This window comes from Enterobacter cloacae complex sp. ECNIH7 (assembly GCF_002208095.1).
In the GTDB taxonomy this organism is placed as follows: Bacteria; Pseudomonadota; Gammaproteobacteria; order Enterobacterales; family Enterobacteriaceae; genus Enterobacter; species Enterobacter cloacae_M.
Window position 1 is genome coordinate 57,672 of the sequence record NZ_CP017991.1, and the last position, 56,894, is coordinate 114,565.

Annotated in this window: 54 protein-coding genes and 5 pseudogenes (2 of these 59 cut by a window edge); 16 read left to right on the top strand and 43 right to left on the bottom strand. The window is 53.9% G+C overall.

The genetic code is table 11. The features are described 5' to 3' along the window. Nucleotides 1-86 (top strand): annotated as a pseudogene (locus WM95_RS27690) (DUF3330 domain-containing protein); its annotated part reaches 202 nt to the left of the window's first position; the annotation flags it as partial. A 38-nt stretch (nt 87-124) separates the two neighbouring features. On the opposite strand, the gene WM95_RS26020 reads toward WM95_RS27690, so the two are convergent. From WM95_RS26020 to WM95_RS26035, 4 genes are read right to left on the bottom strand one after another with little or no spacing between them, the layout of a single operon-like run. Then, complete coding sequence (locus WM95_RS26020; protein WP_010981357.1) at nt 125-739, bottom strand: recombinase family protein; 615 nt, start codon at nt 737-739, stop codon at nt 125-127. Nucleotides 740-799: 60 nt separating this feature from the next. Continuing rightward, complete coding sequence (locus WM95_RS26025; protein WP_011405615.1) at nt 800-2,017, bottom strand: TniQ family protein; 1,218 nt, start codon at nt 2,015-2,017, stop codon at nt 800-802. Continuing rightward, nucleotides 2,014-2,922, bottom strand: coding sequence for a TniB family NTP-binding protein (locus tag WM95_RS26030; RefSeq protein WP_000393453.1), 909 nt, complete (start codon nt 2,920-2,922; stop codon nt 2,014-2,016). The genes WM95_RS26025 and WM95_RS26030 overlap by 4 nt, the downstream gene beginning before the upstream one ends. A 2-nt stretch (nt 2,923-2,924) precedes the next feature. After that, on the bottom strand, nt 2,925-4,607 hold the full coding sequence (locus WM95_RS26035) for a Mu transposase C-terminal domain-containing protein (RefSeq protein ID WP_010791757.1): 1,683 nt from the start codon (nt 4,605-4,607) through the stop codon (nt 2,925-2,927). 46 nt (nt 4,608-4,653) lie between these two features. On the opposite strand from WM95_RS26035, the gene WM95_RS27795 reads away from it, so the two are divergent. Both WM95_RS27795 and WM95_RS26040 read left to right on the top strand, forming a co-directional pair. After that, nucleotides 4,654-4,794, top strand: a complete 141-nt coding sequence (locus tag WM95_RS27795; protein ID WP_317985562.1) for an NTP-binding protein — start codon at nt 4,654-4,656, stop codon at nt 4,792-4,794. A 15-nt stretch (nt 4,795-4,809) separates the two neighbouring features. After that, nucleotides 4,810-7,779 (top strand): Tn3-like element TnShfr1 family transposase, encoded by a 2,970-nt coding sequence (locus tag WM95_RS26040; RefSeq protein ID WP_088545060.1) that lies wholly within the window; start codon nt 4,810-4,812, stop codon nt 7,777-7,779. A gap of 142 nt (nt 7,780-7,921) precedes the next feature. On the opposite strand, the pseudogene WM95_RS26045 reads toward WM95_RS26040, so the two are convergent. Together WM95_RS26045 and WM95_RS26050 are read right to left on the bottom strand one after the other, a co-directional pair. Continuing rightward, a pseudogene (locus WM95_RS26045) lies at nt 7,922-8,112 on the bottom strand (hypothetical protein); the annotation flags it as partial. Between the two features lie 83 nt (nt 8,113-8,195). Continuing rightward, nucleotides 8,196-8,339 (bottom strand): annotated as a pseudogene (locus tag WM95_RS26050) (IS1 family transposase); the annotation flags it as partial. Nucleotides 8,340-8,837: 498 nt separating this feature from the next. On the opposite strand from WM95_RS26050, the gene WM95_RS26055 reads away from it, so the two are divergent. The 3 genes from WM95_RS26055 to WM95_RS26065 all read left to right on the top strand — a co-directional run bounded on the left by WM95_RS26055 (nt 8,838) and on the right by WM95_RS26065 (nt 11,640). Then, entirely contained in the window at nt 8,838-10,328 is a 1,491-nt protein-coding gene (locus WM95_RS26055) for a SulP family inorganic anion transporter (RefSeq protein ID WP_011787801.1), read from the top strand. Nucleotides 10,329-10,362: 34 nt separating this feature from the next. Further along, nucleotides 10,363-11,217 (top strand): universal stress protein, encoded by an 855-nt coding sequence (locus WM95_RS26060; RefSeq protein ID WP_011787802.1) that lies wholly within the window; start codon nt 10,363-10,365, stop codon nt 11,215-11,217. 90 nt (nt 11,218-11,307) lie between these two features. Continuing rightward, nucleotides 11,308-11,640 carry a TraR/DksA family transcriptional regulator gene (locus WM95_RS26065; RefSeq protein ID WP_011787803.1) on the top strand — a complete coding sequence of 111 codons (333 nt, stop codon included), beginning with the start codon at nt 11,308-11,310 and terminating at the stop codon, nt 11,638-11,640. 117 nt (nt 11,641-11,757) lie between these two features. Here the strand turns inward: WM95_RS26065 and WM95_RS26070 are convergent, their stop codons facing one another. After that, on the bottom strand, nt 11,758-12,378 hold the full coding sequence (locus WM95_RS26070; RefSeq protein WP_011787804.1) for a recombinase family protein: 621 nt from the start codon (nt 12,376-12,378) through the stop codon (nt 11,758-11,760). A 169-nt stretch (nt 12,379-12,547) separates the two neighbouring features. On the opposite strand from WM95_RS26070, the gene WM95_RS26075 reads away from it, so the two are divergent. From WM95_RS26075 to WM95_RS26085, 3 genes are read left to right on the top strand one after another with little or no spacing between them, the layout of a single operon-like run. Beyond that, on the top strand, nt 12,548-12,808 hold the full coding sequence (locus WM95_RS26075; RefSeq protein ID WP_011787805.1) for a type II toxin-antitoxin system Phd/YefM family antitoxin: 261 nt from the start codon (nt 12,548-12,550) through the stop codon (nt 12,806-12,808). Continuing rightward, nucleotides 12,808-13,119, top strand: a complete 312-nt coding sequence (locus tag WM95_RS26080; RefSeq protein ID WP_011918375.1) for a type II toxin-antitoxin system RelE/ParE family toxin — start codon at nt 12,808-12,810, stop codon at nt 13,117-13,119. Before WM95_RS26075 ends, WM95_RS26080 begins: the two co-directional genes overlap by 1 nt. Before the next feature lie 23 nt (nt 13,120-13,142). After that, nucleotides 13,143-16,223: a Tn3 family transposase gene (locus tag WM95_RS26085; protein ID WP_011787830.1), complete on the top strand. Its 3,081-nt coding sequence runs from the start codon at nt 13,143-13,145 to the stop codon at nt 16,221-16,223. A 54-nt stretch (nt 16,224-16,277) separates the two neighbouring features. On the opposite strand, the pseudogene WM95_RS26090 reads toward WM95_RS26085, so the two are convergent. Beyond that, nucleotides 16,278-16,834 (bottom strand): annotated as a pseudogene (locus WM95_RS26090) (IS1 family transposase); the annotation flags it as partial. A gap of 181 nt (nt 16,835-17,015) precedes the next feature. On the opposite strand from WM95_RS26090, the gene WM95_RS26100 reads away from it, so the two are divergent. From WM95_RS26100 to WM95_RS26110, 3 genes are all read left to right on the top strand, one after another. Next, nucleotides 17,016-18,005 carry a tyrosine-type recombinase/integrase gene (locus tag WM95_RS26100; protein WP_088545061.1) on the top strand — a complete coding sequence of 330 codons (990 nt, stop codon included), beginning with the start codon at nt 17,016-17,018 and terminating at the stop codon, nt 18,003-18,005. A 153-nt stretch (nt 18,006-18,158) separates the two neighbouring features. After that, a protein-coding gene (locus WM95_RS26105; protein ID WP_085949497.1) for an IS3 family transposase occupies nt 18,159-19,306 on the top strand; the annotation gives its coding sequence in 2 pieces (ribosomal slippage) (nt 18,159-18,396 and nt 18,396-19,306; 1,149 coding nt in all). 191 nt (nt 19,307-19,497) lie between these two features. Then, nucleotides 19,498-19,830: a hypothetical protein gene (locus tag WM95_RS26110; protein WP_181008684.1), complete on the top strand. Its 333-nt coding sequence runs from the start codon at nt 19,498-19,500 to the stop codon at nt 19,828-19,830. An 844-nt stretch (nt 19,831-20,674) separates the two neighbouring features. Here WM95_RS26110 and WM95_RS26115 read toward each other — a convergent pair. Genes WM95_RS26115 through traD form a run of 3 tightly spaced genes read right to left on the bottom strand, consistent with a single transcriptional unit; the run spans nt 20,675 to nt 29,466 of the window. Then, nucleotides 20,675-21,463, bottom strand: coding sequence for a DsbA family protein (locus tag WM95_RS26115; protein WP_088545062.1), 789 nt, complete (start codon nt 21,461-21,463; stop codon nt 20,675-20,677). Nucleotides 21,464-21,490: 27 nt separating this feature from the next. Next, nucleotides 21,491-26,911, bottom strand: coding sequence for a conjugative transfer relaxase/helicase TraI (gene traI / locus WM95_RS26120; RefSeq protein WP_088545063.1), 5,421 nt, complete (start codon nt 26,909-26,911; stop codon nt 21,491-21,493). Next, nucleotides 26,908-29,466, bottom strand: coding sequence for a type IV conjugative transfer system coupling protein TraD (traD, locus tag WM95_RS26125; protein ID WP_088545119.1), 2,559 nt, complete (start codon nt 29,464-29,466; stop codon nt 26,908-26,910). The genes traI and traD overlap by 4 nt, the downstream gene beginning before the upstream one ends. Before the next feature lie 250 nt (nt 29,467-29,716). On the opposite strand from traD, the gene WM95_RS26130 reads away from it, so the two are divergent. Beyond that, on the top strand, nt 29,717-29,965 hold the full coding sequence (locus tag WM95_RS26130; protein WP_088545064.1) for a type II toxin-antitoxin system CcdA family antitoxin: 249 nt from the start codon (nt 29,717-29,719) through the stop codon (nt 29,963-29,965). Then, nucleotides 29,962-30,273, top strand: coding sequence for a CcdB family protein (locus WM95_RS26135; RefSeq protein ID WP_088545065.1), 312 nt, complete (start codon nt 29,962-29,964; stop codon nt 30,271-30,273). Before WM95_RS26130 ends, WM95_RS26135 begins: the two co-directional genes overlap by 4 nt. Before the next feature lie 45 nt (nt 30,274-30,318). On the opposite strand, the gene WM95_RS26140 is transcribed toward WM95_RS26135, so the two are convergent. From WM95_RS26140 to WM95_RS26275, 29 genes and pseudogenes are all read right to left on the bottom strand, one after another. Beyond that, nucleotides 30,319-30,651 carry a hypothetical protein gene (locus tag WM95_RS26140; RefSeq protein ID WP_088545066.1) on the bottom strand — a complete coding sequence of 111 codons (333 nt, stop codon included), beginning with the start codon at nt 30,649-30,651 and terminating at the stop codon, nt 30,319-30,321. Nucleotides 30,652-30,693: 42 nt separating this feature from the next. Further along, entirely contained in the window at nt 30,694-31,425 is a 732-nt protein-coding gene (gene traT / locus WM95_RS26145; RefSeq protein ID WP_088545067.1) for a conjugal transfer complement resistance protein TraT, read from the bottom strand. A 146-nt stretch (nt 31,426-31,571) separates the two neighbouring features. Further along, a complete protein-coding gene (locus WM95_RS26150; protein ID WP_088545068.1) occupies nt 31,572-32,273 on the bottom strand; it encodes a hypothetical protein in 702 nt (233 codons plus the stop codon). An 8-nt stretch (nt 32,274-32,281) separates the two neighbouring features. Continuing rightward, on the bottom strand, nt 32,282-35,701 hold the full coding sequence (gene traG / locus WM95_RS26155) for a conjugal transfer mating-pair stabilization protein TraG (RefSeq protein ID WP_088545069.1): 3,420 nt from the start codon (nt 35,699-35,701) through the stop codon (nt 32,282-32,284). Next, nucleotides 35,701-37,066: pseudogene (gene traH, locus WM95_RS26160) on the bottom strand (conjugal transfer pilus assembly protein TraH). The gene traG and the pseudogene traH overlap by 1 nt, the downstream one beginning before the upstream one ends. Continuing rightward, nucleotides 37,063-37,326: a hypothetical protein gene (locus WM95_RS26165; RefSeq protein WP_032656071.1), complete on the bottom strand. Its 264-nt coding sequence runs from the start codon at nt 37,324-37,326 to the stop codon at nt 37,063-37,065. Before WM95_RS26165 ends, traH begins: the two are co-directional and overlap by 4 nt. 17 nt (nt 37,327-37,343) lie before the next feature. Continuing rightward, nucleotides 37,344-37,955, bottom strand: coding sequence for a type-F conjugative transfer system pilin assembly thiol-disulfide isomerase TrbB (locus WM95_RS26170; RefSeq protein ID WP_088545070.1), 612 nt, complete (start codon nt 37,953-37,955; stop codon nt 37,344-37,346). Continuing rightward, nucleotides 37,945-38,163 (bottom strand): hypothetical protein, encoded by a 219-nt coding sequence (locus WM95_RS26175; protein ID WP_088545071.1) that lies wholly within the window; start codon nt 38,161-38,163, stop codon nt 37,945-37,947. The genes WM95_RS26170 and WM95_RS26175 overlap by 11 nt, the downstream gene beginning before the upstream one ends. A 12-nt stretch (nt 38,164-38,175) precedes the next feature. Then, nucleotides 38,176-38,964 carry a type-F conjugative transfer system pilin assembly protein TraF gene (gene traF / locus WM95_RS26180; RefSeq protein ID WP_088545072.1) on the bottom strand — a complete coding sequence of 263 codons (789 nt, stop codon included), beginning with the start codon at nt 38,962-38,964 and terminating at the stop codon, nt 38,176-38,178. After that, nucleotides 38,965-40,821: a type-F conjugative transfer system mating-pair stabilization protein TraN gene (gene traN, locus WM95_RS26185; RefSeq protein ID WP_088545073.1), complete on the bottom strand. Its 1,857-nt coding sequence runs from the start codon at nt 40,819-40,821 to the stop codon at nt 38,965-38,967. Continuing rightward, a complete protein-coding gene (gene trbC / locus WM95_RS26190; RefSeq protein ID WP_088545074.1) occupies nt 40,818-41,441 on the bottom strand; it encodes a type-F conjugative transfer system pilin assembly protein TrbC in 624 nt (207 codons plus the stop codon). The genes traN and trbC overlap by 4 nt, the downstream gene beginning before the upstream one ends. A gap of 10 nt (nt 41,442-41,451) precedes the next feature. Then, entirely contained in the window at nt 41,452-42,447 is a 996-nt protein-coding gene (gene traU / locus WM95_RS26195; protein WP_088545075.1) for a conjugal transfer pilus assembly protein TraU, read from the bottom strand. Then, on the bottom strand, nt 42,444-42,767 hold the full coding sequence (locus WM95_RS26200) for a hypothetical protein (RefSeq protein ID WP_088545076.1): 324 nt from the start codon (nt 42,765-42,767) through the stop codon (nt 42,444-42,446). Before WM95_RS26200 ends, traU begins: the two co-directional genes overlap by 4 nt. A gap of 61 nt (nt 42,768-42,828) precedes the next feature. Continuing rightward, on the bottom strand, nt 42,829-43,044 hold the full coding sequence (locus WM95_RS26205) for a hypothetical protein (protein WP_088545077.1): 216 nt from the start codon (nt 43,042-43,044) through the stop codon (nt 42,829-42,831). Nucleotides 43,045-43,147: 103 nt separating this feature from the next. Further along, on the bottom strand, nt 43,148-44,182 hold the full coding sequence (locus WM95_RS26210; protein ID WP_088545078.1) for a hypothetical protein: 1,035 nt from the start codon (nt 44,180-44,182) through the stop codon (nt 43,148-43,150). Then, on the bottom strand, nt 44,173-44,451 hold the full coding sequence (locus tag WM95_RS26215) for a hypothetical protein (protein WP_088545079.1): 279 nt from the start codon (nt 44,449-44,451) through the stop codon (nt 44,173-44,175). The genes WM95_RS26210 and WM95_RS26215 overlap by 10 nt, the downstream gene beginning before the upstream one ends. Further along, a complete protein-coding gene (locus WM95_RS26220) occupies nt 44,442-44,834 on the bottom strand; it encodes a hypothetical protein (RefSeq protein WP_088545080.1) in 393 nt (130 codons plus the stop codon). The genes WM95_RS26215 and WM95_RS26220 overlap by 10 nt, the downstream gene beginning before the upstream one ends. After that, the gene (gene traW / locus WM95_RS26225) at nt 44,831-45,466 is read right to left on the bottom strand and encodes a type-F conjugative transfer system protein TraW (RefSeq protein WP_088545081.1); all 636 of its coding nucleotides are present in this window, start codon (nt 45,464-45,466) and stop codon (nt 44,831-44,833) included. Before traW ends, WM95_RS26220 begins: the two co-directional genes overlap by 4 nt. Continuing rightward, nucleotides 45,463-45,876 carry a type-F conjugative transfer system protein TrbI gene (trbI, locus tag WM95_RS26230; protein WP_088545120.1) on the bottom strand — a complete coding sequence of 138 codons (414 nt, stop codon included), beginning with the start codon at nt 45,874-45,876 and terminating at the stop codon, nt 45,463-45,465. The genes traW and trbI overlap by 4 nt, the downstream gene beginning before the upstream one ends. Next, nucleotides 45,873-48,479, bottom strand: a complete 2,607-nt coding sequence (gene traC, locus WM95_RS26235; protein ID WP_088545082.1) for a type IV secretion system protein TraC — start codon at nt 48,477-48,479, stop codon at nt 45,873-45,875. Before traC ends, trbI begins: the two co-directional genes overlap by 4 nt. Then, complete coding sequence (locus tag WM95_RS27490; RefSeq protein WP_176600604.1) at nt 48,476-48,652, bottom strand: hypothetical protein; 177 nt, start codon at nt 48,650-48,652, stop codon at nt 48,476-48,478. The genes traC and WM95_RS27490 overlap by 4 nt, the downstream gene beginning before the upstream one ends. Further along, nucleotides 48,649-49,203, bottom strand: a complete 555-nt coding sequence (gene traV / locus WM95_RS26240) for a type IV conjugative transfer system lipoprotein TraV (RefSeq protein WP_088545083.1) — start codon at nt 49,201-49,203, stop codon at nt 48,649-48,651. Before traV ends, WM95_RS27490 begins: the two co-directional genes overlap by 4 nt. A gap of 150 nt (nt 49,204-49,353) precedes the next feature. After that, nucleotides 49,354-49,815, bottom strand: a complete 462-nt coding sequence (locus tag WM95_RS26245) for a hypothetical protein (protein ID WP_236901076.1) — start codon at nt 49,813-49,815, stop codon at nt 49,354-49,356. Beyond that, a complete protein-coding gene (locus tag WM95_RS26250) occupies nt 49,812-50,057 on the bottom strand; it encodes a hypothetical protein (RefSeq protein ID WP_088545084.1) in 246 nt (81 codons plus the stop codon). The genes WM95_RS26245 and WM95_RS26250 overlap by 4 nt, the downstream gene beginning before the upstream one ends. A gap of 13 nt (nt 50,058-50,070) precedes the next feature. Beyond that, nucleotides 50,071-51,474: an F-type conjugal transfer pilus assembly protein TraB gene (gene traB / locus WM95_RS26255; protein ID WP_088545085.1), complete on the bottom strand. Its 1,404-nt coding sequence runs from the start codon at nt 51,472-51,474 to the stop codon at nt 50,071-50,073. Then, nucleotides 51,471-52,211, bottom strand: coding sequence for a type-F conjugative transfer system secretin TraK (traK, locus tag WM95_RS26260; protein WP_088545086.1), 741 nt, complete (start codon nt 52,209-52,211; stop codon nt 51,471-51,473). Before traK ends, traB begins: the two co-directional genes overlap by 4 nt. 11 nt (nt 52,212-52,222) lie before the next feature. Further along, entirely contained in the window at nt 52,223-52,804 is a 582-nt protein-coding gene (locus tag WM95_RS26265) for a TraE/TraK family type IV conjugative transfer system protein (RefSeq protein WP_088545087.1), read from the bottom strand. A 5-nt stretch (nt 52,805-52,809) separates the two neighbouring features. Continuing rightward, complete coding sequence (gene traL / locus WM95_RS26270) at nt 52,810-53,112, bottom strand: type IV conjugative transfer system protein TraL (RefSeq protein WP_088545088.1); 303 nt, start codon at nt 53,110-53,112, stop codon at nt 52,810-52,812. Nucleotides 53,113-53,115: 3 nt separating this feature from the next. Beyond that, nucleotides 53,116-53,469 carry a type IV conjugative transfer system pilin TraA gene (locus WM95_RS26275; RefSeq protein WP_088545089.1) on the bottom strand — a complete coding sequence of 118 codons (354 nt, stop codon included), beginning with the start codon at nt 53,467-53,469 and terminating at the stop codon, nt 53,116-53,118. A gap of 197 nt (nt 53,470-53,666) precedes the next feature. Here WM95_RS26275 and WM95_RS26280 point away from each other — a divergent pair, with 197 nt between their 5' ends. Beyond that, nucleotides 53,667-54,308, top strand: a complete 642-nt coding sequence (locus tag WM95_RS26280; protein WP_088545090.1) for an Arc family DNA-binding protein — start codon at nt 53,667-53,669, stop codon at nt 54,306-54,308. Between the two features lie 37 nt (nt 54,309-54,345). Here WM95_RS26280 and WM95_RS26285 read toward each other — a convergent pair whose 3' ends face one another. Next, nucleotides 54,346-54,732 carry a relaxosome protein TraM gene (locus WM95_RS26285; RefSeq protein WP_088545091.1) on the bottom strand — a complete coding sequence of 129 codons (387 nt, stop codon included), beginning with the start codon at nt 54,730-54,732 and terminating at the stop codon, nt 54,346-54,348. A gap of 598 nt (nt 54,733-55,330) precedes the next feature. Between WM95_RS26285 and WM95_RS26290 the strand changes: the two genes are divergently transcribed. Continuing rightward, the gene (locus WM95_RS26290) at nt 55,331-55,870 is read left to right on the top strand and encodes a lytic transglycosylase domain-containing protein (protein WP_088545092.1); all 540 of its coding nucleotides are present in this window, start codon (nt 55,331-55,333) and stop codon (nt 55,868-55,870) included. Between the two features lie 28 nt (nt 55,871-55,898). On the opposite strand, the gene WM95_RS26295 is transcribed toward WM95_RS26290, so the two are convergent. Both WM95_RS26295 and WM95_RS26300 read right to left on the bottom strand, forming a co-directional pair. Continuing rightward, on the bottom strand, nt 55,899-56,720 hold the full coding sequence (locus WM95_RS26295; RefSeq protein ID WP_088545093.1) for a DUF932 domain-containing protein: 822 nt from the start codon (nt 56,718-56,720) through the stop codon (nt 55,899-55,901). A 16-nt stretch (nt 56,721-56,736) separates the two neighbouring features. Further along, nucleotides 56,737-56,894 carry the 3' portion of a hypothetical protein gene (locus WM95_RS26300; protein ID WP_088545122.1) on the bottom strand. It continues 136 nt past the right edge of the window, so only the last 158 of its 294 coding nucleotides appear in the window; its start codon lies beyond the right edge, outside the window; the stop codon is at nt 56,737-56,739.

Sequence of the window (56,894 nt, forward strand, 5' to 3'; positions counted from 1 at the left end):
GTTATCAACGTTTCCAGGCGCGGGCCAGCACTGCGACCGAAACGAGCGGCGAACCGAACGCTTGCGGTTCGCCGCCGTCAAATTGAGACAAACCACGCTTTCGCTACGTCGCCTCATGTCGGCATCAAATTCGGCTGAGTAGCTTCTCGCCATCTGGACGTAGCTCGCCCTTGGGTGAAATATGCCGATACAGGGTCTGCCGCGTGATGCCAAGTTCCTGGCACAGGTCGCCGACCTTGGTCTCTGACTGCCCCATTGCCGCCATCGCCAGCCGCAGCTTGGCGGCGGTCATCTTGAACGGCCGGCCGCCTTTCCGGCCGCGTGCCCGTGCTGAGGCCAGGCCCGCCACGGTGCGCTCGGCGATCAACTCGCGCTCGAACTCGGCCAGCGCGGCGAAGATACCGAAGACCAGCTTGCCGGCGGCGGTCGTGGTGTCAATGGCCGCGCCGTGCCCGGTCAGCACCTTGAGGCCGATGCCGCGTCCGGTCAGGTCATGGACGGTATTGATCAGATGGCGCAGGTCGCGCCCGAGCCGATCCAGTTTCCAAACGACCAACGTGTCGCCTGGCCGTAGTGCCTTCAGACAGCTCGCCAGACCGGGACGATCCTCGCGTTTTCCGGACGCTTGGTCTTCATAGAGATGCGCCGGATCAACACCGGCCGCGACCAGCGCATCGCGCTGCAAGTCCGTCGCCTGGGAGCCATCCGCCTTCGATACTCGCATGTAGCCAATCAGCATCTTGTACCTGTCACATATACGTTCGATTATGTGACAGTTTGCATCGGGAAGCTCTGCACGTCAAAATTTGTCACTTAACCCGTCATTCTGTCTAAGGCATGCAAAGGGTAGGCTAGGCTCATAATGTGACAGAAATTCCGGGGGGATGCCTTCCTTCGCGAAGGTGGCGCGCAACTGTTCCAAGGAAGCGGGGTCGCGCCGACCATAGGAAGCCAACGCGAACAGCGAGCGTGCCGTCTCGGGGTTGTGTCGTGCTTCAATGATGGCCTCATCAATGGCCTGGATTGCACGCTGCCAGTGATCGACGGGTTCGGGCTTCGGCGCTTTCGCCGGCAGGCCACTGGTGAACCCGGTTTGGGGCTCGGACCAGAATAGCTTTGCGTGCTCGCCTGGCGGGCTTATATCCCTCACCTCAATCAAGCTGATTGCCGTTGCCGCCGCCTCCAGCATCTGCAACCGTACTGCCGGGTTCAGGGTTTCATACGGTCGCCACAGACTTTGCCCAGCACGCAGCGGATGCCCGCAGCATTCCCAGATTTGGCGGAGATACCCCGCGTAGGTGCCGCACGTCGAAAGCGGGGTGTTCAGCTCATCGAGCAGCGTGCGTAGCAGCCTAAACCACAATCCGGCGTGGATGCGTCGGCGCGGCAACTCCACGTGGCCGGTCGTCAGTGCCTGCCAGGTACGCTGGTCCATCGCCGCAATCGCGTCGCTGGCAGTGCGCGGTTCGGCGTCGGCGTTCTCCCAGCCGAGAAACCGCCCTGGCACGCCCCAATAGGATTCCAGCCAGCAGCCATGCAGTGGGCAGCTCAGCATCAGGGGCAGCTTCCACGCGAGCAGTACGGCTTGGTTCTCCGGATCGTTCAGACAGAGCGGGCAGGCGCGATGTATCGGCTGGCTGGGCAGCCAGGCACGCCAGCTCGTGATGGATCGCGTCCTACGGCGGAGTTTCGGCAGCAGCACCGAGAGCTGGAACGCATAGGTTTCCAATGCATCTGGAATCTGATCATCAAGGCTGTCCAGTAGCCAAGGCACCCAGCCGGCGAAACTCATGCAACGCAGCCGGTCCGGCTCGATGCCGCTCCGCTGGGAGAGCATCGCCAGCAGCGCCAGTGGTGGCGCGGTGTCCAGGTCATCAACCTGGCCGTGACCAAGATCGTGCTCCAGCAGCTCGGACACCTCCATGTGATAGCAAAGGGCCACGCGGTTGAGCCACGAAGACAAGGCTTCGCCTTCCCTGGGAGCCGGATGCAGTGGCCAGTGTGGCGCTGGCTTCACATCAGTTCCCGCTCGAATTGCCGCCGCCGCTCGCTGGGACCGGTGTAATCGGCCATGCTGAGCGTGCGATGGTTGATCGCTTCCTCACCGCTCTCCACGGCAGCGACGGCCGCCGCCATCAACAGGTGCGCCAGCTCGCCGATGGTGCCCTCGCTGCGCGTGAGCAGGTAGCGGGCCATATCCAGCGTGGCAATCGACGAGGGTCGCCGCAGCGGGAGCGAAGCCGCGAAGCTGGCCAGCAGTGAGCAGCAATCGTCGTTGGCCTCCCACACCGGCAGCATCATCGGCTCGAAGCGGTTTTCCAACTGGTCGTCCGAGCGGATCGCCAAGTAGGCATCGCGTGTGCCGACCCCGACCAGCGGGATGCGCAGCTCGTTGCCGAGGAAACGCAGCAGGTTGAGGAATTCCCGGCGGTTGACGCTGTTGCCGGCCAGGACGTTGTGCAATTCGTCGATCACCAGCATGCGCACGCCGACCTTGCGTAGCAGTGCCAGCGCCAATTGCTCCATTTCCGGCAGCCGTGGGCGCGGGCGCAATGGCGCGCCCATCGCGGCAAGTAGCGCGACGTAGAAGCGGATTACCGACGGTTCGGATGGCATCTGCACGACCAGTACCGGAATGTGCTCCTGGTCGGCGTCGGAGCTGGCCGGGTGGGTGCGGCGGAATTTCTCGACGATCATCGACTTGCCGTTGTTGGTTGGACCGACCAACAGCAGGTTGGGCATGCGTTGTTTGTTCGGCCACGCATACAGGGCTTCCAGCCGATTCAGCGCCTCGACTGCTCGCGGATAGCCGATCCAGCGGTCAGCGCGAAGGCGATGGATGCGTTCGTCCGCCGGAAGACGGGCCAAGCCCTGGGCCACCGGCATCAGGTGGGACAAGTCGATGATGGGATATTCTTCCACGGCTACCACTCCTCAATCTGGTCGAACGGTTTGGCAGGTGGCTGGTTGTCTGCCTGCGGGTCAGCCATGTCCGCGTCCGGTGGTGGCGTGGTTTTGAAAAGAACTGCCGTTGCCTTGAGATGCTGGCGTCGATCCGCGTCGCGCCGCGCCTTGCGCGTAGCTTTCTGCGCGGTGGACACGATTTCGCGCATCTGGCCGATCATGCGAAACAGCGCCGACTCATCCACCTGTTCGCGCCCTTGCTGCCGCAATTTCGCCAGCGCCTGTCGTTGTTCCCAGAGGGTGACAGCCGGGTGCGACAAGGTGCGGTATGGAATTTCCAGATAGTGCTGCCCCTCCGGCTCCAGCACCCAAATGCGGCTGATGTCGCGCGGGTCGCGCCGGATCAGGAACGCAGGCAAGCGGTCGCGCCGAGCTATCCACGGCTTGAGCGCATCGGCGTAGTAATGGATGTGGTCGATGACGAAGCCGGTGCGGGTCAGCGTGCGGCGGATGATGGGCAGAAAATCGACCAGAAAAGCCGTGGTGCGAGTGATGACGGTTGGCACGCCGGTCCGCGCGATAGCTTCGGCCCAGCGCGCTGCCGGCGGCTGGAGCAGGCCGTTGTGCACGGAGCCGTGGTAGGTGCCGACCGCCAATGTGAGCCAGCGCTCCAGCTCACGCAGCGTCAGGGCGGCCTTGTTTTCGGAATCGTAGTCGCCGCGCTGGTCAGGGTTGGAGAAGGTCGTCCCTGGCAATTCGTCGTGGATCATCTGCATCGCCGTGCCGATGATCCGTTCCACGATGCCGCCGTAGTGCGGCTGCCCGAGCGGGCGATAGTCAAGCCGGATGCCATGCTGCTCGCAGCCTCGGCGTAGCGCTTCGCTCTTGAACTCGGCCGCGTTGTCCAGGTAGAGCAGCCTGGGCTTGCCGCTCATCGGCCACTCCATTTCTATGTTCAGACCCTCCAGCCAGGGACGCTTGTCGCAGGCGACATGCACAAGGCACAGGCCGACCGAAACAGATGACGGCGCTTCCAGCGTGACGACCATGCCGAGCACGCAGCGGGTAAACACGTCGATGGCGATGGTCAGATACGGACGGCCAATCGGTTGCCGGTCGCGCTCGTCCACCACGATCAGGTCGATGACCGTGTGATCAATCTGCACTTGTTCCAGTGGCGCGGTCACGGCGGGAGGCTCACCACCGACACCTTGCAGGCTGCGGGACGCATCCTGACCTTCCCGGCGGCGAGTGGCCTTGAGCGGATCGAGGCCGGCGATCCGCAGAGCCACGGTGTTGCGCGCCGGCGCCCGCAGCTTTTGCGCTTTGCAAGCCTGCGCGACCTCGCGGTGGAACGCTGCCAGGCTACGCTTCTGCTTGGTCAGGAAGCGCTTTTGCAGCAACTCGCGGATGATGCGCTCAACTGATTCCGGCAAGCGTCCCTTGCCTTTTCCGCCGCCGGATCGGCTGCGAGCCAGGTCCGTCACAAGCCCAGCACCTTGCCGGGCACGGCGGATTAGGACATACACCTGCCGCCTGGACAGGCCAAGCGCGTGAGCAGCGGCATCGGCGGCTTCATGCCCGACCACATCAAGCGCTGCCAGCGGCCCGATGATTTCCGCCCGTTGCCGGGCCTGCGCCCAAGCCGCATCGGGCAGGGTGGCCACGCCTTGCTCGGCAATCAATGATGTGTCTGACGCCATGCTCACACCTCGCTTTGGTGCACACGAGTATTGAGCATAGTCGAGATTGGTGCAGATGACTTCTGATATTGCGTTGTCAGGAGTCGCCTGCACATCTGGCGTTACGCCCCGTCAATTGGTGCAGTCGTCTTCTGAAAATGACAGCGCCGGTTGCCTTGGCGGGCTTGTCACAAACCTACGTTTTTGAGAAGAAGGAGACTGCATGCCCCGCCGTTCAATCCTCTCCGCCGCAGAGCGCGACAGTCTCTTGGCGTTGCCCGATACCCAAGACGAACTCATCCGGCTCTACACGTTCAGCGAACCCGACCTGTCACTAATCCGCCAGCGGCGCGGTGACGCCAACCGCCTGGGTGTCGCGGTGCAATTATGCTTATTGCGCTTTCCCGGTCAGGGCCTGCTGCCCGACGCTGCGGTGCCGATGCCCCTGCTGCAATGGATCGGACGGCAACTGCGCATCGATCCATCGTGCTGGCCACAGTATGCAGAGAGGGAAGAAACCCGGCGCGAGCATCTGCTTGAGCTGCGTGCATATTTGGGCATGGAGCCGTTCGGCCTGGCGCACTATCGGCAGGCTGTCCATGCCGCGACCGAGTTGGCCTTGCAAACCGACAAGGGCATCATGCTGGCCAACAGTGTTCTCGACGACCTGCGGCACCGACACGTCATCTTGCCGACGCTGGATGTTGTCGAGCGCGTCTGTGCCGAGGCGATCACCCGCGCCAACCGGCAAATCTACGAAACCTTGTCCGAACCGCTATCGGACGCGCATCGTCGCCGCCTTGACGATCTGCTCAAACGCCGGGACAACGGCAAAACGACCTGGCTGGCCTGGCTGCGCCAGTCACCCGTCAAGCCCAATTCGCGGCACATGCTCGAACACATCGAACGCCTCAAGGCATGGCAGGCGCTCGACCTGCCTTCCGGCGTCGAGCGGTCGGTGCACCAGAATCGCCTGCTCAAGATCGCCCGCGAGGGTGGCCAGATGACACCCGCCGACCTGGCCAAGTTCGAGGCGCAGCGGCGCTACGCCACCCTGGTCGCGCTCGCCATCGAGGGCATGGCCACGGTCACCGACGAAATCATCGACTTGCACGACCGCATCCTGGGCAAGCTGTTCAACGCCGCCAAGAACAAGCATCAGCAGCAGTTTCAGGCATCCGGCAAGGCGATCAACGCCAAGGTGCGGCTGTTCGGGCGCATCGGCCAGGCGCTGATCGAGGCCAAGCAAGCGGGCCGCGATCCGTTCGCCGCCATCGAGGGCGTACTATCCTGGGATGCTTTCGCCGAAAATGTCACCGAAGCGCAGAAGCTCGCGCAGCCCGAGGACTTCGATTTCCTGCACCGCATCGGCGAGAGCTACGCCACGTTACGCCGGTACGCGCCGGAATTCCTCGCCGTGCTCAAGCTGCGGGCTGCGCCCGCTGCCAAGGATGTGCTGGACGCCATCGAGGTGCTGCGCGGCATGAACAGCGACAACGCACGCAAGGTGCCTGCCGATGCGCCGACCGACTTCATCAAGCCGCGCTGGCAGAAGCTGGTGATGACCGATGCCGGCATCGACCGGCGCTACTACGAGTTGTGCGCACTGTCGGAACTGAAGAACGCGCTGCGCTCCGGCGACATCTGGGTGCAAGGCTCACGCCAGTTCAAGGATTTCGAGGACTACCTGGTACCGCCTGTGAAATTCGCCAGCCTCAAGCTGGCCAGCGAACTGCCGCTGGCTGTGGTCACCAACTGCGACCAGTACCTGCATGACCGGCTGACGCTGCTAGAAACACAGCTTGCGACCGTCAACCGCATGGCGGCGGCCAACGACCTGCCGGACGCCATCATCACCGAGTCTGGCCTGAAGATCACGCCTCTGGATGCGGCGGTGCCTGACACCGCGCAGGCGCTGATCGACCAGACCGCGATGATCCTGCCGCACATCAAGATCACCGAACTGCTTATGGAAGTGGATGAATGGACGGGCTTCACCCGCCACTTTACGCACCTGAAATCGGGCGACCTGGCCAAGGACAAGAACCTGCTGCTGACCACCATACTGGCCGACGCGATCAATCTCGGCCTGACCAAGATGGCCGAGTCCTGTCCCGGCACAACGTATGCCAAGCTCGCCTGGCTACAAGCCTGGCATACCCGCGATGAAACCTATTCGACGGCGCTGGCCGAATTGGTGAACGTGCAGTTCCGGCATCCCTTCGCCGAGCATTGGGGTGACGGCACCACGTCATCGTCGGACGGCCAGAACTTCCGCACCGGCAGCAAGGCCGAGAGCACCGGGCACATCAACCCGAAATATGGCAGCAGCCCAGGGCGGACGTTTTACACGCACATCTCCGACCAGTACGCGCCGTTCCACACCAAGGTCGTGAACGTCGGCGTGCGCGACTCGACCTACGTGCTCGACGGCCTGCTGTACCACGAGTCCGACCTGCGCATCGAGGAGCACTACACCGACACGGCGGGCTTCACCGATCATGTCTTTGCCCTCATGCATCTGCTGGGCTTCCGCTTCGCGCCGCGCATCCGCGCCCTGGGCGACACCAAGCTGTTCATCCCTAAGGGTGAAGCCAGTTACGACGCACTCAGACCGACGATTAGCAGCGACAAGTTGAACATCAAGGCTATTCGTGCCCATTGGGATGAAATCCTGCGCCTGGCTACCTCGATCAAACAGGGCACGGTGACGGCCTCGCTGATGTTGCGCAAACTCGGCAGCTACCCGCGCCAGAACGGCCTGGCCGTTGCGCTGCGCGAGCTGGGGCGCATCGAGCGCACGCTGTTCATCTTGGACTGGCTGCAAAGCGTGGAACTACGCCGTCGTGTGCATGCCGGATTGAACAAGGGCGAAGCCCGCAATGCGCTGGCCAGGGCGGTGTTCTTCAACCGGCTGGGCGAAATCCGCGACCGCAGTTTCGAGCAGCAGCGCTACCGGGCCAGTGGCCTCAACCTGGTGACGGCGGCCATCGTGCTGTGGAACACGGTCTACCTGGAGCGCGCCGCGAATGCTTTGCGCGGCCACGGCCATGGTGTCGATGAAGGGCTGTTGCAGTACCTGTCGCCGCTGGGTTGGGAGCATATCAACCTGACCGGCGATTACCTCTGGCGCAGTAGCTCCAAAGTAGGCGTGGGGAAATTCCGACCGCTACGTCCGCTCTCTGGGTCTTAGCGTACGATTTTTTCCGTTTTCTGAGGTGACCCCTAGTGGGAGCGAAGCTGCAAAATGCGAATTTTAATAAATAGTGAAGTTTAATCCGGCAAAACAATCAGATTTATCCTCTAAAGGTTCTCAAGATGTTCCTTTTGTTTTTTTAAGCCTGTAATTCTGTGTAACTTCCAATATATGAAAGGTGATCGCTAAGGCAGTCACCGAACTCGACAATAAAACCACTAATCGCCAGTCGCCAGTTCTGGAGCGGTATACTCCATTTTTTCGACGCATCCTTGATCGGCAGAGATATAATCTTCCGTACCGGTCATCTGTCGGGAACATTTTGCGTTTATAACTTGATAAGGTACAGTGGATCCCATATATGTATATTGAGGATGTCCCTCTGAAACTCAGGAATCGGTAATGACTCCAACTTACTGATAGTGTTTTATGTTCAGATAATGCCCGATGACTTTGTCATGCAGCTCCACCGATTTTGAGAACGACAGTGACTTCCTGCCCAGCCTTGCCAGATGCTGCCTCAGATTCAGGTTATGCCGCTCAATGCGCTCCGTATATGGCTAAATTTGCCCAACGCGCCGAAAATGTAAAGTTAGCTTTATAACTAAGCTCTTGAGCTAAATTAAGCCACTGTTTTTTTTGTTTTTAATGTGGAATTTATCTGGTTACGCTCATTAACACTGAATTTAAGTCGTTACAGCTTACCGGATCATAGTTAATCTGATTTTGGTCCTTTGACTTTCAACGACCTGAACGGTATCCTTACCTAACTCTATATTGTGTTTCTGTATATAGCTAAAAATCAAAATTTTACTCATTTTACCTGTTGTAAGGATAATTTCTGTAATGAGCTTTAAGCCGCATTAGTTTAACCCCCTTCATTTTGGATCGCTCAGATCCGTTCGTAGTATCTACCCTTCGGTAGCTTTTGTTGTACCTCCATAAATCTAATATTGATTCGTCACGTTGACGAAAAAGCTCTTGTCTTTGCACATCTGTGTATATGGCTAGCGTTAGCTTTTGTTATTGATTTAATTTTAATCAGAGTGAGTAACATGATTCAAACCATGAAAAAAGAGTGGTTCTCCAATATACGCGGAGATCTGTTAGCCGGTATTGTGGTAGCGCTGGCGTTAATCCCTGAGGCAATTGCCTTTTCTATTATTGCAGGTGTCGATCCTAAGGTCGGCCTATATGCTTCATTCTGTATCGCTGTGGTTATTGCCTTTACTGGTGGCCGTCCTGGCATGATCTCTGCCGCAACAGGCGCGATGGCACTGTTAATGGTGACCTTAGTAAAGGAACATGGCCTTGAGTATTTACTCGCGGCGACCTTATTAACCGGTGTGCTGCAAATTGCTGCGGGTTACTTAAAACTCGGTAGCTTGATGCGTTTCGTCTCCCGCTCTGTGGTGACGGGTTTTGTGAATGCACTGGCGATTCTGATCTTTATGGCCCAGTTGCCCGAACTGACCAATGTGACTTGGCACGTATATGCGATGACGGTAGCTGGCCTCGGTATCATTTACCTATTCCCACTCATCCCTGTGATTGGTAAATCCGTACCTTCGCCTCTCGTGTGTATTGTCGGATTAACGCTTTTTGCGGTTTATATGGGGTTAGATATTCGTACTGTCGGCGACATGGGACAACTGCCTGATACTTTACCTATTTTCCTCTGGCCTGAAGTGCCCTTGACCCTTGAAACTCTGATGATCATCTTCCCTTACTCGGCCGGCCTTGCCGTGGTGGGCTTGCTGGAATCTATGATGACCGCCACCATAGTTGATGACTTAACCGATACCCAAAGCGATAAGAATCGCGAGTGTAAGGGCCAAGGTATTGCCAATATCGGCGCGGGTTTAATGGGCGGTATGGCTGGTTGCGCTATGATTGGTCAGTCGATCATCAACGTTAAATCGGGTGGTCGCGGACGTTTATCATCCTTCGCTGCAGGCGTTTTTTTACTTGTGATGGTGGTGTTTTTAGGAGAGTGGTTAAAGCTTATTCCTATGGCGGCACTGGTTGCCGTGATGATCATGGTGGCTATCGGTACATTCTCTTGGGATTCAATCCGTAATCTTAAGCATCATCCTATGTCAACCAACCTTGTGATGGTGGCGACGGTTGTGGTCGTGGTCGCTACCCATAACTTAGCAATTGGGGTATTTGTAGGTGTATTACTCGCGTCCCTATTTTTTGCTAATAAAGTGGGACGTTTTATGGTGGTTAAGAGTACAACGACTGCTGCTGACACTGGTCGCCATTATCAGGTTATTGGACAAGTCTTTTTTGCTTCATCAGATAAGTTCAGTAATTCATTCGATTTTAGGGAAGTGGTTGATAAAGTGACTATCGACTTATCTCAAGCACATTTTTGGGATATTACCGCGGTATCGGCCCTCGACAAGGTAGTGATTAAATTCCGCCGCGAGGGGACTGAGGTTGAGTTGATTGGCCTTAACGAAGCCAGTGCCACCATAGTCGATAAATTTGGGGTACACGATAAGCCAGAAGAAGTTGAAAAAATGATGTCTGGTCACTAAGCCATTAGCAACACAACAACAAAGGAATAAAACGATGACAAATGTGATTGCTTGTATTGACGGTTCAAATGTGACATCCGCTGTATGTGATGCCAGTGGCTGGGCCGCCTTTCAACTGAATGCCCCTGTAATCCTATTACATGTATTGGATAAGTCAGCCTATCCGATAGAGTCAGATCTGTCGGGAAATATTGGCCTAGGTACACGGGAGCACTTGCTCAATGAAATGGTTGAGCTCGAAGCGCGCCGGGGCAAGCTGGCACTCGAGCAGGGTAAGTATATGTTGCAAGATGCGCAAACGCGCATCGTGGAGGCACAACCTGCAGTCGTGGTTAAAACCTTGCAGCGTCACGGCGATTTAGTCGAAACCCTGTTAGAGCAAGAATCCCATGCCAGATTGGTGGTGATGGGGCGTCAAGGGGAGCAACATCAAGATCAAGCGCAGGCGATTGGCAGCCATCTAGAAAACGTCATTCGCACAGTTAAGCAGCCTATTTTAGTGGTGATGACAGAGTTTGAAGCACCGAAACGATTTATGATTGCCTACGATGGCAGCATTACTGCGAAAAAAGCCCTTAATCAAGTGCTAACAAGTCCACTCTTAAAAGGGCTTGAATGTCATTTGGTGATGGTGTCTGATGCTCAATCACAGGCGACAGCAGAACTGGCGTTGGTGACCGAATCTCTGATGGCGGCGAATTTCAATGTGGTTACCGCTGTTTGTCAGGGAGAAGTTCAAACGGCTCTTGAGATCTATCAACTTGAGCATCACATCGATCTTATGGTGATGGGGGCCTACGGCCATTCGCGGATAAGAGAGTTTTTTGTGGGAAGCAATACCACAAAGATGATCAGTAAAAGCCATATCCCATTATTATTATTGCGCTAACAGCTATTGATATTGCACTAATCAGTATCCAAGACGCTGGTTAGTGCATAGTAATAGAGATAGGTTCTGACGCTTAAGTTTGGAGGTGAAATGAACGAGCAGCTAAAGCAACAACTGCATTTACAGTTACAGCAAATGCTGGAAAGTTTGTTAGCGCAGATTGCAGCACAAACGAGTGATGTGCAAGTTGTCGAACTTGACCAATCACGACTCGGACGTCTTTCACGTATAGATGCATTGCAAGGACAGCAAATGGAATTAGAAACTGCGAGACGCAAGCAGCATCAGTTACAAGTTATTGAAGGTGCATTATTGCGCATAAATAGCGATGAATATGGCAGCTGTTTTGTCTGTGGTGAAGATATCGATTTGAATCGGCTTATGTTTGATCCTACCGTGACTCGCTGCATTAACTGTTCGTAGAAATATTAATGTTAGGCTAAGGCTCTTTAGATAAGGAAAATTTATCATACCTATTGATGTTACGTTAATACAGTAAGGCTAATTTTAAACGTCAATACATACAATAGTCAGTATCAATCACGTTTTATATTTTCCATAATCTCGCAGCTCTTTAACATCTATCGAGTAGGGGGAAACAATTGATTGCTTAACTGAATTTATTGCCCGATAAATAGAAGCTTCTCCAAGGTGATACTCCTTGGCAAGCTGACCAATAGTGGCCCCCTCAGCTCTTTTATCATAAATTGCTTGTTTTAAGGTGTCCGTAAGTTTTACAGGCCTACCAAATTTAACTCCATTTTCATGTGCTTTTGCGATACCTTCAGCTTGCCTCTCTGTCCGCAAGTCATTTTCAAACTCAGCAATAGCAGCCAACATATTGAACATGAGTCTCCCAGTCGAAGTGCTCGTATCAATGTTCTGATCGATAACGAGCAAATCAATACCTTCACTTTGAAAACGCGAAGCAATCTGGGCTAAGTGGACGACTGAGCGAGCAAGACGATCGAGTCGGGTTACCACTAGGGTATCCCCTTCACGTAAATAACTCATGCAAGATTGAAATTCAGACCGTTCAGCCGTCCTCCCACTGCGTTTTTCTTGATATATCTTATTGCACTCAGCTCGATGTAACTTGCCCAGTTGCACTTCTAAGCTTTGACCCGTGGAACTCACTCGAGCATAACCAACTTTGGACATAAATCACCATATCTCTTTAAAGGTTTTGATAATGCACTTATGATAGTAGTTTTGATAGGTAATAACCAGAGCTATCAAATAGTATACATTTTGATAGGGTGCATTTTTGACTTTTATCGCCCAACTGGTGTAAATTGAGCGAATCGAACGATTCGTTTAAAGGTGATAAATGAACACTCTTTCAGCCAATGAAGCAAAAATTCACTTTGGAGATTTGTTGCTCAAAGCTCAACAAGCTCCAATCCAAATTAATAAAAATGGCAAGCCTGTGGCCGTTGTTATTTCAGCTGATGCATACCAAAGTATCGAGACACTAAAATTACATTTGCTTCAATCCAAAGCGGTGAAAGCCATAACTGACATCAAAATGGGCAATTTGGTTGATGGTAATACCTTTTTTGATGAGCTGGCCGCAGGGCAGTATGACTAATGCCGGTAACTTATCATTTAACGCCCGATGCACAATCTGATCTGATAGGTATTCACCGCTTTACGTTAGCCCAATGGGGAACGACTCAGTCGAAGACCTATTTATCAGGACTTAGACAAACGATTCAACTGCTGGCTGAAACACCCACCCTTGGGAAAAATAGACCCGAGGTACGCATGAATGTGTTTAGCTTCCCTTATTCAAGTCATGTCATCTATTACATCCAACATGAGCATCAATTCGTTGTATTTGGGATCTTACATAAAAGTATGGTTCCACTTGCACATCTCGCGGAGCGGGAAATTATTTGATGTAGTGAAATAGGGAGGGCACCATGAAAAATGATGTTCGGCGGCTATCTATTTTGTCAACTGATGAAATAGATGAACTGTTTGGATTACCTCATTTCTCAGATGATGATCGTCGATTATATTTTGACTTAAGTGCTAAAGAGCGCGAGCTATTCGACAATACCCGAACGTTTTCTGTGGCAGCCCATTTAGTATTGCAACTGGGCTATTTCAAAGCCAAACGGCAGTTTTTCAGTTATGAACAAGAATCGTCAGTACTAAATGACTTGGATTACATTGCCGCGCTGTACTTTCCCACCAAAACGCTTTCAAGACTGAAAAGTCCCTCAAGACCGATTAGGGCTGAACAACAACGAGCAATTCTTGATTTATTCCAGTATAAACAATGTGATAATGAGGTAAAAGTTGATTTGGAAGATAAAGCACAGCGGGTTGCGATGTTATCGACACAACCTATCTTTATCTTTCGTGAATTAACCCAATACTTAGCATTACACCGTATTGTCATGCCCAGTTATCGGTATATGCAAGAGATGATTGGTAGAGTGGTGGCTTATGAACGCACCCGTATTGCTCGATTACTTAGCACTTGCATGACTTCACTTATCGATCAGCAATTAGCGGCTTTGCTTCGGGCTGAGTCAGGAGTATTTCGCGTCAGCGCATTAAAACATGAAGCTAAAGATTTCAGTTATAAAGAATTGCGACATGAAGTCGCACGGCGGCAGTTTTTCCAGCCTCTACATGAGTTTGCCAAGCAGTTCCTCATAACAGCGGGGATCTCCAATGAAAGCGGCAAGTATTATGCTTCTATGGTTAAGTTTTATACCACTTATAAACTTCAACGCATGAAAAAAGAGACTGCACAGTTATATCTGCTGTTTTTTGCTTTTCATCGGTTTCAGCAAATTAATGACAACTTAATTGAAGCATTGCTCCATTGGGTCGATCAATACGAGAAACAGGCCAAGCGTGCCGCTGAAGAAGCAATGAATAATGCGGTTACCAATGCAGCGAAAAATTTACAGGCTGCGGGTCATGTATTGAGCCTGTTTACGGATGACACCATCACCGATGACACACCTTTTTCCATTATTAAAGAAAAAGCCTATGCATTGCTTGAACAAGAGAGATTCCCATTAGTTGCTGATTACTTACGCAATATTGCTTTCGACAAAACGGCATTTGAATGGTCACATTACACAAAATTATCCGCCACATTCAAACGTAACTTAAGGCAACTTTTTACTGATCTGGATTTTGCCGGACGTGTAGAAGACTCTCCTTTGCTTGAAGCTATCGCGTTTTTACAAAACTTATTGCGCACAGAAAAATCACCAAGGCAAACTGACCCTAATTCATTTCCGACTGAGATTATTCCTAAAGGTTTACGCCGATATTTGTTTAGTAAAGAGGGCAAAACATTTAAAACGCTTGATGTAGATCGCTATGAGTTTTTGGTCTATCGCCTACTACGCAACTCACTGGAAGCGGGTGATGTGTACGTTAAACATAGTAATGAATTTCGCCGCTTTGAAGATGACTTAATAAGCGATCTTAGATGGCAGGATAAAGAACGAGTATTGCAAGATATTGGTGCACCCATTTTATTGGCCCCTATCCAAGATACTCTGGCTGTATTTCATACTATGCTAGCAGCACGTTATAGTGCGATTAACCAACATATTTCTGATGGGGTCAACAAACATATTAAAGTAATTGGGGCTGCCGAAAAGCGTCGTTGGAAGCTGCTTTATCCGAGCAGTGATGAATCCGTTAATAGCGATTTTTACAGCCAGTTACCAGGAATTGGTATTGCGGATCTACTGTGGTTTGTTGCGGGTAATACTGGATTTTTAAATGCATTTACCCATGTATTAGATCGTTATGTAAAGCATGAAGCTGATCCCCGTGAAATTTTCGCCTGTATTGTTGCGATGGGAACAAACATGGGGTTAGCAAAAATGGCTGAGGTTTCAGGCCTTAGCTCAGCATCAATGGCGGGGACATCAAGAAATTATCTACGCTTGGAGACATTACGAGCGGCTAATGATGCGATTAGTAATGCGACCAGCCAGCTACCCGCATTTCATCTCTATGATATTCAGGACACACTTCATTCAAGTAGCGATGGTCAGCGGATAGAAACGCAAATTAACACCCTTAACGCTCGATATTCTCCCAAGTATTTTGGTTTACAGAAAGGTGTCAGCGCCTACACGTTGGTTGCAAATCATGTTCCTATAAATGCAAAGATTATTGGGACTCACGAACATGAAAGCCATTACGTTTTCGATTTATTGCATAACAATACCTCTGATATAAAGCCAGAACGGCATTCCACTGACACCCATGGCACCAATCAGGTTAATTTTTGGATTTTGCATGCATTTGGATATCATTTTGCACCTCGTTATCGTGATTTGCATAAGAAAATGGATACGTTAGTCGGCTCACAACATCCCAATGAGTGTGGTGACTGGCTAATAAAGCCTGCCCGAAAAACCAACGATGAATTGATTGAACGTGAATGGCCCAATATTCAACGGATCATGGCATCGCTAGCTCAAAAAGATGTTACTCAAGCCACGATTGTTCGCAAACTCTCGAGCTATTCGCGTCAGAATCAGACCAAGAAAGCATTATGGGAGTTGGAAAACATATGCCGAACGCTATACATTCTCGACTTTGTCGACGATGTTGGCTTACGTCAATGTGTACAAAAAGCATTAAATCGTGGCGAAGCCTATCATCGTCTTAGACGAGCAGTTGCATTTGTTAACGGTGGAAAATTCAGAGTAAAAACAGAAGAGGAGCAGCAAATATGGAATGAATGCTCTCGGCTCATCACCAACGCGGTCATTTACTACAACACAGTGCTGCTATCTCGTGTCTATGAACAGAAGCAAACAGTAGGAGATCAAAATGCACTGGCTCAGCTTCACAGTATTTCGCCCGTTGCATGGCAGCACATCAATATGTATGGCAATTTTGAGTTTAGTCCATCAACCTCAAAAATAGATATCGATGCATTGGTTGCTCGATATGCTGAACCAGAATATTGGAAGCAAGCGCTGATTGAGAACGAGAATTCAAGTGAGTGATTTTAGAATTTAAAGCTAACTTTACATTTTTGGCGCGTTGGGCAAATTTAGCCTATATCGCTTGCTGATAACGTGCAGTTCTCCCTTCAGGCGTGATTCATACAGCGGCCAGCCATCCGTCATCCATACCACGACCTCAAAGGCCGACAGCAGGCCCAGAAGACGCTCCAGCGTGGCCAACGTGCGTTCACCGAATACGTGCGCCACAACCGTCCTCCGTATCCTGTCATACGCGTAAAACAACCAGCGCTGGCGTGATTTAGCGCCGACGTAACCCCACTGTTCGTCCATTTCCGCGCAAACAATGACGTCACTGCCCGGTTGTATGCGTGAGTTTACCGACTGCGGCCTGAGTTTTTTAAGTGTCGTAAAATCGTGTTGAGGCCAACGCCCATAATGCGTGCACTGGCGCGACATCCGACGCCATTCATGGCCATATCAATGATTTTCTGATGCGTACCGGGTTGAGAAGCGGTGTAAGTGAACTGTAGCTGCCATGTTTTACGGCAGTGAGAGCAGAGATAGCGCTGATGTCCGGCAGTACTTTTACCGTTACGCACCACGCCTTCAGTAGCTGAACAGGAGGGACAGCTGATAGAAACAGAAGCCACTGGAGCACCTCAAAAACACCATCATACACTAAATCAGTAAGTTGGCACCATTACCGTTTTATCTGCTTATTAAAATGTACGTTTGAAAAAGTAGACTTCCTGCGGTACGTTTCATCAGTATCATTTCACACGATTTTTCACACAGTGCGCCGGACGTTTTCCGGCCCGGACGGAGCCCGTCATGACACTGATGCCCGATGATGGTCCGGAGCTGATCCGGTCGCCGGCTGTCATTCCGCAGGATGAAGAGTTTCTTCCGGCACTGGCCGGTGGCGATGCGCCGCTCAGTCCGGCCCGGGCCTACCTGCTGTCCCTGAATTCCCCCCGCAGCCGGCAGACCATGGCCTCGTTCCTGAATATCGTCGCCGGGATGCTCGGGTCTGTCTCCCTGGAGTCCTGTAGCTGGGGCAGCCTGCGGCGCCATCACGTGATGGCCGTGACCGAGCTGCTGCGCGACACCGGCCGGGCCACGGCCACCGTCAACACCTATCTTTCAGCACTCAAGGGAGTGGCGAAGGAAGCCTGGATGCTCAGGCTGATGGACGTGGAGAGCTTCCAGCACATCCGGGCGGTACGTAACCTGCGCGGTAGCCGCCTCCCGCGCGGCCGGGCCCTCCCGCCGGAGGAGATCCGCGCCCTGTTTGGCGCCTGTGAAGCAGATGAGTCCAGTATTGGTACCCGTGACGCGGCGATGCTGGGTGTCATTCTTGGCTGCGGCCTGCGACGCTCGGAGGCCGTGGGGCTGGACTTGCGTGACATTGTCACGCATGAGCGGGCACTACGTGTGCTGGGTAAGGGCAACAAGGAGCGCCTGGCCTATATGCCGGCCGGCACCTGGCAGCGGCTGCAGAAGTGGGTTGAGGAAGTTCGCGGGGAGAAGGAAGGGCCTCTGTTCACCCGCATCCGCCGCTTTGACACCCTGACGAACGACCGCCTGACCGATCAGGCGGTGTACCATGTCCTGCAGGTGCGCCAGCGCCAGGCCGGAATAGCGAAATGCGCCCCGCACGATCTGCGTCGAACCTTTGCCACCGCCATGCTGGATAACGGTGAAGACCTGATTACCGTGAAGGATGCGATGGGCCACGCCAGCGTCACCACCACCCAGCAGTACGACCGGCGGGGTGAGTCCCGCCTGCGCACGGCCCGCGATCGTCTGGACCTGATTTAATCCTTAACAAGTTATTAACTTATCAGATAATCATTTCATCGGACAGTCTGTGAGACGGGCATTTACCGTTGACTGAAAACCCGGTGTGTTTGAATCGCCACGCGTTTAACAGACACCTCAGAGTCATTTAAGATGACTTAAAGAGAGGTGCCCATGAGCGGTAAGCGTTATCCTGAAGAGTTTAAAACTGAAGCAGTCAAACAGGTTGTTGATCGCGGTTATTCTGTTGCCAGCGTTGCAACACGTCTCGATATCACCACCCACAGCCTTTATGCCTGGATAAAGAAGTACGGTCCGGATTCTTCCACTAATAAAGAACAGTCAGATGCTCAGGCCGAGATCCGCCGTCTCCAGAAAGAGCTGAAACGGGTTACCGACGAACGGGACATATTAAAAAAAGCCGCGGCGTACTTCGCAAAGCTGTCCGACTGAGGTACGCCTTTATCCGTGACAACTCCTGTTGCTGGCCTGTTCGCCTGCTCTGTCGGGTGCTGGATGTTCATCCCAGTGGTTTTTACGCCTGGCTTCAGCAGCCGCATTCACAACGCCATCAGGCAGACCTGAGACTGACAGGACAGATTAAACAGTTCTGGCTGGAATCGGGATGCGTCTATGGTTATCGCAAAATCCATCTGGATCTGCGTGACAGCGGGCAACAGTGCGGAGTAAACAGAGTCTGGAGACTGATGAAACGTGTCGGAATAAAGGCTCAGGTCGGATACCGAAGCCCGCGGGCACGTAAAGGCGAGGCCAGTATCGTGTCACCCAACAGGCTCCAGCGACAGTTCAATCCGGATGCTCCTGATGAGCGTTGGGTAACGGACATAACCTACATCAGGACCCACGAAGGCTGGCTGTATCTTGCCGTTGTTGTTGATCTGTTCTCACGCAAAATTATCGGCTGGTCCATGCAATCCCGGATGACAAAGGACATTGTCCTGAACGCACTGCTGATGGCTGTATGGCGGCGTAATCCCGAAAAACAGGTGCTGGTTCATTCGGATCAGGGCAGTCAGTACACAAGCCATGAGTGGCAGTCGTTCCTGAAATCACACGGCCTGGAGGGTAGCATGAGCCGTCGCGGTAACTGCCATGATAATGCGGTTGCAGAAAGTTTTTTCCAGTTGTTGAAACGTGAACGGATAAAGAAAAAGATCTACGGAACGCGGGAAGAAGCCCGCAGTGATATTTTTGATTACATCGAAATGTTTTATAACAGTAAGCGTCGGCATGGTTCTAGCGAACAGATGTCACCGACAGAATATGAAAACCAGTATTATCAACGGCTCGGAAGTGTCTAGATTATCCGTGGCGATTCAGTGGGAACACGTTTTCTCTGTCTCATCTGGATGCGCACGAAATCACCTTCAAAGGTGAAAAAGCCACTTACAAGTTCGTTGTAACTTATGGACTTCACTGCTTTGCAAAAGAGCAGACTGCATTCAACATTCCTGTTCTCTACAAAGATGGTCGGGAAGAGAAGAATATCTGCATGGAACGTTATGAAGCCTCTAAGCAAATCCGCAACATCCTCGTTAACCTTCCATCAATGTCGCTTTATCACACAGATGCTGAAAAATATTTCACGCTGCATATGATGAATAGTGCCACCAAACAGATAGAACCCTATAAAATTTGTGTGGCATTTTTTAAAGAGAACCGCTTGCTACGAATGCATATCTTGTCTGCCTTCTTCGTTCGTACAGGTCCTGGCGCTCCGGGTGTAGCTATACCTAACAAGCCATTAAGCTTGTTTAAAGTAGCAATGGATACAGACAGAAAACCACGAAACTCCGGGAAGCCAAAAGAAGCAAACAACAGATAGAGGATCTGTGTGTTGAAAGAGGCGGCCCCCTTTCGGGGGCCTCAGCCATTCAATGACGAATCAATGAACGGGGCAGGTCGCAATTGCTTCGGAACTGGCCGAACCATCTCTGGCTGCGGGATGCGATTCAGTTATCTGAAACCCTGTAACCATCCGGTTTCAATACACCATTCAATCCATAACTACTGATTGTCTGGTTAGTATTGATGATTACTATACTATTGTGACTAACCAGTCCCCGCAAGCCCACTCCTGTTCATAGCTATTCACTACAGTTCAGTGAACATCATTGATCCGTGAATGCACTGCATTGTGCCTGTATCAGCAACCAGCGGCTCCAGGAAACAACTTCGGTTGTGTAAACTGAATCCGCGTCACAAATGACATAAAATCGCGCTGAGGGCTTTCTGCGGCGTTTAAACCATATAAAAAATATTCAAAATTTTTATGCGCAAAATGCATGAAAAGCACTTTTTGCACAATAACACTGACTAATAATACTGGCTAAACCCTGTACCGGTTCGCTGTAGTTCGCAGCATTTGAGCTCAATGTCTCATAATAATTAAGTGGTGAAAGGCTTCTTCTCAGGCAGAAATGGCGTCGCTGCGTCACTTCCGTTAAAGTGCGACTTGCTGGTTGTCCTGCTTCTCCTTCTGAACCGGGGTGGTTTGGAACTGCGGGATGGCCGGCAGCTTACTCGTTCACTTTTTCTGGCTAGAAACGTATATCCCCCCCATTTTTACCCTGAGTAATTTTTAACAGGAAGCTCAAGAGAACAGAATGGCATTTACATGCGAATGCCGAATGACATCCTCTGGCGGGAGAATGCCTTCTTCCGGGTATTTACTTCGCGGCTGCGGCTTTACGCATGGCAGCCTGCAGTCTGTCAGCGGTTACGGCTTCCGGGAAAACAGTAATGGTGTCGGGTGTGGCACCACTGACCGGCATCACGATAATCCCGGGTGTTCCGGTGAGGCCGAGCGATTCTGCCAGGCTGCTGTTTTTCTCAAGGGATGCGGTATTATCGTCCTGCGCTGGCGTTGCCAGTCCGGCTTTTGACGCCGCCGCCCTGATATCGCTCTCTGTCAGGGCGCCCTCGTTGTGGCCAGTGGCGTAAAGGGCGTTATGGTAGGTCACATACGCCTGTGCTCCTTTCTGTTTCCAGACAGACAGCCCCTGCTGTGCGGCCTGAAGAGATTCTGGCCAGCGGCTGCCAAAGATAGGCCATTCCTTAAAGACATAGCGGACATCCGGTTGTGCTTTCATGACTTTTTCCAGCTCCGGCGCGAAGCGGTTGCAGAACACGCACTGGTAATCAAAAAACTCGATGACTGCCACTTTCGCCTTTTCCGGGCCGAAGGCCGGGGTATCAGGGTCCTGCAACAGAGTGGTCTGATTATCCATCACGCTGAGTGCAAACATCTTCTGCTTCCGTTCCTGCTGCTGAGCCTGAAGTTTTTGGCTAACCGTGACCAGTATTTCCGGGTGAGCCACCAAGTAATTTGCCGCTATTTCCCCGATCCTGGCTTCCTGCTCCGGGCTGAATACCGGCTGAGGATCTGAGGCGTGGGCGGTAAAACCAAAGCCAATGTATGTTGTAACTATTAATGCCGCTATTGTGTTTACTTTCATTGCTGAACTCTCATGTTTAAAGGGGGATTAACGTTCTTTCTGAATGGTACGACTGAGGGTCTGTTCGTCATGTTCCGGCATACGCCCACGTTCGCCGATATCCGGCTGGCGAATAATATCCCGCTCACTGTTGGCCAGTTCATTCACAATACGATTTGCCACTGCCCGTTCTGTCGCAGTCTTCCCGAGCAGTGGTTCATTGTCAGCCCTGGCCTGACGGTCTGTTTCATCTTTGCTGATGCTGTCGGCACTGACGACCCTCCTTAGCAAGCTTCTGTCAGGGACATCCGGTTCATTTCGTTCCTCAACAGACAGCATCTCCGGTGTGAGGCGAAGCGCCTCCTCAGCAGGCAGAACAATACGTTCCGGCATCTCTTTCACCTCACTGTCGATTCTGGCGGCCTTACTCAGCAGTTCTTTCTCTGCCAGATGCGTTGTTTCCTCCTGGCCACGGATCAGTTTGCTTTCTGAAACGGTATCCTGCGGAACACCACCGCTGACCCTGAGCAGCCATGAGGACGGTGCTTCATCGCTGGTCTGCAATACCACACCGTCCTTTGGATGGTTGCGGACAGCATCGAGCGCGGCAGTCAGGTCACTGACCACAATCGTGTTTCCGGACTGACTTCGCTGTAACACGGCCCCCCGGGCCTGTTCTGTGGCTATCATGCGGGTGTCGCCCTGCGTCATACGACCTTCCGGACCGGGAACCAGAGAAACCAGGGCAAGACCGGCACTTTTGCCATTGTTGTCATACACCGGCAGCGCCAGTGCAGGCTCCGGGAATCGCCGGGTTGCCGGGATAACTTTCGCCGTCAGGGACGCCTCCTGCATCCCCTGATGCCGCACCCAGGCTCGACCAATTGCAGTTTTACTGACTGGCTGCCCCATTGCCCAGATGGCTTTTGCCTGCTTACGCTGCGTTTCGGGTGCCAGCGCATCGTGGGCCGTTTTGATATCGCGCTCTGGTGATTTGACCGCCTTAACCCACTTCTCTTTTCCGTCGGTGTAAATCTGGACGTGCTCCTTCACACGTGAAGTGGAGATATAGAACGCGCGGCGGGTGGCCAGCGCCTTACGCCCCTCTTCTGTCCCCTCAAGTGCGATGACGTAATCGGTGCTCGCCCCCTGTGCCCCATATCCGGTGACTGCCCAGCCGTAGTCGATATGCTGCTGCGCCCGGACATTCTGCGGGTTGATGGTGACGCGCCCGTTATCGCCTCTGAGACTGATATGCCCTGTCTCACTGACCGATTCCACCGTGTAGCGCTGATTGGCCATCTGACCCAGCTCCTTGTCGGTCGCCGTGTATTTAAGCAGGTCGCCGGCGCGGACCTCCATCTCGCTGCGGCTGAACAGCTGCACATCGCCCGTAATGAGTTGTTTTGGCGAATACAGCCCGATTTTGCCCTCTTCGTCACGGACAGTGACCGTGTTGCCGTTGCGGTCAACGGCCACCACATCCTGGTAGCGGTCGCCGCGTTTCACCACCATGCCGGTCTGCCATGCCGCTGTCTTGTTAAACTCATGACGGGTATGGGTGATTTTGTTCAGCACCGGAACGGTGATGGCCTGCTCACCCAGTTCACCCCGGCTGGCCATCTGTGAATGGATACCGGCATTTACGGCCTGACGGTCGGCGTTCAGCTCGGTGATGATAAGCGTCTGTGCCCGGGCAGCTGGCGTGCGGCCAATCCAGTCCGCCACAATATCGGCCACTGGCGTTTCCGTTTCCTGAAAGGGGCTGGCAGGCAGCGTTGCCCCTTCCGTTCTGGCCACGCGGTCAGCCGGCTGCGCCTCAATACGCGTCAGGGCGGCATCGATCCGGTTATCAATGATGTCGTGGACGGCACCACGCAGCTGCACATCCTTCTGACGGACAATCTGTTTCATGATGGCCACGTCCATCGGACTGCGCTCCTGCATCAGCTTAAAGGGCGCACCCACATCCACAGATTCGAACTGGTCGATGTCTCCCATTGATACCGCGCGGCCACTGCCGTTCGCTATCGCCTGGAACAGGGCCGCCGTGTCCTGGTTACCTGCCATCGAGGACTCATCAATAAGAAACAGCTGCCCTCTGTAGTCGGGTTTCTCACCCGCAGCCGTTGCCTGATCATGCTCCACGATAAAGGATTTTATGGTCTGTGCCCGGACACCCACATCATTCATCTCTTTTACGGCCTGGTGCGTCGGGGCAAGCCCCGTCAGTTCCGGTCGCACATCAGAGGGGAGCGTCTCCAGCGCCCCCTTCACGGCCTTCATTTGCGTGGTTTTCCCCACCCCCGCGTATCCCTGAATCCCGATAAACCGGTCAGTGGTTCCCAGAACAAGGGTTGTGGCCGCTTTCTGGCCGCCGGTCAGACCGTTCAGCACCGCGTCAGGGATCTGTTCCAGCAGCGGCTGCTGCGTGTTTTTCCCCTCGCTCACCACGCGCAGAATGGCCTTTTCCATCTCCCAGGTCGCGCGGGCAACCAGCATGGGTTCGCCCCCGGCCGATACCTGAAGCAGCTCCCCCGCTTTAATCATCGCGCCAATCTCATGCCCCACGGAATCGAGATCCGGGTGATATTTCTCAGTCTGGGTTGCCAGCTTCAGTTCGCTGAACACCACATCGCGCTGGTCGTTAATGGCACGCCATACCGCCAGTCCGGCTTCCGTTCTGACATTGTCGTGCAGGGAGCCAACGGCTTCGCTGACATCTTCACGGCCACTCAGACTGCGGACCAGCTGCACAGGTGAGGTGCTGGTTTTCATACGCTGAAGCCGCGCTTCTGCCCGGTCCTGTACCTCAGCAGTAAACACTTCCGCGCGATGGCCACTCTGTGCCAGTGAGTTCATGGTCTGTGTCGAGATATCCCGGCTGTTCAGCGCCGCGAGAACGACGCCGGTATCGTTATCCCGTCCGCCTGGCGCAGTGACATAAGCGTGAGAGAGGTAAAGTGGCTGGTCCACGGGAAGCGTCAGGGTGGAGTCCCCGCGCCTGACTTCTATACCTTTTTCGCTGATACCGGCGACCTCCAGGCGGTCCTTTGCCTTCAGGCTGTGTTCGCGGTCGCCCGCCACGGCCAGCAGTTTCTCACCGGTGGCCACATTCAGGGTTTCGCGGTTGAACAGACGCCAGTCAGCGCTGACATCCCCGATTTTCATCCGGGTCAGCACGCCATCGCCGTCAATAAGAGAAAGCACCCGCGTGTCTTCATGCACCCGGTCAATCACATACGACTTACGCTCTTTTGCATCACTGCGATCCTCAAGCACCATACCTGCGCGGTATGAGCCGGTCATCCTGCGGGTTTTACTGTCCAGCCAGACCGGTTGACGCGCCTCGATATCCACCCCATCCCGTCCCAGCTGGCCGGCATTCTGTAACGCATCACGTACCAGTCCGGTCAGCTGCGCCTGTTCCCGCTTGCCGACCACGACAGCGGTGACGTTTTCACTTCCGCCGCTCAGCTCTGCAAAGCGGCTGGCCAGCGCCTCATAGCGATCACGTTTGACCGGGATGCTGATAACCTCCGCCTCCAGCCCTGGCGCAGGCTCCGTGCGGCGGGAACGGGATACCCCGGCGGACTCCAGCACCGACATGGCGTTGCCGTTCGCCTGACGTCCCGCGCTGTCGAGGAAGACCAGCTGTGCATCCTGCGCACGGGCTTCGCCGAGCAGGACCAGCGTTTCTTTCAGCCCCAGACGCTCGGCCCCTTCAATAATCAGGGTGCTCTGCGGTTTAAGATGAAAATCGCCGCTCAGGACATGCTGGCGACTGATAATACGCTCGCGCAGATCATCGGTTCTGGCGAGCGAAATGGCACGCTCCGCAGAGCTGGCCAGCACCTGCACATCGCGCCCGAGCGCGGTGGAAATCCCGGTCAGCTGCGCGGTCAGGTCACGAATGCCGGCAACCCCGGACGGCGCGTTCATCAGAACCAGAGAATCCTTTTCCACCACGTCCAGAGCCGGCGGGGCGTACTGCTCAGGCCGGGTGAAGCTGACGACTTTCGTGGATTTGAGGTGCTCCTGGCTGAGCGCCTGAATGGACAACTCATCCAGCAGGTGTATACGGGAGGTGAACACCCCTTTCTCACTGTCCAGCGGCACAATCATGCCGTCTTTCAGCGAGGCATCGATGGCGTCACGAATGGCCTGGATAGCCGGCAGCTGCTCACTCAGTTCAGCAGTGGTCAGCATCAGTTCCCCGAATGTGAAGCGGGTCTTGCTGTCACTCAGTTGTGAGATGGCCATCCTTACCGCGTCTGCCACGTCCGGCAGCGGGACCTCAGCGGGCACCGACAACACCGGCGGAGACGTCCTGCCGGGTGAAAGATTTTGAGTGAGCGAGGGGGATGACTGACTCACGCTGTCAGGCTGTTGTGGTTCTGGCTGGCGCGCCGGGGTATCCCGCACCGCCGGTGCGGCGTCCACCTGCGGGCTTTTCTCTGTCCGGGTGGCCTTTTCGGGTTGTGTTCCTGCTTCCGGCTCAGCCCGTACAGGCATGACTGGCGATACCCGTTCCGGCTGTGGAGGCGTATCGCGCTGCCCGGCATCGCGCGGCTCCACACTCTCCTGATAGGCCTTCAGGTCAAAGCCTTTTTCCTTCATTTGCCCGAGCCAGCGCTCCATCAGCCGGAGGCGGGACGGATCGACCTTTGCGCGGCGCGTGTCTTTCGCGGCCACATCCCGGCTGCGCAGTGTGGCCTCTGCCCCCACTGCCCCCTGAATTTCCCGGCCACGGGAGGAGTATTCTTCCCGGACCTCTTCCGGGATACCCTTAATCTCCCAGAGTCCGTTTTTACCCGTTTCTTCCACTTCATGACCGAGCGATTCAACCTGCTGACGAAGGGCGCTGCGGTAAATTTTGCCGAGCGTGACCTGGTGTTTCATGACGGTTTCGATAAAACCGGCGTTATGGATGTAATCAGTGGCCAGCGCTTTCCATTTCCCTCCGGACTCCGTCATGTTGGCGATCAGCAGGTGGGTGTGCAGCTGCGGGTCAAGGTTGCGGGAGGTGTCATGGGTGTAGGCGGCGGCCACCATCTTGCCGGTGTGCACAATGGAGGTAACACCGTCTTTGGTATCGCGCGCGGAAATGAGTTTTTCCACATAGCCTGCGGCCACACGAACGGCATGGTTGTGTGCTTCCAGCATGGCTTTATCGTTGCCGATTAAGGCCAGAATGGAGACGCTTTTCGGAGCGGAAAAGGTCAGGTCATGGCCCGGGCGGTGGACGTGCTGTCCGTTAACCTCCTTGCCAAGCCGTGAGCCGTCCGGCAGACGGCCCTCAAGCACGGCCGTCAGGTCATCCCCACGGACATTGCCCTCAAGGCCCAGTTCTTTTGCGCCTTCACCCATCCACAGGCTCTGGAGGCTGCCCAGAAAATAGTAGTTATCGGAATTGCTGTAGTAACCGGCGGCCTCGCCGGCTGATGCTACGGGGGCGACTGACATCATAATTCTTGCTCTCTGTCGTAATAACGCTGGTCGTTTTCGTCGTAACCCGGGTCGTCCGCGTCACGGTGAAGTAAAATGTTTTCTTCTTCCTGCGCCAGCTGGCGGTTAGTCCGGTGTTCGTCCGCTGGCGCGTCAGGTGGCAGACTCTTTCCGGCCGTGGTCACGGTCAGTGCCCCGTCAGGCTGTACGGCCACCTTCATCTCCAGGTTCATGGATTCACCACCGGCGCTATCCTCTGTCTGCTGATCACTGTCACCCGATGCAGGACGCTGACGCGCCCTGTGCAACATGCCCAGTGGCGATGCGGCAGGTTGTTCTGGCACGGAGTGGCGGTTACGCAGGGTTTTCAGGGCATCAGGCAGTGAAGCGGCAGAGTCAGCAGCAGGTGCTGACGTTGTCGTGTCGGGGGATGCTGCAGGCGGTGTATTCAACATCACTGCCTCTTTCAGTGGTCCGGAGGGGCGCAGTGATACAACGTTATCTTTTCTCTCTTCTGTGACATGCGCTGTCACTGTGTTGTGATTCTGCGTCTCCGGTTTCTCCGCCACAGGCTCCCGTTCAGGCAGCTGCTCTTGTTCAGCCTGAACGACACTGACCGGTTTTTGTCTGGTGACTGTGGGTGTACTTGCTGGTACATCGTGGGGTTTACCCGCTGGTTCAGACGCAGACACCGCTTTGGTTGCAGTCTCGCTACCCTTTTCCATCAGCTCATCACCGGTCGGGAATGTCAGCCCGGCAGCAGTCGTCGCGCGCTCATTCTCCAGGATAACCTTCTCCAGCTCCGGACTCAGCGCGTCACGGATGTTGCGTTCCATCAGACCAGCATGGCGTTTTTTGAATGGCCGGTATTTCAGCTTCAGCCGCACCACCGGGTATTCACCCGGCAGACGCACATAGAAATTAAGGTTAGGCAGGCGCATGATCTGCTCATAATCAACGACCGGGTTGTTGACTTTGTCCTTGCCCAGCGACACCCCGTCACGAACCTGATCCAGACCGTAGCTGTTCTGCTCGCGGATTTCGCGTTTACGCTGATTACCCAGTTCCTCTTCCACCACTTTGGCCATTTCCGCACTCGGGGAACGGCCATACATACGGGTGTTCATCAGGTCGAAGATGCTTTTGGCCAGCTCACGACCGTAGACGTGAACCAGCTGCGCCATGTTCTGCATCCCCAGCACAAAACAGCCACCGAATTTACGCGCTTCCGCCAGGGTTTCGGCCAGCTCCGGGATGCGTTGCAGACTCGGGGTTTCGTCGATAATGAACCACACACGTCGCTCGCTGTTCTCCCCCATGCTTTGTAACATCAGCGTGGCCAGTGACACCCACAGGGAGATCAGCGGTCGCACACTTTTGCGGTGGCGGGCCTGGGTGGAGATAAACAGCCAGCTGTTGTCGTAACGCGCCTGGGTCATCCACTCACGAATGGTGAACGGAGGTTTCGTTCCGTCATCCAGCCCTTGCAGGTAGCGCAGCGCTTTGGCGTAGTTGGTCACCACCGAGCGAATGGAGATGGCCGTTTTCTCAATTTTCTCCTCAACCAAGTTGGCTGACGGTGTGTTGGCCAGGTAGCCACGCAGGCTTTTCATGCTGAGCGAAAGCAGGGTTTTGAGGAATTTCTCTATGCTTCTCTCTGGGTCAACTGACATGCGGATGGCGAGGTCAGCGAAAATGGTGCGCGAACTGGACACCCAGAACGGGTCGGACTCGCCTTCCACAGGAATGAGGCTGGCAGCCAGGTTGTCGTAGTCGACGGCATCGATACACTCCCCCCACATCTGCCAGTTGGCACAGCGCTCATCGTGGGCATTGAGAATGAAGTCGGTATCCGGGTTGTAATGGGTTTCGGTGAAGGTACAGCCAGAATCGTAGATAATGGCCCTGTCGCCACGTTTGCGTATGTAATCAAGCAGCCAGCGAATGAGGGTCGATTTACCCACCCCGATAGTGCCGTGCATCAGGAAGTTCAGCACCTCAGCCATCCTGACCATGTGCAGGTCCCCCACACGCAGATCGGACAGCTCGCCATTTTTACGCAACAGTTTGTTGACCTCGGCGGGTTTGTCGGTCAGCTGCATCCCGGAAATGTATTCGTCCTCACTCTCCTTTCGGCCGATATCGGCGATAAACCAGGTAACGGCCACAAACACCACCATACTGAAGATGCCGCTGGCGCCGGCCGCCCACTCCAGTTCATTCAGGACCTGTTCACCCATAGCCTGCATGTACGGATCGGTGTAAATCTGCGGCAGGGTCATTTTGAGAACCATTGCCGTCGAGGTCGGGGCATACCAGTAGTGCACGTCATAGATTTTCGGCGTGCCCGTGGCCGGCATCAGATCGATAAAACTGCTGTTGATGCTGGCAAACCACCACAGAGAGCCGTTATCGAGGGCTTCCTGCGGGATACGCCAGAGAAAGATGGCACTGGTCACTACGGCAAACAGGATGAAGATCCAGAAGCCTATCCAGTTGTTCACCTGAATGAACATGCGCCAGCGATAGGCGGTCATCTGCCCGCCCTGGGTGAGGTTTTTTCCTGCGAAGCTCATAATTGTAATGTCCGGCAGCCATCCCATCACCAGAGAGGTAATGTGACTACAGTAAGGGGTTAATAATTGAGAATCCGGCGCTCGCCGCAGACATGACTGCGTCAGACGCAGTCATGCGAGGACGCGAAATTGCTGGGGATTTCCGTAGAGCACTTACGCGCCAGAGTTAAGAACACACCCCTGTAGCTCGTAAGACACCTGGCAATGCGCTATATTTATGCGCATAGTTAATGCACATGAGAACATGCGTATGAATACCACTCCGCGCCCACGCAAGAAGAGCACTAATATTTCGCTGGATGTATCACTTGTTGAAGAAGCGAAGACATTAAACATCAACCTTTCATCCACGCTTAATTCAGCGCTGGAAGATGTCGTACGGCTTAAACGCCAGGCGATGTGGCGAGAGGAAAACAAAACGGCCATCGAAGCCAGTAATCGCTTTGTGGAGGAACATCTCATACCCCGGAGCAGTGACGGGTTGAGGGTTATAAAATGAATCAGGGAACAATTTTTCGCAGACCGGATAACCCTGACTATCCCTATTTTGTCATTGCTCAGTCAGAACCACTGGAAAGCCTGAATACGCGGGTTATCATCCCGTTTGTACGCTGGCGACCAGCACTCCCGGGCATGAGCAAAATCAATCCGATTGTTGTTATCGGAGATGAGAAATACATTCTGATGACACACCTCATCCAGACCGTTTATCTGCACGAACTGAACGAAGAAGACATTCACAGTTACCGCGCGGAGCTACGCGATACTCTCGTCAACGCGGTGGATTTTCTGGTAACCGGGAGTTGAAGGAGGTTTCAGGTGCGCCAGTCGATCAGCGCACCTGACTGACGGTCAGGAGCCGATATCGACACCATGCTGCTGCATACAGTTACGCCATGCGCTGCCCGGCACACCATTATCAAGAAGGGTAGCTTCCACGTAAGGAAGCCAAGTTTGCTTACCTTCTTTTAACGCCACTCCGCCAGCGCGGGCAACCACCCCGTCTTCTTTACGAATTCCCAGGTGATTAACCGTGCCGGATTTCCCTTTTGCGATGGAATCAATTTTATTCACACACTCCTCAGCCACCTGCTTATCAGGATTTTCTGTATTCTTTTGGGAAGAACATCCTACAACCACCAAACTCAGCCCTACTGTCATGATGAACTGGCTTATTTTTTTCATTTTTAACTCCTGAAGTCAGGGCGAGAAAACCCGCCCTGAAAATTACATAATCCCGGCAATAGATTTTGCCAGCTGAGCTTCCAGAACGGGCTGCGCCTCTTCAAACTTGAGGTTCACCTTGTTGGCGTTGGACACCACACGGGTCTGGTATTTGGCGCGGTTGCCCTGCTCGGTGCTGGTCTGGACCTTAACGCCTGACGTTCCCTGCTTCAGAGCCGCGATATTGTCTGTAGTAACCGTTGCCTTGCTGTGTTCGGAAATTTGCAGGTCTGTCACCATCGTATAGTTGATGTCTTCGACCATCGCATCCGCCGCCATACCAATCAGGCCACTGGCCAGTCCCACACCCAGGGTTGCGCCGGCTGACGTCGAGTTATACGCCGTAATGCCCGCGCCCAGTGCCGCACCCATTGCCGCACCTTCATAACCCGTTTTCAGGAATCCCTGCGATTCACGCAGGTCCATTTTCTCGGCTTTCAGCACGTTAGCCTGAATCCAGTAGTAGGCTGTGTCCGGAGAGCTGGACACGCGGTAGCCTTTGGCAGCAAGCTCACTGGTGATCTTCGTCTGAAGACCAGACATGTCCTTGTCGGAAGTATTACGGATCTGAAGATAGACTGTTTTCTCTGATGATGGCTCCAGCCAGATGGTTTCACTCATCTGTGTTTTCACATCGAGGTTACGCTTTTTCACTGCGGTGGACATGGCACCACAACCAGAAAGCGCCAGTGCAGAAGCGATCAGGCCAACAACGGCTAATTGTTTTAATTTCATGAGTTCATCCTGTGCATAGAAATACATCCCCGTTAGCGAGGTACAGCTAACAGGAATGTTATCGGCTGATTTGAATGGATATTTATATAAACAGAAGTGTTAATGCTGGTTGGTGCATTAAAAAGGGGGCTTATGCCCCCTTTTTCTCAGTAACCCCGATTAGGGTCATATGTGCTTGATGGTTCGTTGAAGTTTGTACCCCAACTGTTTCCGTGTACATCCAGACCAGAGATACCACCAACCATCGGCATTCCTGATGTAGGATTTATAATTAAATCTGTATTACTAAAAGAATGGTTAACAGATTGGACTGATGAACTTACATCAAATCCAGTAACATCACTGGATGAAAATTCAGCGAACTGAAGGCCCTTACTCATCGAAATTGATTGGAACCTGGCAGCATCAAAGTCATTCAATCTGTATGCTTTAGCCCCACGAATTTCGTATAAATGGCCGGTATCTTTATCTCTTAGTAGGTTAAGTCCTTTCTTACCGTAACCAAAGATCACTGCGGACGCCCCCATAATTACTGCCATTGATAGATAAAGATATGCTGGCTCGTTCCATAAGAGATATAGGCATACTAACTGCATTAATACGGTAATAAAAACGCGCGGGATTATTGAATTTACCGAATTACCATATCCATTCTTGTCAGATTTACGTAGAAGATAAAGAAGCGGAAATGCTATCAAAGTACCTAATACATACATACCAGCCAATGCGAACCAATCTTCGCTGTTATAAACCCTGTGATAGGGTATTACATCATGCACTAACGGTAAGCCTGCATAGATCATTAAGACAGGAAAATAAGCAATTTTACTTAAATTACCTTTTATCATACCCCCTCCTACCCAGTTCTTTTCCTTAATTCCAGCAATTGACCTTCAAGTTTTCTTTTTTCTTCACCATCAACTACTGGCATTTGCTGATCGATCTCTGCCTCTTTCCTATGAATTTGGAAAGTGCTGTTCGCATTTAAACTCTCTCCTTTCAGGATATCACTGGATGTCTGAACAGTGGATTGTTTTTTACCAATTTCACCAGCAGATTCGTTGATTTTATGCTCATTTTCAGATCTTTGTTCCGCAACCCGGCGCTGTATATCATTTTGCGGTTCAAAACTCCGCCCTGACTGCTCGTGCAGTTTTGACTGATTTTCTTCGAATGCATCCTGCATAGTCGAACCCGATACCCGATTTCCGTCCACGGCGCCAGGGGTCCCGGTTTCAGTCATTCGGCTTCCGCTATGCTGAATCGTTTGTGACTCCAGCTCCTGCCCAGAATGACTGAATGTCCGATGTGAGGTTCCAGCCGAACCAGTGTGTTCCGCAGCCGCTGAATGTCTGCCATGTTCAATACCGCTGGCTGACGAAGCGTTGTTCCCTGTTCCAGTTTTCTGAATCGTCACAGCCTCGTGTTCACGGCTCAGTCCTGAATGGTTTGCATCCTGACGAGTGTATTCAACAGAGCTGTCTGGGATGTTCTCATCGCGATAAGAAGTGCCTGGTTGACTGACAACGCGCCTTTCAGCGATCGTTGATTGCTCACCACGATAGGTTTGTCCGCTTTCAGTATGCACTGAACCCGTAGTCTCCTGACCGGTTGATATGCCTCGTCCGGCTGGAAGGCTACTTTCCTCTGTAACCTGATGATTACCGGAAGAGCTACCACTCCTTATAGCCGCAGTACGTTCAGTTTCACTATTTGCTGAGCTGTACCGGACGCCATCATCATTCCGTACTGAGCCTGAATCCTGTTGCCCACCAGACCCACTGTGGACAATATGCTCACCACTGAATGCCGCATGTTCAGTACCACTGGCGAGGTCTGAGCGCGCCTGCTGATAATCACCGCTGATTTCAGGTTTCAGTCGTTCGTTTACAAACTCCATCGCTGCTTCACGCGCTGTCGGCGCACTGGTCAGCATGGACTGAGCCTTGTCACCATACTTATTAGCCGCCCAGTCAACGAACTCCTGATTGTAGTTCGTATCGAGGCTGGCACTCTGGTTCTGCGCCATCGTGGCCATACGGCTGAACTCATTACTCTGCGTTGAACTGGTAGTGTACTGATGGTACTGACTTTGAGCATCGTTGAGCGTAGCGGCAAATTGTTGAACGTTACTGTTTGCCGCATTCTCCGTATGATTCGAACCATCGCTTACCCGACTGCTGGTAACCATATCCATACCCTGACGGAAATCATTAACCGCCTGGCTGTTCTGGTCATGTCGCATATCCTGGGTATGTGAGCCTGAATCCTGAACCCCGCGTGAACTCCCCGTTGTATGGCGTGCATCCGCTGAAAGATTCCCTTCAGCCCCCCATTTAGCCACACCAATATTTATGCCACCACCAAGCGTAGTTTTTACGCCCGCAGAAAGGGAACCCTGATTACTGATATCCATCAGCTTGTTATAGGCTTCCTGCGTTGAGACGTTGTTCGCTTTCGCATAGTTTTCCGCTGCGGACATCATCATGCTGGCACCGCGCGAAGCATTGGTCGCCTTGCTGTTTTCACTGCCCTGGCTAATGCTGTCGCTGCTACCGGTCTGATGGGACAGTTGCGAAAGCTGTGACCACCCGCTGGTGACGCTGTGGTTGTAACCGTCGAGTGCCGTCTGGGCCTGTACCTGCGACTGCCGCGCCGACTCCTGGAATCCGCTGCTCGCCAGTTGGCTGAGTTTCATGTTCACCGGCAGGTTTGACATCGCACCGGAACCATCGATTACCGTATGGCCACCGGCAGTCTGGGTCTGAGTCGAACCATTATCCGCCTGCCATGTCTGCTGGCCCTGACGCTGCATCAGGTTGGTGTCCATCTTGTTCTGATTGACGTTATCCATCGACATGTTGTTAAACGACCAGTTGCCATCTGCCGTGGTTGCCGACACGCCGGCGGAGGTGAAGGCGGCCGAACTGAGTACGCTGCCTGCCACCTGTGAACCCATCGCCGCTGCCCCTTTCGTCAGGTAGAACGAAAGCAAGGGGATTGACAGTGAGAGATATCCGGCTAGGTTCGCCACATCAGAGTGCTGCAATGCCACCACATCCGTATTGGCCAGCACCAGTGCCGTGCCACCGGTTTTGGTCTGCAACCAGAAATTTGCGGCATAGTTCAGAATGGCAAACATGATCGGCCACATCTGGAAATAGATAAAACCACAGACATACAGCTTAAGCGTGTTCAGGCCAAACAGACTATGGTTGGACGCCGCCAGCGCTATCATCAGCGGGAACAGACACACCAGGATAAGCATCAGAAGCGACTGGGCAAACGGCAGTGTGCGGGTCGCCAGCTCATTACCGGCGGCCCAGCTGAGACGTTGCTTCGTTGCCGCGTTCTCGGTCGCCAGATTCAGCAGGTTCGCCGTATCGGAAGACCGTGCCGCAAACCCTTTCACCCCCTGCCGGACCGCGCTGTTGGTGATGTTGTTTTTCATGATTTGCGCCGCACTCATCCCGCCGGCATAGAAATACCCGTAGCTTTCACCCATCGCGTTAGCCAGAAGGGTCGCCCCGTTTACCTTGTTGCCGAAAATTTTATTGGTCAGCATGGTAAAGGTGGCACTGGCCGGATTTCCTTCCGTATTGGCCAGCGAGTTTATCTGTGCAGCCGCCTGCTGGCAGGTCAGAAACTGACGGGTCGAATCAGTGGTTTTGAATATCCCGCGCAGCGGACTCGGGTTACTGGTGATAAGCCCCAGCGGATCAGTGGAGTTCAGCAGCTGGTTCACGGTGTATTTGTGATTCAGCAAAATGTCGCCAATCACGCAGTTCTCCACGTAATCCGGCAACATCTGGGCCAGCTCCGGGTTCTGCGTGGTGAAGTCACTGGTTTCCGCCACTATCTGTGAGCCAAACAGCATCCCGCTCTTGCTGTAGGTCACCGAATCGGGTCTGGCCATCAGCATGTCATACGTCGACGCCATCTTGTACCCGATACTGGTGGTCAGTGAGGCAATGGCCGCCAGTCCCACTGGCACATTATCGGTTTTCCAGACCGCTGCCGGGTCTGACAGGTCGATAATCTGCACGGAACGTTTTGGAACCAGCAGGACAGACGTCAGGACCATGAAGATAGCCAGCCACTGCACCATCACCATCGGGTTACGTTGTTTGATAAAGGCAAACAGGGCGGCCAGCACCCCAAAGGTGCCGGCAATACGTAACAGTGTACTGAACGTGTTCATACCCAGCAGGGTGACAACGGCGTCCAGCGCCGTTTTCCACATCCCCCCGCCATAGATGGTGTATATCTCAAGCATCAGCGATCACCCCAGTGATAGTTGCTCTGATAAGAGCCTGAAACGATGGTGGATACCTGCTGTTGCAGGTACTGCATGTTACGGTCGATGCCATCAAGCGCGTTCTGGTCAGCAGCAGACTGGAGTTTCATGTCAGCCAGCAAGCCCTGGGCATGTATGACGTTGTCGCGCAGTTTCGCGGCAGCCTCTTCCGGGAAGTTTTTGCCGGCAAGCGACAGACTTGCCTGTTTAACCAGTTCCTGGAGGTACTGGATCATCAGGTCCTGCGCGATGAAGTCAGCCACCTGCAACAGATAGGTCGCGCTCATCCCCATACTCTGTGCGTTGGTCAGGTATTTCAGGACGGGCACCGACGTGGTGTTTACAAACCCTTTTTCCTGATCGGACAGCGCATTGTCATCGACAAGTTTGTTTTGCATCGACAGCATCAGGTTTTTTGACTAGCGTCACGAGCGCATTGGATTCGCTGATGGTCAGGTTCACGACAACCGGCGTGAGGCAGAGTGTGGCTTCATCACAGCCGTACACCTTCGCTGTTCCGCCGCGCATCAGCACCTTAATCAGATCCCGGTTATCGACCAGCGGCGTCAGAATGGTGACGTCGCCGTCCTTGTTGAAGATGATTGAGCCGACCGTGCTCATCACCAGCTCCTTCAGAGCCCGGTCATTGCCCAACAGGCCGTTTTTACTCAGCGTGTCCCAGATCAGGTTTTTGTTTTTCAGCACCTGGTCTTTTTCATCGTCACCGGCCTTGCTTGTCACCTTGTCACTCTGCCCACCCACGGTACAGCCCTGACGGGACGCGGCCCAGTCAGCAAACATATTGGTTTCACCCGAGATGTCCTGACAGATTTTCTGCTGCGACACCTGTGTGACCGGCCACAACCCGCCGATAATGCCCTGTGCCGCCTGACACGAACTCATGTTCATACTGTTCACATCGTTGGCCAGCTTTTGCAGAAAATCTTTCGCCTGCTTCAGTTCCGGCACCATCGTCTGGAGAGCCAGGTCAAAGGCGTAGCCGGCGGCGTTACTCATGATTTGTTTAACAAACCGCTGAATTTCTTCCCCGCTGATCATACTGAACGACCCCAGATAGGCATCGATACCGCCGCAGCCGGCGTTCAGGGAGGGCAACTGCATGGAGATGAGCTGGACGTTTTTGACGGGGTTTCGCAGATAGACAGAACCACCCGAGAAGTAACCTGCCGCCTGTCCCTGCCAGGCCTGAGCCTGGGAGACGTTGCCGCTGTAGCCGAGACTGCCAAAGAAGCCGTTCAGGTCGCCGTTGACATCAGCCTGCGCCGGCAGCGCAGCCAGACCGGCAAAAAAGACAGTGCCTGCTGTTATCAGTGCCTTAATCATGCGATCTCCTCACGGGGTTTCCGGGACAGGGTCAGGCGGCAGATGTACAACCCTGTGGCAGTGAAAAAGAAGCCGACACTCAGCGAAATGAGCAGCAGCACCGGCACGTCCTGAAGGTAAAGGGTCATTTCCGGGCGGGACAGTGCGCTGACCACGCGATGGGCCAGCGTCCCGTAAAACGCGGCAGATACCAGCAACGTCATGCTGAACAGCAGCCACACGCGCTCGGCACGCGATAATGCATACGATGTTGTATTCATGTTGAAGTCCGGTTGTCTTACTGAGGGGTGACCTGCGCACTTGCCGGCATCGGCGGCAGCGATTTCGGGTCAACGTTATCCAGGTCGGCCTGAATCAGGCTGGCCATACGGCTTTCAAGCGTGGGGATTTCCATCACCCCCTGCGTCAGCGGGTACGCCTTCAGGGTGTTGACGTTGACCACGAAGGCGGTCGGCGTGGCGATGGGCAGACCGTTGCCGAAGAACGTGACGATTTCATCGGCTATCGGTGAATTCGGGTCCGTTTTGCGGGGGATCATCGGGGTCGGGAAAGAGCCGTCCCCGCCACCGTCCAGGGTGTAGGGGTACACCCGGATATCGTGCTGATCGGCCCAGCCCTTCAGTAACGGGTCAAACTTCGCGCTGTACTGGCAGTGGGCCTGCATAAAGAGCACCACCGCATAATCCTTCATGTTTGCCTGGCGACCGTCCGGCAGTGACATCAGGTTCACCGGTGCAGGTGCCGGGATGGCCGATGCGGTCATGGCAGCATCGTGAGCCGGTGCTGTCGTCTTCGCCGCTTCCAGCAACGCCAGTTCTTCACGAATTCCGGCTTGTGCGAGCAGCGGCATGGCAATCAGCAGGGCGGTGAGTCCGGATTTAATGCTCATGATCGGCCTCCTTGTGATCCTGCTTTGCGTCATGACGGAACCAGCGATATCCGGCATACATCAGCATCCCGGCCGCTCCCATCCAGAGTCCGTTGCATAACCAGAGCAACCCCTGCTGGGTATGTTCAACTGACAGGGTCATCAGCTCACTCAGTACGCGCGCCATCGTGCCCCAGAAAAACAGTCCTGCGAAAAGATTAACGTTCATGGTTTGATTACCTTATGAATTCGGTTTAAAGCCGGTGGCCACGTTCAGGAATCGCTTCGACAGATCATCCTGGGTCATGAAGCCGTAGGACAGGGCACGGTAGTTTTTGCTGGTCGGGTCGACCAGGAAGAGTGCCGGGAAGTGCGAGATATTCATCGAACGTGACTGTCCGGTGTCCGGACGACTCTGTGGCAGACTGGCCGCCACCTGCCCGTCGACCGAAACCGGGATAAGCGAAATACCGTTGGTTTTTGCAAAGTCGGCCACCACGCCGGCCATCTGCACATCAATCGGGTCACTGCCCCGGTAGAAATAAAACAGACCGTACTGATGCGCCAGCTGCGTCACCGCGTTCTGCCGCGACTGCTGGTCACGCGTCTGCACAAACGGCGCCATGCTGTTGTAGTGCGGGTACTCCAGGTTGTAGTCGAGATCCGGGTGGCTCAGCTGCGCTGCCGCAAAGGACTGGCTGAACATCGACCCCCGGTCGGTCCAGAACTTCTGCCAGCGCAGGAACGTTGCCGTATTCTCTTTCGTCGGGTACAGGATGGCGCGGTTAAGCGCCTCCATCGTGTACCCGCGCAGCACCTTTGCCTGTTCCTGCGCGGACAGCTTACTCATATCCGGAACCGACTGCGGCGCGGGCTGCTGTGGCTTTTTGGGCAATTCAGCGGGCTTTTTCGGTTCGTTGTACCAGGCCCAGCCGGTAAACGGATCAGCCGGTGTCACTATCTCTTCAGCCAGGGCTGACTGACCGGCAAAGGCCAGCAACAGCCCCCAGAGGACACATTTTCGTTTCATTTACTTACCCCCCTGCTGGTTCACCTGGGCGGCGATACGATCCTTGATTTGTTTCACCTGCGTACTGGTGTCAGGCACTTTCTGGTTGTTCATCAAATCTTCGTAGAAGTCCGCGAAGTTGATTTTGTCGAAGTCGATGCTCTGCAGTTCCGGCACCGTGATCCCCCGGCAGTCAGGACTGCTGCCGCTGCCAAACTTCACGCCCAGCTGGTCACGACGCCCCTGCTCCTGAATGATGCGGGCGAGTTTGCCGTCAAAGACGCAGTAAACATGGCTGGTCTGGAGACATACGCCGGCAACCTGACGATCGCAGCGGTCACCCACACTGACGGTAATCTTCTTGGCTTTCGCCTTGCCGATGGCCATCTCATCATCGTTACAGGCCGATAATCCGGTGTCCTGTCCCCAGCCAGAGTCCTTACAACAGTTAGAGAATCCCGCGAAAGCTTTACGACAGCTCATCGCCTTACCGGTAAAGGCTCTGACGTTAATGGTGGAGTTCTGGTCCCTGACGTCTTCAGCAGCAGAGGCCAGGCCAGCGAGTTTGGCCACGGCAGTGTCAAACCCGTTATCCCCCGCCCCGTTGGTGTCGTCGCAGTCCCCTGACTTACAGATATACTGGCCACCGCAGACCAGGCCCGTGGACGAATGCACCGTCTGGCACTGATAGATGTAGTCTTTATGAGAACAGGTGCCGTCAATGTACTCAGAGCAGGTTTCACTCGCTTTGGTACAGGCAGCGTTGCTGGTCAGTGAGGCACAGGTGCCGGTCGTGTTCTCGCTGACCAGGTACGTATCGGTGTACTGCCAGCAGTCGCTGTGAACCGTCTGCGTGACACCATCAACAACCACCTGCCGGTCACCGCCTTTGATAGTGCAGACCGAGCCGGTTTTCTTTCCACCCGGGCTGTCCGGACAGACTGACGGGGTCGTCGTCGACGGGACCCAGACTTTCACCGTTGTCACGATGGTGATTGTCGCCGTGATTTTGGCGAGGCCATCATTGTTGGGGTATTTTGACGACATGACCGACATCATCATCTGGTCTATATAGTCAGAAACATCATTTGTCAGTGTCCCGCGCAGCATCCCGTCAGCCGGGACAACCTGCTGGGCCACATCCACATCAAATGTGTTATTCACATTTTTCAGCGTCTTCGACGTGCCGTAGAACGTCAGTTTCGAGCTAAAAAACGGGTTTCCGGCGCTGCTTTTTTGCGATGTGGTGATTGAACCTTCCAGCATGGTGCCCCCCGGTTCATCCAGCGGCAGCGCAAATCCAAGCGTGTTGTCATCGATTTTCGTAAAGACCAGCGTCGCCGGCGAGATGACCACAGTTTTCGTGGACACCTGATTCTCATAATGGCCGGTAATTTGTGTGTCGCGGGTACAGGTCTTTGATACAGCCACATCGGCGCTACAGGAATAGTTATCAAACGTCGATTTTGACACGGTCGTCTGTGTACACTGCTGGCTGCTGCCATCCATGATCCCGTCAGCCGTGCCCTCCGCATTCTTGCCGATGGTGATAAAAGGAGCCTTCGGGTCAATGGCGGGCGCCGGGTTTGTCGTACCGGACGAGATAACCGACTGCGCGGCATCATTGCCCTGAAGGGCCGCCTGACCTTTGTTGGCCAGCCCGCCGTCCCCGCCACTCACGCCACCGTAATACCCTTTCTCCGGCGGGTTCGCGGTATAGCCCGGAATGGCACTGGTGACCGTACCGGGATTTTTCAGGGTGTCTGTCCCGCTGGATGCACTGCCTTTGCCAAAACTTGCCCCCGCATCAAAGGCCGGATTAGCAGCACCGGCCAGGAGCGGAAACGACATCAGCAGGGTGAAAAGTGACTTTCTCATCGTGCAGCCTCCAGTAACTGGCGGGCCGTTGCGGCACAGTCACCGCTTTCCGCCACTTTTTCCAGCGCCTCCTTCAGGGGCAGACTGCCCCTGATAAAGTCATACCGGCCCGGGCAGGTCACCACCAGGGCTGGCACTGTGGTGATGTGGTACTGACTGAACAGGGTTGGATCGATTTGCACGCCGGCATCCTTGTCTTCCTTGTTCAGCTCAAACATGAGCGCCGCCGTCTGGCGCATATCGTTATTGACCAGACCGCGTAACGTGGGCGGAATGTTGTATCGGCGCGCATCTTTCAGCATGGGCAGAAGGCCTTCACGTGGTATACCGAGGCTCACAAAATAGATTGCCGGGAACGTGTCTTTGTCACCCATCGTGGTGGACTGCGCCGCGATATTGCCCTGGAGGCGGTTCATCAGGTCCTGCTGCGCCTGCGGTAAGACAGGCAGCCCTGCGCCCGGGTCAGGCATTCCTTCTTTCATCGCTGCCAGTGCGTCCTGCTGTCCTTTGATCCAGTTACGGTCCGTAACGGAGGTCTCTGTCTGGGCACTTGCCAGCACCTGAGACGCAAAGCCTGCCAGGACGCTGAACATCAGCGCCCGGAAATAAGCGGTTTTCATTGTCATGTCCTTAAAGGAAGACGCAGTTTCGTTTGCGCCAGAAGAGGTAGCCGAAGTTCTTTTTGGAGGACGGGGAGTTGTGCTTCATGCCCCAGGTCTGGGTGATAGCCCCGAACGGGTGGCAGTTGGTTGCCTCGGGGTACATGTTCACCATCTGATATCGCCACCGGTCTTTGGGAATAATGGGTGACGGGTACTGGTTACAGACGGCGTTATCGGCTCCGACAGAGTTCCAGACCAGTCCCTCGCGGTGCATCTTGAACGCCATCCTTTCCCCGACCAGCAAGGAGGTTTCCAGCGGTGAGAATTCACCACTGGTGTAACCGGTCAGCGGGTACATTGTCCCCTGACTACCGGCACACCAGAACAGCGGAGCGAGCGACATACCTGCCGCACTGGCCACCGCGTCGGCCGCACAGGCGGCCTGAGCCACAACATTCCCGAACAGTGCCGCTTCAGGGTTAATCAGCATCGAGAGCGTACTGTCATTCCACAGAGGGTCAACTTCAGAGAGGTAAGCGATGTCCATATCGCCGGTCTGCAGGCAACCCAGGCTGGTGATAATGTTGAGCCAGAAGATCAGCGGGTATTTGTACCAGTGAACGTGGTAAAACGCGCCGGCTGCGGGCCGGTCACTCTGACCTGACGTCCCTGTGCCCGTCCGCCCCAGGTCGATTTTAAATCCCCCCATATTCACCATCACACCCGGCTCACGGGTCACATCCACCATCGCCATCGGCTCCCAGAACCCAATGGCCAGACCAACGCGGTACAGGACCCCCACCGGACATATCTGGATGGGGGAGGATGGGTTAGCGGTATCTTTCTGCGGACCGGAGGCGAGCTGGATATTGCCGAGTGTCATCGGGAACAGGCATTTCCAGCAGACATCCGTTATCGGGTTGACCCAGCGACCGTCTCCGGCGTTGCTGGCGGCGGTTGCCTGCGTGGGGGACCAGGACAGTAATATCAGCAGAATGCCGGCAAGCCATGAAAAGTGCTTCATTTCACCTCCCGCAACCAGATACAGACCGGGCCGTCTTCCGTGTCATGAATGGAGCCGATAAACCAGCCATCGCCCGCAGGCGCTGAGGGTTGCCAGGCACTGATATCCGCCGCGCCCTTTTCCCAGGCTGCAATCACCTGAGGCGGGGCATCGTTTTCCATCCAGCGGGTGGCACAGGTCAGGTTGTGACGGTGCATCCAGTCACCAAATTCAGTCCGGGTGGCCTCATCACTGGCTGACGTAAAGTAGCGGGGGTGCGTCCAGAAGCCGTTGCGGTCACGGGTAACCGTCACCGGCCCGATATATTCAGGATGTGTCATGGGGTATCTCCGGGAGTGCCGCAGCCACCGGACGGCGGGAGGGCCAGTTAAAACAGAAAGGTCAGTGTGTTTCGGGCTTAGTCGCGGCTTTCATGACGATCATTAGCCGTTGTTCTTTGCTCATGTCCTCAAGGGCTAGCAGGCCAGCCCGCAAGACGAGCGAGGGATAATAAAGGGGATTCTCTGCAAGAATGGCATTGAGCCGTAATGCCGATTTTTCATCATGACGAACGGCTGTAACATTCCGGCCCTTTTCAGCATCAGGGTCTTTTTTCATGGTGTTACCTTGTCGGGGTTAATCGGAAACCGTGAGAACATTCAGGCTGAGGCGGAGCGCAACGCAGTGAGCACCGAACATCCTGGATGGCCGCACGGTTGAATCAGTGAGGTTTAAGGGTACGCGTGACGATAAAGGCATAACCGTTGTCATCATCGTAGTCCGCGCCATGAGCCTCCCCGGCGGAAATGCGTTCAGCAGCAGCATTCAGATACAGGGTTAACATCTCTGTTGAGCGCGGAGACGTTATCTGCGCGAAGACCGCCACAACCCGCTTTTCTTCGTCCTGTGGTACAGCAATCATCCTCGTCAGCGCCTCCGGTACGTTCCGGCCAGCAACCTCAGAAAAGAACCCCGGAGGCGTAGTGCACAACTGACGCTCCAGTGTCACCTGAAGGCCCGGGCTTGTTACCGGTACATCGCTGAGTTCAGGCATATTGTCGTTTTCAGGAAACGGCGTGTGACTCATCCTTTTCACAGCCTCGTTCAGACCGCGAACCAGATCACGGGTGATGACCAACGTATCAGACGTCACGATGATGCTCACCTGCCTGACGGGCCACATCTGTTTTTGCCAGTCGGTCAGCCTGGTGGAGTTTTCATCCTGACTGCGGGTGATATACCATCCTTCCCGCTCACTGCCCCAGATAAGCATGTTCAGCCATTCCACAGCGGAGCCATTTCTCATAGCGTCATCAATACTGTCATTCATCGCCTGTTCTGATAGAAGGGGGGTCATATAACGGTGGCGAACGCTGGTCACTTTTCGGCTGATATCGCGTCTGTCTGCATTTGCCAGCCGTGTGCAGCGTGATGCATCCTGCGTCAGTTCGTAACCTGCCGAAAACAGTGCTTTTTCCATCTCGGCGAGCATCACCTGGTAATAGTTCTGGTTAGCAAAGTCATGCACAGCAGATGCATGACGGGCATTACCAAATTGTGCCGGCGGGACGGGTATTCCTGGTCTGGCTTCCCGGGTCCGCCGTACACGTCTCGCCTCTGCCAGGTATTGGATCACCAGCCAGCCGACCAGTAAAATAATCAACACCAGAAAGCCACTGAGCCCCTGCCCTATACTCAGGCAGGAAAACACACCCTGCAGCCCGTCCGGACGGGTTAAACAGCTGATTAGCGCCATACGTTCATCTCCTCCATTCTGTTACGGATAAGACTGACGAGATACAGGGGAAACGCCTCATCACGTTGTTCTGGTACCGCCGACACCAGACTGTTCTGCGCACACCAGTGATGCCAGGCACCGGCGATCAGCTCGGGTTGCCACGATTCGATTTCAGGGTACAGCTGACAGAGTTGATTCACGGCGTTGTCATTGCCTTTAGTATCCGTATTGTGGTCTGTCATGTGCTGAGGTACAGACTGCACCGCGGCATTGTGTTTCAGTGACATTCCGCGTTCTCCTGCCCTTCGCCTGCGAACAACCTGTCGAGACGCTCAGAAAGCGACATCGTCTGGCCCTTTTTACGTTTCGCACCGTCTTCTGCCCGCATGTTCTCCATCAGAAGATGAATGATGAAGTCAGGGAATCTTTCATCGCGTGTTTCCGGCTCCTGAGTATCCAGCTGGTTCTGTCCGCACCAGTGAAGCCATGCTTTAGTCACCAGTACCGGATGCCAGCCGTCAATTTCGGGGTACAGCGCCTTGAGCCGTTCAGCGGTTCCGCTGCGGGTCACGGTCGCTGGCGTTTTTCGGTCCTTTTTTTGGGGATGGCATGGTGCGGATACCGCGTTACGGAGAGTGGGAAACAGGTCACCTAACGTAGTTGCTGTCATTTTTTTGCTCCTGATACCGGAATTTCTTCCACCTTCATCACACGGCCATCACGCGAAATCCGTGCCGGGATGTGTTCAAAACCAAACTTACGGGTCAGTACGCCAGACTGGTCAAAGTAGATACGCTCATTCAGGGCATTGCTGCTGTCCCTGATGTTGCCTTTCACCAGGATCACCTTAAAGTCTGTTTGCCCGGCGATTTGCTGCCGGATCCAGTTCACCTGCTCCCTGTCATCACCGTCGATGAAATAGAGCACCTGGCTGAAAGGCACCTTATCCAGCGGGTTGACCGTGTCACCCTTACGGGCAATCACGTTGCCCTGCATATCGGTAATGGTCTCTTTTACGGTGAAAGTCGGGTCCCAGACGAAGCTGCGGTAGGTCACGGCCTTACTGAGTCCTTCAACCGGGGTCGGGCGAACCGCGTGTTCTTTTACCCGCGCGGTTGCCTCCTCCCGTAACCGGTCAAGTTCACCGCTCTGCTCCATTCCCTTCAGGCGGTTCTGGATAAAGGTCAGCATGTCCTGTTCGGCAGGTTCGAACACGTTGCCCCAGGTCCCGAGATCTTTGGCACCACTGGCAGCAGAGAGCGTCAGCAGTATCAGAGCCGTCAGCTGAAGTCGTTTTTTCACATGCCCCCCTGGGTGCGCCGGGCAATGTCGGCGCGGATTTCATCGGTGATATCACGCTGAGGGCTCATCACTGCCGGTTTCACCAGGATGATGGCATTATGTGAAGCCTGCCATTCGCCCAGACTGGTCGTCAGTGCCGCGTTGAAGCGGGCCGTCAGGGCTTTCGCCCTGCCCTCATCAAGCTGTAACTGCGATGACTGCTGCATGAAGAGGTCAACCGTCCCTTTCATGTCAAACACCACAACTTCCGGGGTGACGGCCTTCGCCGTCACATACGCCACGCCGGTCATGGCCAGCAGTCCCGCCAGTCCCAGCAGCCCCCCTTTAAGCCAGCGGGATGTTTTGCTGGCCATCGTCACACCGTCCCGGACGGCATCGCCGTCATACGGCTTTTCGTTTTGTTCACTCATGCTGCGTTCACCCACTCTTCAAGTTCCCGAAGTTCACCGCCAAATTTCTTCTCCGCCAGCAGATATGCCGCCTCTTCCGCCGTGGCTCCGGCTTTCTGCGCGTTCTGCATATAGGCGAAATCCTCACCGCGCGAGCTGAACATGGCACGCGTGACGGGGTCGACAAACAGACGATGGAAGGAGCTGTATTCACCGGCGCTTATCAGCAGGGAGCTGTAGCCGGTTTGCAGGGCGGGCTGGAAGCCACGGATAACTTCTTTTTCCATGTCCGAGAACTGATCCGGGTTATCGGCAAGGTACTGTTTAAAGGCCCTTGCATCCTGCAGCAGGGTGATTTTGGTGGAGCTGTTGTTCCAGGCGGCTTCTGCTTCCTTGCTGGCGCTGAAGTCCTTGATGCCCTGGGTGATGGTGATAAACGCGCCCCGGTGGCGGCGCACGGTACGGTAGCCGGTTTCGATAAACCGTGCCGCGTGCGGGTTGGAGCCACCCAGCAGACGCCAGGCCTCGTCGATGATGCAGACTTTTTTGAGGTCGCGCGGGCTGTGGTACATCTTTTCCTGTATCGCCAGAATGAGCGAGAACAGGATGGACGAGAGCAGCTTCGGCTTGTCTTCCAGGCTCAGCAGCTCCAGCACCGCAAAGCGGGTTTCGCCATCGAGGGTCGGGTTGTCCGCATTGAAGTATTCGCCATCCGGCCCCCAGGTGCAGTAGGTATCGAGCAGCATGGCCAGCTCAGCGAGACGCGCGATAATCGTCGGTTTGTCCGCAAAGGCTGTATTGACCTCTTCACTGGTCAGGTAGCGATGAACATCATCGATACGCGCCTTGTGTTCTTTTTTCTCCCACGCATCCATGACCGCTTTTTGCAGGATGGCTTCACACACCCCATCCAGTGGCTGCGTCGGACTGGCCAGCACCGTCAACAGACGAACAATCCCTTCAGCAGAGTGTTTGATGTCCCGGACGTTAGCAAACGGGTTAAAGCGCAGCTGCGCCCCGTCGAGGTAGACCCCGCCGGCCTGGTGGCAGTAGTTCTTGTAGCTGTCCCCCATGTCAATGACCCAGGCATACCCATTGGCGTTGAGTACATCGCGCAGGACCCCCTGCGTCAGGAACGATTTACCGGCCCCCGAGGTGCCAGTGACGGCAATGTTGAAGTTGGTACTGCCGTTCTCTTCACCAAACATATCGAAGAAGGCCACCTGGTTGCGGTAGGTTGGCAGTGGCATTCCCACGTTCGACAGCTGGCGTTCTGCCACCACCGGCATCAGGCTCACCGCGTTCCAGGATTTGGCGCGAAGCGTAGCCCCGGTCATCTTCAGGTCTTCCCACATCCCTTCCTGCATGACGAACGGGAAGCCGGCCAGCCAGTTACGCATCTGCTGGTACTGTATCGTCACCATCTCCAGCTCGTTCTTGCGGAACACGTTGACGGCGGCCAGCTCGCAGGCCTGGGCATCGGTGTTGTTATCCGGCGCGAACAGGGTCAGATTGAAGTAGGTGTTGCAGAGCGCGATTTCGTTGCTGTTCAGCTGTTCGCGGGTGCGTCGCCATTCGTCTGCGGCTTTTTTGGTGCCGGGGAACAGTGCGGCGTAAGCTGAATTCGCTTTTTTTGACAGGTCCGTGTCTTTACGGAAGGCCTCACTCTGACTTTTGGTCTGTTCTTCCAGCTCCGTCGTCCAGGTCAGCATGAACGGACAGGGAATGCCGAGGTCGGGGAAACGCAGATTTTGCAGGTTGTCAGCCCCCTGCCAGAGAGCAAAGCGGCGCGGGTTCTTGCTGAGCTGCATGTTAATGATGCGACAGGCTGATGCCGGCAGGCGCGTCCCGCGCGTATCGATGCTTTCCGGCAACGCCATACGGATATGCGATGGATGAACCTTAAGGTCAATCCCCGGATCAACCACCTGGCGGTTAAGCTTCTCATCCTCGTTGTAATCCCCGGAGGACATCAACACCTGCTCCTGCCGGTAGTTCATCTGTTCACGTACCGCAGACAGGAAGGCGTTCACATCGGTGTTTATACTGTCGATACGCGCAGCTCCCAGTGAGACGCGGATGGTGTTGCGTATCTGAATCAGGTCATCAATTATCCGCTGCGTCTGGGAGGCGCGCTTCAGTGATTCTCCGTAGACAATAAAGATGCGGTAGTTACGCAGGTAGAGCGGGTATTCACGTTCGTTGGCCAAACCGTGAAGCGCCGAGCGCTGCCAGAATGCACGGGTGATTTTATTGAGGTGTTCGGCCATCTGACCTTTCCACATATCACCGCTCACCCCGCGATCGATACGCTCTCCTACACACTTGCTGGCCAGCAGAATAACGGTCAACGGCGTTTTACGGGGCAGTTTCTTGCGCAGCATGTCGTCGAGCGCGGCCATCACCTGCTCATTCGCACCGGGCAGTGGCGCGGCTTCCATAATGAAGCCTGCCGAACCGGCGTTGACGAAAATCTCATTGGTGTCGTCGTAATACCGGTACGGTAGTGCGGCGACCAGGGACGGGTAGTCCCAGGTCTGGGAAAGGTTGTTACGGGCCGTTGCCGCACCGTCTTCCTCTTTCCCGTTTTTCAGCATCCCCATCAGACTGTCGACAAAACTCATTTTCGGCCCTCCGCTGCGGCCCGGATCAACTCCAGGCGGCGCAGCCGCTCATCTTCCGACTGGCGAATAATGTGTTGCTCATTACCCCTGTTAACGTGCCAGTCACCCTGTAGACGCTCAATGACCACGCCCTCATCTTCCCGGGCGGTGGTGTCATTGCGGAAATCCGTCATTCGCCGCCCTCCCCGATAACGCGATAGCTCTCATCCCAGTGGGATTTGTTTTTCACAAACTCGACAACGGCGGGCTGATGAAAGTTGTCGTCCGTGTCCACCCAGGGTGCAATCCACAGGCGCTGCGTGGCGTCAGGGATGCGCTGAACCGGGACGCGGCCAGCGGTGTTGACCGGCACCGGCGTGGCATGACTGGTGGTGACCAGCGGCGTGACCAGTGAGCCGGATGTCTCCGCCTGGGCAGTCGCCAGCGGGCGAGGAGCAATTGGCTTAGCGGCGGCGGTTCCGGTTGCTGCGACGGAAACAGGACGCCACGGATTGACGCCCGGCGCTGTGTTACGCAGTGCCGGCAGGGTTTCACCCGCAGGCTTTTTTGTGGCTTTATCAGCCGTCAGGTCGTCCAGGCTTTTGCCCTGCGCGGCCAGTTTGTTGGCCTCTCCGGTCGTCAGGCACTGGTCGGTGGCGGTCTTGTTGCAGTCGAAATCAGAATTGAGACCGGCGCAGCCGGTCAGTGCGCTGCACAGCAGTGCAGCACCCAGTAGTTTTTTCATGGGGTAACTCCGGTGGTGTTTTTGGGGGTTATTGAACGGGAAGGCTCTGGTGCAAAATCAGCAGCGGTGGTCGCTTATGGGTTACAGATATAGCGGATCCATTTTAAAAGGGTTGCAGGGTTAAGGGATGCGGGCTGCATGTCTGGCGGCTTATACATCGCGCCGGACAAATCCATATCTCATAGCCGTTTCAGCCACGTCCAGCAGGTCAGCATTGGCTTTAAACTCAGCTTCAAGCCATAACCTGACATCGTCATGTTCCAGCTTCCCTTTTTCCAGAACAGCGGCCCTTAGTGCTTTCCAGGCTTCACTGTCACGCGGTTCATATGACTGAAGCCTCCTGTCGATAACCTCGTCCCAGCCGCCTGGCGTACTCAGTTCGGAAACCAGAAAAATGGCAAACACACTCAAAGGTGGAAGGGAGTACAGGCTATAAGGCAAAAGCTCATAGTTCAGCACTATGGTAACGAAGATAGCGGCCACCACAGCCAGTAGTATCCCGGCGAGCTTCTTGCTGATACACCCCAGCCTCTTTCCTTCAGACCAGGCTTTCCAGTCCTGCTTAATACCTCTCAGTAAAACAATGCGGTTTTCCATGTCTGGCTTCTTCATTTTCTCTCCTTTTCTTCAGGTGTTGTGTCCTGGGTTGGCGAGTGCAGCTCACGCCACACCATGCCGCCAGGTATTGACTCGGCCAGGAAAAGAAGGCCTGCCAGAAAAAGGAACATGCCGATAAGCTGTACCCATATAAAACCGGAGAAAAGCGTGGAGAACAAAATGGACCACGAACCGGCGAATATAAGTCCTGGCCTCCACCGGGTTGTTGCCCACTGCAGTGTTTTCCGTGATTTCATCCTGAGTTCCTCATCAGTTGATGGTGTCACCGAGGCGCAGCTGGCTGGCCTGGCGGAGAACATCATCGGGGTTGATGTTGCCGACTGAGGTAGTGCTGGACGTGGTGGTCTGACTGACGGGTTGCGGAGCAACGGCGTCCTGCGCGGCGCTACCTGCTTTCTGCAGTTCCTCTTTCGCTTTCTGGTCTTCAGCGTCTTCCAGTGTTTCCAGTCGGAAACCTTTCTGGAACACGACCGTGACCAGGTTGCCGGCACCGATATCAATCACCGGGTGATACTGCTCAGCGCGTTTAATCCAGTACTGACTCAGGGTGTCGGCCGCCTTACTGGCTCCCCCACCTAACCCCTGCTTAAACACGTCGCCGGCACCGACATCGGCTGTGGCGCCGAGTCCTACTGACGGTGTGGCAGCAGACTTAATCCCTTCACCAAAACCTGAAAGCAGACCCGCTGCGCCGGCGTAGCCGACAATCATGCCGTTACGCATCACTGGCTTGCCGCGCACACCACCCTTACCCTGGTAGCTCACGTGACCGTCAAATTCCATATCGACGTGCTTGCCGTTTTTCAGCACGCAGCTGATCGACTTTGTTCGCACCACACCGCGCTCGCTGGAGATATCCCCCCAGATTTCGCCCACCACAAAGCAGCCATCCGCGCTGTACTCTTTGTTGTTGGGCATCTGGATACTCCCCAGAAGACGAATGGTGACGGGCTGGGTGTTCTGCTGGCCGGTGACGCTGGCGTTGGCATCGGCCCCTTCAATCATGATGGCGTCAGAGAAGGAGCCGGACGGAATCCAGGGCAGTTTTGTGGGCTTTTTCTTCAGACTGTCGTAGCTGAATTTGGTGGTCGACAGACCGCCTGTCATGCGCTGGCCGGAGCCGCCCGGATAGAACCCTGCGCCCTGCCCCATATTGACACCAGTGGCGGCCGGTGTGCCTGTGGGGGTCACGGAGTATTCGGGGGGTCGGGCCTGACCGGCAGCAACGGGACCCGGGAGTGGTGTTCCGTTCTGACCAGCAGGTGGTGTCTGCTGGCCTGTGGTCGGGTTGCTGCTGGGGGCTTTCGAAAGCTGGTCATTCAGGCGCTGAATTTCCGCGTCCTTGTCGGCGAGTTTCTGGTCGGTGGCGAGTTTGTTCTGCGCAAACTGCTGCGAGAGCGTGGCAAAATTTTGCTCGAGCGCAGAGGTCTTCGCCTGCTGTTGTGCCAGTGCGGCATCGCTGACCTGCTGGTTAAATGCGGCGGTCACGACACCGGTCATGTTCGGTGCGGCAACCGGCGCGGGCTGCTTTTGCGCCTGCTGATACTGCCCGTACCAGATAACACCGCCCGCAGCGGCTGCGCCGCCCACAAGAACGGCGGCGAGGATGGCCACCTGCTTACGGCGGGTCTTCAGGTTTTCATTCAGATTCATGGGCGGGTGTCTCCGTCATCTGAAAACACAATCCAGGCGTAGCCTTCGCCGCCGGCATAGAGCTGGCTCTGTGAGAGCATGACGGCCCTGACGCCCTTGCGCCAGAAGTCGCGCTCGCGCAGGCTGCGGGTGACGTTGCCCGGATTGCTCATCCGGAAACGCACCAGACGAAGGTGGTTGCCGACAAACTGGCGTTCCGGTGTCAGGCGTACATCACTGGCGGGTGTGTATGCCGGCATCCGGCTGACCGGGTATTCCTGGTAGTCATCAGGCACCTGGCCGTTGACGACGGCCCGGGACAATGCGACCAGTGTCTTTTCATAGGTCTGCCCTTCTTCCCAGGCCTTCGCGTCATCGTTCTTGCGAAGTGGTGGTGACATGGGGGTGAAGCGCAGGGTCTTGCCGTTGCCGGGCTGCGGTTTGATATTCAGGCTCAGCGATGAGCCGCGGTCAGTCTGGATAAACAGTGTGAAGTTCTGGCCAACAAGCGGAGACAGAATGAGCGCTCCGTCATCGGTCGTGCTCTGGTCGTAGGCACCGGATGGTCCGCTGATGCTTGTGATTAATTCTCCGTCGACAACAACCTTGCTTGGGTTGGTGTTGCTGAGAGTGACGTTAAAGGCGGCGTCGTTCTCAAACGGAATGGCTGCGGGTGCGGAAGCGGCCCGAAGGCCGCCAGTAAAGAATCCCGCTGCCAGAATCACAGCAGCAGCTGCCGGTGAAATGCGAAATTTCATGGGCAGTCCTGTTAGTTGGTGGTGGTTACCGGCTGGAGTTCCTCGAAGCTGTGGAGGTTAATCACGCCATTCACATAACTCAGTTTCAGTCGGTAGATTTTTTCTTCGGGCTTCAGGAAGGTGGTGATTGCGCCGTTGGTGGTGGAGGATTTCAAAGTGCCGCTGAATTCCACGGAGCCATCATTGGTGACCCGGATTTCTTTCGTGTCGAACTGGGTGGTAATCCCTCCTTTCTTGATGCGTTCAGCTTCAATATCCAGGGCTTTCTTGAGCACATCCCGCTCAGCAGAGGGGACGTACCCAAGAATCATTTTCTGGTTATTGTCGATGTTTTCCGGGGTGATATTCAGTCGCCAGTAAATAAAGGAAGTGGCGAACTGTGTCATGCCGGTTGCGTCTGCGCTGACTGCATCAGAAGCGAACGGACGGTTATACGTCATTGGGGTGGTAATGGTTTTCTGGGTGGTGGCAAAATGCCATGCCAGCGAACCGGTTAAAACGTTACCCACTCCCAGAATCAGGGTTAATCCTGTAAGGCCAATAAACGCATAGCTGAGTTGTTTATCGCGTTCCCCTTTGATTTTCAGTTTCATGAAAGTTATGCCCTCCAGTGCCGGAAACTTGAATCAGGTATCTGGCGAAAAGTGACTTTGAATAAAAGTGACGGCAGGTGCCAGTAACAGAAATTAAGTAACCAGAATGACCCCTGCCCTTTCTTCAGGTATCTGACAATGAACCAGAGAATCCCCGCTATAACGCCAAGTTCGAGTGACATATTGTTAAGCACCCCTAAAACAACCAGGGGTGCGGTCACGATTAATTCATCAATTGGAAGGCCTAAATAACGTTCCTGCTGGTTCAGTGTTTCCGGGAAGTAGTATTTATCCTCTTCCCCGCTCATCGTTTAGCTCGCGATACCGAAGGCGACACGGGTAAAGATGATTGCCATAACGATACCGACAAATACCAGTGGAGAGCGTGCCTTAATATAAATAAACAGGCCCATGATGATTTCGGCAATGTAGAACCATTTAATCAGTGAGGAGCCAGAACCGAATGTGGAATTAACAGTTGTTGCCTGTGATGAGAGGAGGTCAGTACCGGATGCGAATGACGGGTTGGTGACCATAAGTGCAATTAAGAATGCACCTGCTGTTTTTAAGTAAAATTTCATCTGGCGATTTTCGCGAGCTTTACGGAATAAAGACGCTACCGCCCATCCCTTACCGACGTTAAGGGCGCTGCCTTTGGTTAACATGCTTGTTTTCTCCGGAAGTAAACAAAAGTGGTGTGCGTAAGTTGTTGTTTACGCGGGTGCAATTGTCCCATGACCCTAAAAAAAAAAAACTGTGACGCATGTCACACTTTTTGATTTCATTCGGATTTATCTGAATATGTAAGTGAGTAGGCTTTGTAGACCGGAAAGTTCTGAAATGGCTTACAGGATCTATAGCTATGAAAGTAAAAGAGAAAATGTGGGATGGTCGCGGCCGTCCACGAAAGTTCCAGCCCGGCGAGGCGGTCGAGTGGCGGCTGCGCGCGCCGGATAATTTGCTTATGGAGCTGCGAATATGTGCGAGGGCGGGTAACAGAAGCGTAAATGAGGAAATTATCGCAAGGCTTTTGTTGTCCCTGAATTATCAGCCAGGGAAGGTAGTAATTAAAACTGCGGAAGGCGAACGGCTCATTTCGTTGGCGGTCAGGTTCGAGGAGTGGCTCGGGAATTTACTGAATGAAGTGGATGGTGAGGCTGAAGAGAAAAATAAGGTTCCGGTGCACCAGGAGCAGTTGTGGATGTGGCGTGAAGGTGAGCGTGTGTTGCTCCCCGGGAAAACTACAGGCTACAGTATGCGTATTCCCGAGAATCTTGCAGATGAAATCAGGGCAATGGCAAAGGTGCATAACCGTAGTCTGAATGACGAAATGCTCACCAGGTTAATGAATACGCTTGGATATTTTACTGAGAGATTACTTGACCAGAATGAGGATGCGCAGGCACTGAAAGTATTGTGTATGGAATTTGAGGTTTTTTTAAAAGAAAAAATCACGGAGGTGGAGAAAGAAGACCTTCCGTGGGATGAGGGTGAGTCTCAGTGATCGACAGGGCCGGAAAAATCCGGCCTGAAACCAATAATTAATCCGTCAGGAAGTGGTCTTTTTCAGCCTTATCTTCTGCATCGTTAATCGAGCTGATATTGGCATTTATCAGTTCTTCAAGCTTCACTCCAGAGTCTGGCCCCTTCATCGTGACAAAGATATCAGAGACAAGTGCGGTGAGAATCATAATACCTTCACGTGAGCCAGAGACTTTCTTAATGAGGTCGCGTCGGAAACCATCGAGATCGAAAGATGGGCCTTCTTCCTTCGATTTGTAGACCATCAACCCGAGTCGAACTAATTCGTTGACTATTGATGAATAGTTCATGTCAGACGTTGTTGCGCCTTTCTGTAACTCAATCTCAAGAATATCATGTATTTCTCTGTCAATTTTATCTTTAAAGTAGATGTTCTTTCTTGGCATGATATTTTCTCAAAAATTTCATGCAGTGCCTGATGCGGCACTGCAATGCTACTTATAAGTCAGTTCCCGAAGTAACTCGTCTCTGTAACTTACTGAGAGTTCGTGTAAATCGGGCTTTTTGAAGTGTGCTAATCCGGCACCATCATGTGTGTGCATCAGGCACTGTGATGTGTGGGGTTCAGGCACTATTCATTTTTAAGTTACTCTAATTATTGAATACACACAATCCCCACACTCAACAGTGCTGTATCAGCACACACAGTAGTGCTGCATTAGGCACTGCAAGGTGTGCTGATGCACACACCTTTATTGTTCACGCAGCATAATTCCGCATAATACGAACAGGTATACATCTGAATTAAAAGAAAAAATCTGCAAGACGAAGTCTTGCGTGGGGTGTGATGTTTTAGGAGGTTAGTAAAGAGCGGCATGTAAATACGGTAGCCTGGTCTGCTTTCATTATTTCAGCCAGGGGTAAAAGTCATGCCGGAGAGCGCTTACGCGCGTTTGTAGTGAATAAACTTGATTAAGACGATCTGGCGGGGTATTTTTTAAAGCGGCTCCCATTAGTGCTTATATCTCGTTAAAAGGCCAGATGATGAAAATAACATTATTACCCGCTGCCGTGCTGGTCGTTTCACTTTCAGCGGGCGCAGCTCCCCAGATGTGTTTTGATCAGGCGGGAAAGGACTACCGTATTGATCCACTCCTGCTGATGTCAATTTCCATTAAGGAAAGCAGACTGCGGGCAGATGCGATTAATGGATCAAACAGGAATGGGACAGAAGATGTCTGCGGGATGCAGGTGAACAGCTCTCATTACGGAAAGCTTAAAAACTTTAATATTACGCGTGACCGGTTGTTAAATGATCCCTGTATCTGTGTCTATACCGGTGCCTGGGTTCTGGCGCACAACTTCCGGTCGTATGGTAAAAACTGGGACAGCGTAGGAATGTATAATACCGGCCCCTCGAAAAAGCTCATCACTCAGCGCCGGGCGTATGCCGAAGATATTAAAAATATATATCGCGTTTTGCTGGCACGAAAAACGATCCTTTCGCAGTATCAGGAGCAGAGCGGGGGAATGGTTAATGCAGAAAAAACAGCAGAGACGGCGTCACTGAATAACACACAATAAAAAGCCGCTCATCAGAGCGGCTTAATTTTCAGGCCTTCAGCTTTGCAAACTCTTCAGCCAGTTTCCATAATGCCTGATTTAATTTGATATCACCGTCAATACCGGTGACTTCCCGCGTTCTGGTCAGACTGCCTTTTTCCGTTCTGCCACGGATACCACCCCGGATCACATTTTCCTGCACCACATTAAAAGTGGTCCATAAATCCTGTCCCTGGTCGAGGACACGGCGCGGGTTAATAATCTGCTCTGGCGTTACCGGCGATTTTTTCCCGTCATACTTATACTCCAGAGCGGCGGCACCCAGGAGACGTTGTTCAGGTAAAGAGAGCTGGATGCTTTTCATCATGTCGATATTTTCATCAACAGCATCAAATGTTTTCAGCACTGTATAAGCGCCCTCGATAACCTGCCCGACAATATCCCCTTTGTGTGGTACGCGGATTTCACCAAAATCTTTCCAGGCTACCAGACCATTAGAGCAAACCTGACGAAACATGCCGGGGATCATTTTATAACTGCTGGAGCCATCATGGCTGTTAAGCAGAATAATTTCCGGGACTTCTTTACCGTTAATCTGGTCATGTCGGCGCAGGCGCAGCATATGTTTCGTAAACTCGCGTTTATCCTGGTCACGCGGACGTGACTGGGTTGCATAATACGGCTGGAATCCCTCATCACGTAAACGATCAAGAATATTAATGGTCGGAATATAGGTATAACGCTCTGAGCGAGAATCATGCTTATCAGCAGAAAACGCGCTCGGGACAATGCGCTGTAATTCATCATTCGTCAGCGGGCGGTCTTTACGGATTGACGACGGCATACGATAGCGGCTTGCGAAACTGACCATAATTATTGACTCCTGATTAATTAGTAAGTGATGAAGAAATAACACGGTGAAAATTGTCCAGCGGCATTGCAGCTGCTACCGGGCGACCTTCGATAACCCAGACAGAGATATAATCCGGGCAGTCGTTATTAATTAACGTCAGCTCAGTGGCATTCGCTGGCGGTGTAAAAATTG

Bases quoted from the DNA above. Each gene is read 5' to 3' on its own strand.
- WM95_RS26020 (WP_010981357.1), bottom strand. From the start codon at position 739: ATGCTGATTGGCTACATGCGAGTATCGAAGGCGGATGGCTCCCAGGCG.
- WM95_RS26035 (WP_010791757.1), bottom strand. From the start codon at position 4,607: ATGGCGTCAGACACATCATTGATTGCCGAGCAAGGCGTGGCCACCCTG.
- WM95_RS26040 (WP_088545060.1), top strand. From the start codon at position 4,810: ATGCCCCGCCGTTCAATCCTCTCCGCCGCAGAGCGCGACAGTCTCTTG.
- WM95_RS26055 (WP_011787801.1), top strand. From the start codon at position 8,838: ATGATTCAAACCATGAAAAAAGAGTGGTTCTCCAATATACGCGGAGAT.
- WM95_RS26060 (WP_011787802.1), top strand. From the start codon at position 10,363: ATGACAAATGTGATTGCTTGTATTGACGGTTCAAATGTGACATCCGCT.
- WM95_RS26065 (WP_011787803.1), top strand. From the start codon at position 11,308: ATGAACGAGCAGCTAAAGCAACAACTGCATTTACAGTTACAGCAAATG.
- WM95_RS26070 (WP_011787804.1), bottom strand. From the start codon at position 12,378: ATGTCCAAAGTTGGTTATGCTCGAGTGAGTTCCACGGGTCAAAGCTTA.
- WM95_RS26075 (WP_011787805.1), top strand. From the start codon at position 12,548: ATGAACACTCTTTCAGCCAATGAAGCAAAAATTCACTTTGGAGATTTG.
- WM95_RS26080 (WP_011918375.1), top strand. From the start codon at position 12,808: ATGCCGGTAACTTATCATTTAACGCCCGATGCACAATCTGATCTGATA.
- WM95_RS26085 (WP_011787830.1), top strand. From the start codon at position 13,143: ATGAAAAATGATGTTCGGCGGCTATCTATTTTGTCAACTGATGAAATA.
- WM95_RS26100 (WP_088545061.1), top strand. From the start codon at position 17,016: ATGACACTGATGCCCGATGATGGTCCGGAGCTGATCCGGTCGCCGGCT.
- WM95_RS26110 (WP_181008684.1), top strand. From the start codon at position 19,498: ATGGAACGTTATGAAGCCTCTAAGCAAATCCGCAACATCCTCGTTAAC.
- WM95_RS26115 (WP_088545062.1), bottom strand. From the start codon at position 21,463: ATGAAAGTAAACACAATAGCGGCATTAATAGTTACAACATACATTGGC.
- traI (WP_088545063.1), bottom strand. From the start codon at position 26,911: ATGATGTCAGTCGCCCCCGTAGCATCAGCCGGCGAGGCCGCCGGTTAC.
- traD (WP_088545119.1), bottom strand. From the start codon at position 29,466: ATGAGCTTCGCAGGAAAAAACCTCACCCAGGGCGGGCAGATGACCGCC.
- WM95_RS26130 (WP_088545064.1), top strand. From the start codon at position 29,717: ATGAATACCACTCCGCGCCCACGCAAGAAGAGCACTAATATTTCGCTG.
- WM95_RS26135 (WP_088545065.1), top strand. From the start codon at position 29,962: ATGAATCAGGGAACAATTTTTCGCAGACCGGATAACCCTGACTATCCC.
- WM95_RS26140 (WP_088545066.1), bottom strand. From the start codon at position 30,651: ATGAAAAAAATAAGCCAGTTCATCATGACAGTAGGGCTGAGTTTGGTG.
- traT (WP_088545067.1), bottom strand. From the start codon at position 31,425: ATGAAATTAAAACAATTAGCCGTTGTTGGCCTGATCGCTTCTGCACTG.
- WM95_RS26150 (WP_088545068.1), bottom strand. From the start codon at position 32,273: ATGATAAAAGGTAATTTAAGTAAAATTGCTTATTTTCCTGTCTTAATG.
- traG (WP_088545069.1), bottom strand. From the start codon at position 35,701: ATGCTTGAGATATACACCATCTATGGCGGGGGGATGTGGAAAACGGCG.
- WM95_RS26165 (WP_032656071.1), bottom strand. From the start codon at position 37,326: ATGAATACAACATCGTATGCATTATCGCGTGCCGAGCGCGTGTGGCTG.
- WM95_RS26170 (WP_088545070.1), bottom strand. From the start codon at position 37,955: ATGAGCATTAAATCCGGACTCACCGCCCTGCTGATTGCCATGCCGCTG.
- WM95_RS26175 (WP_088545071.1), bottom strand. From the start codon at position 38,163: ATGAACGTTAATCTTTTCGCAGGACTGTTTTTCTGGGGCACGATGGCG.
- traF (WP_088545072.1), bottom strand. From the start codon at position 38,964: ATGAAACGAAAATGTGTCCTCTGGGGGCTGTTGCTGGCCTTTGCCGGT.
- traN (WP_088545073.1), bottom strand. From the start codon at position 40,821: ATGAGAAAGTCACTTTTCACCCTGCTGATGTCGTTTCCGCTCCTGGCC.
- trbC (WP_088545074.1), bottom strand. From the start codon at position 41,441: ATGAAAACCGCTTATTTCCGGGCGCTGATGTTCAGCGTCCTGGCAGGC.
- traU (WP_088545075.1), bottom strand. From the start codon at position 42,447: ATGAAGCACTTTTCATGGCTTGCCGGCATTCTGCTGATATTACTGTCC.
- WM95_RS26200 (WP_088545076.1), bottom strand. From the start codon at position 42,767: ATGACACATCCTGAATATATCGGGCCGGTGACGGTTACCCGTGACCGC.
- WM95_RS26205 (WP_088545077.1), bottom strand. From the start codon at position 43,044: ATGAAAAAAGACCCTGATGCTGAAAAGGGCCGGAATGTTACAGCCGTT.
- WM95_RS26210 (WP_088545078.1), bottom strand. From the start codon at position 44,182: ATGGCGCTAATCAGCTGTTTAACCCGTCCGGACGGGCTGCAGGGTGTG.
- WM95_RS26215 (WP_088545079.1), bottom strand. From the start codon at position 44,451: ATGTCACTGAAACACAATGCCGCGGTGCAGTCTGTACCTCAGCACATG.
- WM95_RS26220 (WP_088545080.1), bottom strand. From the start codon at position 44,834: ATGACAGCAACTACGTTAGGTGACCTGTTTCCCACTCTCCGTAACGCG.
- trbI (WP_088545120.1), bottom strand. From the start codon at position 45,876: ATGAGTGAACAAAACGAAAAGCCGTATGACGGCGATGCCGTCCGGGAC.
- traC (WP_088545082.1), bottom strand. From the start codon at position 48,479: ATGAGTTTTGTCGACAGTCTGATGGGGATGCTGAAAAACGGGAAAGAG.
- WM95_RS27490 (WP_176600604.1), bottom strand. From the start codon at position 48,652: ATGACGGATTTCCGCAATGACACCACCGCCCGGGAAGATGAGGGCGTG.
- traV (WP_088545083.1), bottom strand. From the start codon at position 49,203: ATGAAAAAACTACTGGGTGCTGCACTGCTGTGCAGCGCACTGACCGGC.
- WM95_RS26245 (WP_236901076.1), bottom strand. From the start codon at position 49,815: ATGAAGAAGCCAGACATGGAAAACCGCATTGTTTTACTGAGAGGTATT.
- WM95_RS26250 (WP_088545084.1), bottom strand. From the start codon at position 50,057: ATGAAATCACGGAAAACACTGCAGTGGGCAACAACCCGGTGGAGGCCA.
- traB (WP_088545085.1), bottom strand. From the start codon at position 51,474: ATGAATCTGAATGAAAACCTGAAGACCCGCCGTAAGCAGGTGGCCATC.
- traK (WP_088545086.1), bottom strand. From the start codon at position 52,211: ATGAAATTTCGCATTTCACCGGCAGCTGCTGCTGTGATTCTGGCAGCG.
- WM95_RS26265 (WP_088545087.1), bottom strand. From the start codon at position 52,804: ATGAAACTGAAAATCAAAGGGGAACGCGATAAACAACTCAGCTATGCG.
- traL (WP_088545088.1), bottom strand. From the start codon at position 53,112: ATGAGCGGGGAAGAGGATAAATACTACTTCCCGGAAACACTGAACCAG.
- WM95_RS26275 (WP_088545089.1), bottom strand. From the start codon at position 53,469: ATGTTAACCAAAGGCAGCGCCCTTAACGTCGGTAAGGGATGGGCGGTA.
- WM95_RS26280 (WP_088545090.1), top strand. From the start codon at position 53,667: ATGAAAGTAAAAGAGAAAATGTGGGATGGTCGCGGCCGTCCACGAAAG.
- WM95_RS26285 (WP_088545091.1), bottom strand. From the start codon at position 54,732: ATGCCAAGAAAGAACATCTACTTTAAAGATAAAATTGACAGAGAAATA.
- WM95_RS26290 (WP_088545092.1), top strand. From the start codon at position 55,331: ATGAAAATAACATTATTACCCGCTGCCGTGCTGGTCGTTTCACTTTCA.
- WM95_RS26295 (WP_088545093.1), bottom strand. From the start codon at position 56,720: ATGGTCAGTTTCGCAAGCCGCTATCGTATGCCGTCGTCAATCCGTAAA.